General features: G+C 46.5%; 25 protein-coding genes. 14 read left to right on the forward strand and 11 right to left on the reverse strand.

All coding sequences use genetic code 11. The features are described from left to right. Positions 1-189: 189 nt before the first annotated feature. Positions 190-741 carry a sugar O-acetyltransferase gene (locus HMPREF3034_RS09020; protein WP_036900832.1) on the reverse strand — a complete coding sequence of 184 codons (552 nt, stop codon included), beginning with the start codon at positions 739-741 and terminating at the stop codon, positions 190-192. A 7-nt stretch (positions 742-748) separates the two neighbouring features. After that, the gene (locus HMPREF3034_RS09025; RefSeq protein ID WP_082721752.1) at positions 749-2,704 is read right to left on the reverse strand and encodes a family 20 glycosylhydrolase; all 1,956 of its coding nucleotides are present in this window, start codon (positions 2,702-2,704) and stop codon (positions 749-751) included. 245 nt (positions 2,705-2,949) lie between these two features. On the opposite strand from HMPREF3034_RS09025, the gene HMPREF3034_RS09030 reads away from it, so the two are divergent. Further along, complete coding sequence (locus HMPREF3034_RS09030; RefSeq protein WP_156431089.1) at positions 2,950-3,828, forward strand: retropepsin-like aspartic protease; 879 nt, start codon at positions 2,950-2,952, stop codon at positions 3,826-3,828. Between the two features lie 42 nt (positions 3,829-3,870). Beyond that, positions 3,871-4,125: a PDZ domain-containing protein gene (locus HMPREF3034_RS12655; RefSeq protein ID WP_156431090.1), complete on the forward strand. Its 255-nt coding sequence runs from the start codon at positions 3,871-3,873 to the stop codon at positions 4,123-4,125. A gap of 39 nt (positions 4,126-4,164) precedes the next feature. Here HMPREF3034_RS12655 and HMPREF3034_RS13020 read toward each other — a convergent pair whose 3' ends face one another. Continuing rightward, positions 4,165-4,938, reverse strand: a complete 774-nt coding sequence (locus tag HMPREF3034_RS13020) for a Kelch repeat-containing protein (RefSeq protein WP_231725657.1) — start codon at positions 4,936-4,938, stop codon at positions 4,165-4,167. A gap of 18 nt (positions 4,939-4,956) precedes the next feature. On the opposite strand from HMPREF3034_RS13020, the gene HMPREF3034_RS13030 reads away from it, so the two are divergent. Continuing rightward, positions 4,957-5,286: a hypothetical protein gene (locus HMPREF3034_RS13030; RefSeq protein ID WP_231725658.1), complete on the forward strand. Its 330-nt coding sequence runs from the start codon at positions 4,957-4,959 to the stop codon at positions 5,284-5,286. A 121-nt stretch (positions 5,287-5,407) separates the two neighbouring features. On the opposite strand, the gene HMPREF3034_RS09050 is transcribed toward HMPREF3034_RS13030, so the two are convergent. The 5 genes from HMPREF3034_RS09050 to HMPREF3034_RS09070 all read right to left on the reverse strand — a co-directional run bounded on the left by HMPREF3034_RS09050 (position 5,408) and on the right by HMPREF3034_RS09070 (position 14,268). Further along, a complete protein-coding gene (locus HMPREF3034_RS09050; protein WP_062435030.1) occupies positions 5,408-6,925 on the reverse strand; it encodes an arylsulfatase in 1,518 nt (505 codons plus the stop codon). A gap of 204 nt (positions 6,926-7,129) precedes the next feature. Further along, positions 7,130-9,064, reverse strand: coding sequence for a RagB/SusD family nutrient uptake outer membrane protein (locus tag HMPREF3034_RS09055; protein WP_062434995.1), 1,935 nt, complete (start codon positions 9,062-9,064; stop codon positions 7,130-7,132). 25 nt (positions 9,065-9,089) lie between these two features. Continuing rightward, a complete protein-coding gene (locus tag HMPREF3034_RS09060) occupies positions 9,090-12,530 on the reverse strand; it encodes a TonB-dependent receptor (protein WP_082721753.1) in 3,441 nt (1,146 codons plus the stop codon). Positions 12,531-12,658: 128 nt separating this feature from the next. After that, on the reverse strand, positions 12,659-13,663 hold the full coding sequence (locus HMPREF3034_RS09065; RefSeq protein ID WP_062434997.1) for a FecR family protein: 1,005 nt from the start codon (positions 13,661-13,663) through the stop codon (positions 12,659-12,661). A 71-nt stretch (positions 13,664-13,734) separates the two neighbouring features. Continuing rightward, entirely contained in the window at positions 13,735-14,268 is a 534-nt protein-coding gene (locus HMPREF3034_RS09070) for an RNA polymerase sigma factor (RefSeq protein WP_036900388.1), read from the reverse strand. A 610-nt stretch (positions 14,269-14,878) separates the two neighbouring features. Between HMPREF3034_RS09070 and HMPREF3034_RS09075 the strand changes: the two genes are divergently transcribed. The 5 genes from HMPREF3034_RS09075 (at position 14,879) to HMPREF3034_RS09095 (ending at position 23,852) form a co-directional block, all read left to right on the forward strand. Continuing rightward, on the forward strand, positions 14,879-17,968 hold the full coding sequence (locus tag HMPREF3034_RS09075; RefSeq protein ID WP_062434999.1) for a SusC/RagA family TonB-linked outer membrane protein: 3,090 nt from the start codon (positions 14,879-14,881) through the stop codon (positions 17,966-17,968). 17 nt (positions 17,969-17,985) lie between these two features. After that, positions 17,986-19,656, forward strand: a complete 1,671-nt coding sequence (locus HMPREF3034_RS09080; RefSeq protein WP_062435036.1) for a RagB/SusD family nutrient uptake outer membrane protein — start codon at positions 17,986-17,988, stop codon at positions 19,654-19,656. Positions 19,657-19,744: 88 nt separating this feature from the next. After that, positions 19,745-21,256, forward strand: coding sequence for a DUF6057 family protein (locus HMPREF3034_RS09085; protein WP_062435039.1), 1,512 nt, complete (start codon positions 19,745-19,747; stop codon positions 21,254-21,256). A gap of 2 nt (positions 21,257-21,258) precedes the next feature. Then, positions 21,259-22,719 (forward strand): TolB family protein, encoded by a 1,461-nt coding sequence (locus HMPREF3034_RS09090; protein WP_062435001.1) that lies wholly within the window; start codon positions 21,259-21,261, stop codon positions 22,717-22,719. A 227-nt stretch (positions 22,720-22,946) separates the two neighbouring features. Beyond that, on the forward strand, positions 22,947-23,852 hold the full coding sequence (locus tag HMPREF3034_RS09095) for a serine O-acetyltransferase (RefSeq protein ID WP_036900378.1): 906 nt from the start codon (positions 22,947-22,949) through the stop codon (positions 23,850-23,852). A 365-nt stretch (positions 23,853-24,217) separates the two neighbouring features. Here the strand turns inward: HMPREF3034_RS09095 and HMPREF3034_RS09100 are convergent, their stop codons facing one another. Next, positions 24,218-24,805, reverse strand: a complete 588-nt coding sequence (locus tag HMPREF3034_RS09100) for a calycin-like domain-containing protein (protein WP_062435004.1) — start codon at positions 24,803-24,805, stop codon at positions 24,218-24,220. Positions 24,806-25,440: 635 nt separating this feature from the next. On the opposite strand from HMPREF3034_RS09100, the gene HMPREF3034_RS09110 reads away from it, so the two are divergent. The 6 genes from HMPREF3034_RS09110 to HMPREF3034_RS09135 all read left to right on the forward strand — a co-directional run bounded on the left by HMPREF3034_RS09110 (position 25,441) and on the right by HMPREF3034_RS09135 (position 36,140). Further along, positions 25,441-25,899, forward strand: coding sequence for a low molecular weight protein-tyrosine-phosphatase (locus HMPREF3034_RS09110; protein ID WP_036896615.1), 459 nt, complete (start codon positions 25,441-25,443; stop codon positions 25,897-25,899). Positions 25,900-26,033: 134 nt separating this feature from the next. Next, positions 26,034-26,885 carry an OmpA/MotB family protein gene (locus HMPREF3034_RS09115; protein WP_036896616.1) on the forward strand — a complete coding sequence of 284 codons (852 nt, stop codon included), beginning with the start codon at positions 26,034-26,036 and terminating at the stop codon, positions 26,883-26,885. 322 nt (positions 26,886-27,207) lie between these two features. Continuing rightward, on the forward strand, positions 27,208-31,047 hold the full coding sequence (locus HMPREF3034_RS09120; RefSeq protein WP_062435010.1) for a TIM-barrel domain-containing protein: 3,840 nt from the start codon (positions 27,208-27,210) through the stop codon (positions 31,045-31,047). Between the two features lie 125 nt (positions 31,048-31,172). After that, positions 31,173-34,895 (forward strand): phosphoribosylformylglycinamidine synthase, encoded by a 3,723-nt coding sequence (gene purL, locus HMPREF3034_RS09125; RefSeq protein WP_062435013.1) that lies wholly within the window; start codon positions 31,173-31,175, stop codon positions 34,893-34,895. Between the two features lie 135 nt (positions 34,896-35,030). Next, positions 35,031-35,567: a chromate transporter gene (locus HMPREF3034_RS09130; protein WP_062435017.1), complete on the forward strand. Its 537-nt coding sequence runs from the start codon at positions 35,031-35,033 to the stop codon at positions 35,565-35,567. Beyond that, entirely contained in the window at positions 35,568-36,140 is a 573-nt protein-coding gene (locus tag HMPREF3034_RS09135) for a chromate transporter (RefSeq protein WP_036896620.1), read from the forward strand. 37 nt (positions 36,141-36,177) lie between these two features. Here the strand turns inward: HMPREF3034_RS09135 and HMPREF3034_RS09140 are convergent, their stop codons facing one another. Beyond that, positions 36,178-38,271, reverse strand: coding sequence for a glycoside hydrolase family 97 protein (locus HMPREF3034_RS09140; protein ID WP_062435020.1), 2,094 nt, complete (start codon positions 38,269-38,271; stop codon positions 36,178-36,180). A 30-nt stretch (positions 38,272-38,301) separates the two neighbouring features. Beyond that, positions 38,302-40,995, reverse strand: a complete 2,694-nt coding sequence (locus HMPREF3034_RS09145; RefSeq protein ID WP_062435023.1) for a 4-alpha-glucanotransferase — start codon at positions 40,993-40,995, stop codon at positions 38,302-38,304. Positions 40,996-41,725 lie beyond the last annotated feature (730 nt).

A 41,725-nucleotide genomic window follows, 5' to 3' on the forward strand; every position in this document is an offset into this window, starting at 1 on the left:
TGTTCTCGTAAGCGGATGCAAAAGTAATAAGAAATATAATACCAACCAAATGTTTTGAAGAAAAAGTTTAGAAATTAATATCATTTTTCTAGCTTTTTGACAAAACCAACAAAGTGACTTTATTTTCACCTTATTATATATATAACATTTCTATTTCTCTTGCTTATCAAGTATCAATTTCATACCTCACTACAGCAAACTACGTTTTACTTCACATGGATTTCCTACAGCCAACGAGTCGTCCGGAATATCGTGCACAACTACCGAACCGGCTCCGATAATACATCTTTTACCTATCTTCACACCGGGTAGAACTATCACTCCACCCCCTAACCAAGTATCTTCACCTATTACAATGGGATGAGATGTCTCTTGCGACTTCCTACGAGCCACATAATCCATCGGGTGTTGCGGCGTGTAGAACTGGCAAGCAGGCCCAACTTTCACATGGTCTTCAAATGTCACAGTGGCTCCATCGAGTACCACACAATTGTAATTAACAAACACATGATGCCCCATCCGTATGCCGTTGCCATGGTCACAGTGGAATGGCGGGCATACGGTAGAGTCATTCGGAATTCCGGGAATCAGGTCTTGAATCAGATCACGATACTCTTCACTATCAAGAGTCAGCGTCTGCAATCGAGCGCATATCTCTTTCGCATACGTCAAACTAGCCAATATCTCTGTATCGGAAAAGTCGTATAACTGCTCCGACCGCATCTTCTGGAATTCCGTCATATTTACATTATTTTGTTTCCCCAGCCTTCAGATAGCCTACTTTCAGATTGGTTATCACACTCTTGAACTGTCCGGCTTTCTGCAATGGGAATACAAGCGTACGCAGATAGTACATATCTCCACGCTTACCGAAGTTGACTTTCTTCACATCCAAGCTACTTACTTTCTTGCCATTCAGGTAGAGTACTGTATTTTCAGACGTACCTTCGATGGCTACATGAGCTTTCTCACCGGGATAAAGGTTCACACCAAAGTTATACAGATAACCGTCGCGACTGAATCCAAGGAACCCACTAGCAGGATCAGCTAGATAGAATTTTGCCTCAGGAGACTCAAACAACACTGTTCCGGGAGCCTCCGGACAAGCATCTATATCAAATTCCACGCGGTAATTCCATCCCATTTGCTCAACACCTGTTTCCTGTCCGGGTGTCACTTGAGCCAACTGCAATGCGAAATCTGCACCATGCTTACCAAGCACATTCTGCCCCACTGCCTCACTCAATCCTTGGCATTTATCCTTAAACTCGGCATAAGAGAATGTCGGTTTCGCCCCCGTCCACATTTTGGTAGCTAGTGCTTGCATAGAAGGCAATACACGATGATAAACATCTTGCAATCCTACACCATTGCCAACAATATCATTCCATACGGCAAACATACCACCTTTAATCTGCGGATAGCGTTCCGGGAACACCGCTCCATTGATATTGGCCGGCGTCCATTCTTTATAGAGTCGCTCATTCTCTAGGTAATCATAATAGTAACCAGCCTTCGGAACTATGTAAACATCTCTATCAGGAATACTGATAATATCATAACCTAACTTCATCATCTCGTCAGGTTTTGCATAATCATTAGACCACGACTGCATCATCACATCTTTTACCTTGATTGGAGTCTTCCCATAAGCGTGGGTTTGTTGTCCCCAAACCATAGCCTTCTTACCGAAACTCTCTACATAACGGATATATCTATCGGTGAAATAGCGGAATTTCTCGCGCAGTTCGGCAGTCTTGTTAGAATACTCATCGGTACCGATGTGCACCCATTTGCTGCGAAACACAGGATTTGGCCCCTCTATATATTCCTTGAACAGAGCATCCAAGAATGTATAAGTATCAGGGTTGAACAAATCAAGATGATCCATACCATACTCTTTGCTAGCCAAATCGGGACGATATTTCGTGATAGCCAATGAGTGAGCCGGCACGTCGATTTCCGGGATTATCTCCACACCTAGACTGTCGGCATACTTCTGCAACTCTATAAACTCTTTCTTAGTATAGAATCCATCACGCGCTGTCAGTCCGGGATATGTATCGCACTCCAATCTGAAAGCAGCCTGTGTCTTCATCCAATCATTATCAAAAAACTGCTTAAAACCACAGTCCGTCAAATGTATATGGAAAGTATTCATCTTATAGTATGACATCAATCGCACATACTGCCGCAACGAACGCATGGGGAAGAACTTACGACCGCAGTCAAGCATAAAGCCACGAACTGCGTAATCAGGACTATCCATCAACGCACCACAAGGCAATGTATGCGCCACACTTTGTTCCGCAATTTGCAGAATCGTACGTGTCGCCCAAAACAATCCTTTATTAGAAGGAGCCACTACCTTAGCCGACTCACCGATAGTCATGGTATAACTCTCCACATTGGCGCCTTTCTTGGCTTTCACCGCGAACGCAATATCGCCTTTCTTGGCTTTCCCTTTCACGATAGGCAAGTGCTGTCCAAACATCGTAGCATAATCATCGGCAAAGCGTTGTAGCGTTTCAAGCATCATGGCATCACCTTTCTCATACGTAATACGTGTAGGAGTAAACACCCCTTCAGTACCTTTCCACGTCTTCAATTCGGGTACGGTAAACGGTTTTTCATTCACAGCCTGCATCAATATTGGCATGCAGAACAACAGACTAAATACAAAAGTCTTTTTCCAAAAGTTCATGATAATAGAAATTTGATATATTTTCTACCGGCAAAGTTAATCAATTTTCTGAAACAACATACATTTGATAACAAAATAAAAACTGGAAAAATGAAAGAAGAATATTTCTCCGGCTAAAAATAACATCCCCTTTCTTTGCAGCTCAAAATAGTACCTTATACGTATGTACGAATTCTATTCGCCTACATAGTACATTACTTTACAAGAAAAAGTGTATCTTTGGCCTATCAACCAAAGTATACTACATGCGAAAAATCGCTTTTATCATACTTCTTTTTGCCACAATGCTGCCGGCACTCTGCCAAATTCGTGGCTACAAAACCGACTTTCAACTGTCGAAAAAAGATTTCTGCGACACCATCGATATAGAATATAAGGATGGGCAAGTGTACGTTCCCGTCATGATGAATGGCCAACGTAGATGGTTCAACCTAGACACAGGAAGCGGCCAAGGCATAGTGTATCCTGAATCACCTATAGATTATTGGCGAGAATTAGGAAACGTGGTGTCGCGCGATGCCAACGGTATAGCCGACACAGTCAAAGTGATTCAGCTGCCCGACTTCCGTCTTGGCCAGCTTACAGTGTCGGGTTATGTGGCCTCGATGATTGCCAACCGCCCCGTCAAAGCCAACTACGATACCATACTAGGGTTCGACTTATTCAGCAAAGGCATTTGTGCCAAGATAGACGTGCGGCACAAACAACTTATTATAACCGACAATCGCCATGCCTTCGAGCGCGAGCCGGGATACCGAATGAAGTACAAATTAAAATGGTTTGTGCCCTACGTTCTCATCAGTCCGTTTATACGCCATGTGGACGAAGTGCTATTCGACACTGGCGCTAAACCACTCTACACCATGAACAAAGAAAGTTTCGACCGACATGCTTATAAGAGTAAGAACGTAGAATCACAGGTAGAAGGACGCACACAAGGCCGACAAAGTATCGGAATACATGGTACGGAGAAGTTTGACGAAGTGGCATTTCTGCATCTCGACCGCTTGAAATGGGACGAGTTTGCATTTACCGACGTGCGAGCCATTACCATCCAAGGGGCTTCGCGCATCGGTGGGAGTATCTTGAAATATGGTTCCATCATTATCAATCCGTACAAGTAAAGCCTCATATTCAGCCCTTATAACAAGAAAGATAACGTGCACGTGGGCAACAAACCTATGGGTGTGGCCTTCGTTCCGCTACAGGGGAGAGCCTGTGTGGGACTCATCTTCGAGAAAAGTGCAGCCTATCAAGCCGGTCTGCACGAAGGAGACATCATCTTAAAGATTGACGGTCGTACCATTCCTACCTTCCAAGACTTCTTGAATTACAAGCTTGCGGAAAATCAACGTCACACCTTTACTGTGTTTGGAAAAAATGGAAAAACTCGGGAAGTGATGGTACCAGCCATACAATAGTTCCCAAATCGCCCATCCTCTTTCAACATTTCTATGTCTTTACTCCACTAGAGCAGAAACTATCTTCACGTCCTTTATCAAATATTTTGCAGCATCAGTAGCCTCATCACAGCCATCAAGAGGAGGGCATTTGTCTTGATTGGGGGTATGTCGATTAGGTAGATTACGCCACTTTCCGGTACGTAGGCTGAGTCGCTCGACCGCTTCTACGGCATGAAGATTGGCATATTGCGTCCCACCTATTATATATGTCCCGGTGCCAAGAGCCGATACCGTGACCGAGAAATGCTCCCATGTCTGTGGACGATAGTGCCCAACGACTTCGCCACCCATCCGTATTTCCCCCCGATGGAATGAGAAGCTAACGGCACGATCGCCATGCCTATCGGTCACATCCACCTCAAACGGGTCGTCATTTTCTGCTTGTACCATGTAATCGAAAGCTATCTTGACACGCTTTGTAGCTTCAAACACGCGGATAGCACGTGCATAATCATAGCGGTCGGAATCGACCATACAGAGTTGATGAGCCTCATCTATGTACACATCTGCCCATTTCGGGCGATAAATATTCCAATTCTTGATGGGCGCACTCGGTGCTGTTTGGGCAAAATCATCGCCTACTGGTCCTTGCCAACACGTACGTGCGGGCAACTGAATACGGCTCACCCAAATGTCTTCTTTGTTCACACTGTAGGTCAACCACGCACAACTATCATTGGGATTTTGCTCACCCTCGGTGATTCCTCGCACATAACAAGGCCCGAAATCCTTGTTCTCGGCGTCGGCCCTACTCCCGAAGGACTTATCCAACCCGAAGCTGTAGAACGATTGCACAAGATTGGCAACTGGATGCGTGCCAACGGAAAAGCTATCTACAACACCGTCACCACGCCCAACTACCACGATGGCAACGTATGGTTTACCGCCAATAAGGACGGGCGCACGCTTTATGCAATCTATACGTTGGCCGATGGTGAGACGCTTCCGTCTCAAATCCACTGGAAAGGTAACTTACCGAAAGGCAAAGTCGTACTGCTTTCCAACGGCAAAACATTGAAAACAAAGGTCAAAAATGGCGAAGTAACCGTAACATTACCCACCAGTATGAAGTCGGAATCATTTGCTATGGCATTCGTTCTTCAAAAGAAGAGCGTTTGATGAAGAATAAGGGCTACGAGATTATGGCTTATCGGCATAATTCCCATTAACTCCCCCTAACTTCCTTTTAACACCTTCATCCCCTTCTCTCGGTACAAACGAGGGAAGGGGATGAACTGTTTTACTTCGGTAATGTCACCGGATAATCCTCACTATCCACGTGCTCGGAGAGGATAATACGCTTCATCTGATCCACAATATCGGGATGCTCTGCTGCCACATCATGGTCTTCGTGAATATCGGCAGACAAGTTATAAAGATGAGGAACACCCTTGATAACTACCATTTTCCACTCTCCCATGCGCAGAGCCATTTGGTTGGTCTCCGAAAACTCCCAATATAAATAGGAGTGTCTTAGCTTCTGTTCGCCACCCAAGAGCGTAGGCAAGAACGAGATACCATCAAAGTAATCCGTCTTCTTTGCACGATTGGCATATCGACGCTTATAATCTTTTACGCCGGCCAAGTCGCAAAACGTAGGCATCAAGTCGTAGAACGCTATCATTGCATCGCTCACTTCCCCGGCTTTTACATGTCCCGGCCATCGCACGATAAACGGAATCCGAATGCCACCCTCGTAACATTGCCGTTTCAGTCCGCGCAATTTGCCATCCCGACCAAAGAATGTTGGGTCGGCACCACCCTCTTCATGAGGGCCGTTATCAGAAGTAAAGATAACGATGGTATTATCTTCGAGTCCTTTCTCCTTCAACTTTGCCAATACTTCTCCCACATATTTGTCGAGTCGACTAATCATGGCTGCAAACTGAGCATGCGTGTGTTCGGTAGCATTATAGCGCGAACCGCGATTCCCGCCCCATGTCTTATCTGTGAAAAACTTCTTCTCATAACGCTCTAAAAGCGAATCGTCGGGTTGTACCAACTCGGCATGAGGCAGTGTGTAAGTCAATATACCACAGAAAGGACGCCCTTTCTGCTGCTTATCGAGCCACGCCATAGCCTCTTGATGTATCAAGTCGGCCGAGTATTGTGGGCGTTTCCGATAGTCGCGACCATACATCGGATACTGTATATTATCCTCTAATACCACACGCGACACAGCCGTATCGCCCGCCTCCCTGCTATACTTATTCAGGAAATTGGGGAAATACAGATGTGCTTGGAACTGGCAGATATAGCCGAAAAACTCGTCCACACCGCGCTTATCGGGCGTAGAAACCGATCCTTCATAGCCTCCGGCCCATTTTCCAAACATTCCCGTGGTATAACCGTTGGCTCGAAGTATCTCCGGAATAATCACATGGTCGGGATCGTAAGGTTGCTGCCCCACGACACTGTAATCCTCATTTTGCCCATACATCACCCTTGCACTCTCCGCCCAATACTCCTTATTGCCACGTACAAGGGTATGTCCGGCATGCTGTCCGGTCATAAAACAGGCCCTCGAAGGTGCGCTCACCGGCGCCCCGGCATACGCTTGTGTGAATCGCATACCGTCGCGTGCCATACCATCTATGTTCGGTGTGGCGATGTAAGGTTGTCCATAACATCCCAAATCACCATACCCCATATCATCGCACATGATGTAGATAATATTCGGTTTCTGTACCTTCCGAGCATAAGAAGGAACCACAGCTGCCAGCGACAAAGTCCCGACGGCCAGCGTCATTTTATTCATTTCCATCATTTTATATATTTTCATGCTTCTGCAAAAATACTGTTTTTTATTGAATTGAGTCCCAAAACCTCCCCATACCTATCTATCAGGCGAATGCAATTCTCCCCTACAAACAGACATAAGTACTTATGGTAGGCACGAAGAGACGGTGTATATACACCGTCTCCCTATGCTTGTCTCGTTTACAAACAATACTGTTTGCCCTTAATTCCCCCATCCTTCGTTCTGCTTCAAGTTTGGATTGAGCACGATTTCCGTGGTTGGAATCTGGTACAGATAGTACTTTTCGAGCCATCCCTTACCCTCTTTCACTGGGTCATTGAATAGGAATACATTACCCTCAGTCATACTTCCGTTAGTTCCATCCGACAATCCTGTCGTGGGATTATACAACGTCAGGTGAGCAGCAGCGGCCTCTTTCTTCGTCGCCCATACACCCAGCGTCGGACGATTGAGGAACCATGGAGCCATACGCCAGCGACGAACATCGTAGAATCCGAATCCTTCGCCCATCAATTCAACGATACGTTCACGGCGAATCTCCCACAATACGGGATCTACCAATACACCTGTTGCATTGCCTTTCGGATAATAACGGCCGCGATTAGGGTCGAAGCTGTCATTGATATCAGCTACGGTCATAGCTGCAACACCCGCTCTCTTCCTCAACAGATTGACGGTTTTGTCGGCTACCTCTTGGGTGAATGTTCCCAATTCAAACTTCGCCTCAGCCTCGTTCAGCAACACTTCTTCTATCTTGAAGATTGGTTTATCGGCCACATTGAGACTTCCTTGGTTGAAGTTCTGTTCCCAGTTATCGGTGTTCTTCCACACATAATAACCCGAACGACAGGTTACAAACGAGCCGGTACCAAGTCGTGGAATCTGCGGAACAAGGCTTGCACTCCAGTTTTGGTCGGGCAATCGCTTCATACCTGTGCCCGGATTGCTACACGTTGCATTGATTCCCATGATGTCGATATACTCCCTATCGGCCGCATTACCGGTGAAATGCCAAGTACGATAACCTTCCGTTCCCTTGCCGGCTGCTACCTTATAAGGTGGAATCACAGTATGATACAAGCGCGGATCGCGGTCGCGGAACTCGGCATACATCGTCTTATTGCCATGGAAACCGGATGTCGCATTGGCTATAGGTTTGCCATTCTTCATCAGATAGAGTCCCACCGTGTTGGCATTCATCTCCACATAGTGAGATGATGTACGCTCGATGTAACACATATTATGAGGATTCATGTCCGGCATATACGACTTGTAGAAGATGATTCCGGGCACTCCTTTCAGGTCGTCAGTGGTCCACATCTCACCATAACCGGCTGCCGGCTGTCCATCGACACCCGTATATAGCGTGGGATAATCTTTCATCAAGAGTTCGGAAGCACGAACACTCTCTTTCAGGTAAGATTCGTACTCGCCCAGTTCATGGTATTTTCGCCATGTTCCTTCACGTAAACCGAAACGCGAGATAGCCGCACGAACACAATTCTGATCAATGGTATTATCACCGTCACGCCCTTTGAAGGAGCCTATATGCTGCTCCGCCCACTTCAAACGGTTCATCACCGAGTCGGCCACCGCCTTTCTATTCATACGCTCACCCATCACTTCGGAGTCGCCGGAAGATAACACTTTCGTCACCCAAGGCACATCACCGAAACGGTCTATCAACTCCATATACCAGAAAGAATGGAAAAAATAGCCCACAGCACGCCAATGGTCTTTCTCTGCTTGCGTCATCTTTGTATCGCCAAGATGTGACAACATGATATTGATACGGCGTATATAGGAACTGAAATCCCAGCCATTTCCCGAAGCCACAGAGGCTATATTCTGGAACGCATAGCTATTGAATCCGCTCTCATACTTACGCTCCATGTAGCCGGCATTCATGTCACTGCGGTATTGACCGTTCTCTCCCCACACGGCAAGCGACGTTCCTATCGTATTATCGGTGAACATATTGTAGCACGGCCACATAAATGCTTTGAAGTTATCGTACGACTGTAGTGCATTCTCCTCTGTCAAATCGGTCTTCGGCGTCTTCTCTAAAAAGTCGTCGTTGCAACTTGTACAGAGCAATGCTGCGCACAAACTGGTATATAATAGAATATTTTTCATGATTTAATCTTTTTATCGTTAAATACTATAAGGTAACGTTCACACCGAAAGATATGGTACGGAAAGCTGGATAATTCCACGAGAGTGTCTCCGGATCGATACCTTTTACAAGACCGGTAAACGTGGCTAGATTCTCTATACTCACAAAAGCTTTGAGCTGAGAGAGGGCCAATTGCTGTACCAGCGTACGTGGGAAAGTGTACGAAAGCGTCACGTTCTTGATACGTAAATAAGCCGCATTGGAGAGGAACTTATCTTGTATGCGGTAGTTAGAGCTTTGATTGCCGTAGTTACCATATATTCTTGCAAACTTAGCATTGGCATTTACAGGTGTATAATCGCCTCCGGCAGCATCTGTCGGCTTCCAATAATCGGCCAAACCTTCGTATAATGGTACGAATTTATAGTCGGCATACAATGGAATATTCAGCGTATTGGCCAACCAAGCATCGCGCTTAGCCGTACCCTGCAAGAACACACTGAGGTCGAATCCCTTGTAATTGGCACCCAGACTCATACCGAATACATAGCGTGGAGTGTCGTTTCCGATGACCTTTCTATCGCCGGGATTGGCGTAAGTCTGCTCACCCGATGTTATCACATTGGTGGTTTGATTGTCGTCCATCAGGTTTTTAAACTTGAAATCTCCCGGTCGTGGGTTGTATCCATCTATCTTAGTAACGCCCTCTTTCAATGCAAACGTCTTAGTATCTACGAAATCATCGGCAGTATAGAAGCCATCGTTCACATATCCCCAAATCTCTCCGAGCTGTTGACCTTCATAATAACTCGACAGCAACTTGGCCTCATTGGAGTTATACTTCACGATGACAGAGTTGTAATCAGACAGACTGAAGCCCACACGATAGCCGAATTGGCCAATCTTGTCGCGCCAATTGAGCGACAAATCCCAACCACGTGTACGCATATCAGCGGTATTTTCGTAAGGAGCTTTGGCTCCAACAACGGCGGGCAATTGCATTCCCGGCGCAAGCATACCGTCGGTATTGCGCTGATACCAGTCGAAAGTAGCAGTCAGACGGTTGTTCAACATCGTAACATCCACACCGAAATCGAGCGTCTTAGCTTTCTCCCAAGTGAAGTTAGCACTTACCAATGAGGGAATATCCGTGATGGCACTGGTGTAGTTTCCGCCCACCAACCATCCGTTATATTTATTATTCATCGGCATGGTAGGAATGAACGCGTAGGTAGAAATATTCTGATTACCAATCATACCATATGATGCACGGAGCTTCAAACCGTCTAGCCAACTGCGCGTAGGAGCCATAAACTCCTCTTCAGCAACATTCCATCCGGCAGAGACAGAGGGGAAGAAGCTGAATCTAGAAGACTTCGGGAACTTGGAAGAACCATCGTATCGACCATTAGCCTCGAAGAGATAACGATTCTTATAGTCGTAGTTCGCACGGAAGAAGCCGCCTCGTACCGAGTATTCATCGTATCCGTCCTTCATCTTCAAAGTCGATGTTCCACCACCAAGTGAGGGAACTTCGGGCACAGCCTGACCATACGAGTGAGATGTCATATAGTTATAACTACTCGATTCCTGATTGAATCCGGCCATGAACTTGAAATGATGGTCGGTCAACTTCAACGTGTATGTACCGTAAATATTCAACGCATTATAGCTCGTCGTACTCTTCTGCTTCTCCAAATAGTCGTTGGTAGGTGTCGTGTCTACCCCACCTTGTATGGTCGTATAGCTATTCTTACCGGTGTAATAGTAATAATCATAGTCTCTACGATCGTAGGTATACTCTACATTAACTTCAAAGTTCTTCAACGGACGGAGTATCGAATGCAAGAATATTCGGGGATTACTGTTCTCCGTATTCGACGCATTAGACCAACGAATTTGGTTAGCCGGTGTGAAGAAAGGTGCTCCTGCGCTGATATCTTCTATCTCTGCGGGCATATTACCTTCTGGATAAAACGACGACAGACGGGTAGAATAAATAGCTCCTAATGCCGATTGAGGCAAAGAATTATTGCTGCGTGCATAGCTGAAATTAGCCTCTTGAGTGAACCATTTGGTCACATCTGCCGACACAAAAGCACTGATATTCTTACGCACGAACTTATCCTTGTTGGTTATCAACACACCATCTTGAGAAGTAAAGCCCGATGACAAGCGATAGCGCACGGCCTTTGTACCACCCGATACCGACAGATTATGCGTGTGTTGGAAGCTTGTCTCCAGCATATTCTTCACCAAATCTTTCTCGTTCAAGAAATAGATAGCACCGTTTTCGTCCTTATACATGCCGTCTCCATAGGTTTGTAGAGAAGACGGATTGGCCTTATACTGCTTCAAAAGTTCCTGCCAACGACTCACACTGGGGGCTCCCAACGACCAATATTGGTCGCCGGCTGCATCGGCATAGGTCTGCAAATAGTCGGCCAAAGAGGCTTGCCGAGGTAGGTTGATGGCGTTGCTGAAAGCCACATTGTTATTATAGTTCACTTGGAAACGAGTGTCAGACTTTGGACGTTTGGTCGTTACGAGGATAACACCACCGGCTGCACGAGCACCATAGATGGCTGCCGAAGCGGCATCCTTAAGTACTGTCACCGACTCAATATCTTCGGGATTGAGCATATCGATAGAACCTTCCACGTTGTCTATCAGCACCAATGGGGCAATGGTAGAGCCGGAACCGATGGAGTAAGCACCACGAATTTGGAACGAACGGCTCTTTCCCGGAGCATTACCGGCACTCGAAGCCATCAGTCCGGGCACCGCTCCTACAAGCGCATCAGAGGCTTTTGTCAACGGCCTACTGCCCAAGGCGTCGTCCATTTTAACCGTTGCCACAGCACCGGTAAGGTCTTTCTTGGTAGCCGTACCGTAACCTACGACCACCACTTCATCTAGTACTTTGTGGTCTTCCTGCAATGTAACACTGTAAGTGTTTTTCGTTCCCACACGAACGGTGGCCGGTGAAAAACCTACATAAGAATATTTCAAAGTGGCATTGGCCGGCACCTCCAATTGATAGTGCCCGTCTATATCGGTTATCGTGGCCTGTGTTGTACCATCGACTGCCACGGTTACGCCAATCAGCGGTTCGCCTTTGCTATCGACCACCGTACCCGTTATTTTCTTACCTCTACTAGGTTGCGTGCTTGGATGGGCACGTCTAGTCAACACAATTTGTTTGCTCGACTCCATACGATACACGATGTCCGTGCCTTTCAAAAGTCGGTTGAGTACGGTTTCAATCTTGTCGTTACTCGCCGAAACCGATACTGTCTTGTTTAAATCGGGCATCTGCTCACTATAGAAGATGTTGTAGCCCGATTCACGCTCTAACTGCTGAAGCACTTGCTGGATAGTCTTATCCTGCGCTTTGAATGTAATTTGGGCATGGCCTAACTGTACTGACAGTGCCAACAAGCCCATCGCACTCATTCGGATTAGGTTATTAATTCTTTGATTCATATCACTAAGGTTAAAAAATGATTCAAGTTTTCATGTATATATTGCCGATTTGCCTGTGGGGCGAACAATTATCCGGACGTTATTCTCTTCTTTCTTCTCATGGTATTCCTACGTTTTAGACGTTTAGACTATATAGATTCATCTCTTCGTTTACTCAACACGACCGTATTTCCTTGCCGTTCATAGTTCAAAGGATAAGTGGCAGCGATGACATGGAGTACACTGTCGAGACCGTTATTACTGATGCTTCCGGCAAATGTAACACTCCGAAGACTATTCGATTTGAACACCACTTTCACACCATATTGCCGTTCCAATGTCTTCGCGAGTTCTGCCAAAGTCACCGAACGGAAGTATAGATTATCGCCACGACGGAAGTCTACGTTGCGCACATCGTCTATCTGCTGTTTCAGGAATGCGTGTGTGCGATGATTGTAGCTTACTTGTTGGTTGGGCATCAATATCAAAGAGGCACTCTTGTCAGACACTTTCACCTTACCTTCTACCAACGATGCCGTTACGGTAGAGTCGCCATGATAGCCCTTCACGTTGAAGATAGTACCCAAGGCCTCCACATTCACACCGTTACAAGATACCACAAAACGTTTGGCAGCATTCTTTGCCACTTCAAAATAGGCCTCACCATTGAGCTTCACGATTCGTTCGGCCACATTGTAATCGGCATTGTACGTGAGTCGTGAACCCGAATTGAGCCACACCTTCGTACCATCGGGCAGCACCATCCGAGCCTTTTGCCCGTTGTCGACCACCATCTCGGCCACCTCACCATGCCTGTCGGGCGTAGCCGAACGTACACCATATATATATGTTGCCAATCCAACGCCCACCAGAAGCAGTATTGATGCCGCTATCTTACCTAGCGTAAAGAGGATGTTACGGCGCGGTTTGTCAACCTCATCCATATCGTTTTGGATGGCAGCCCACACATCCCGACTGCATTGCTCGTCCATATCGTGCGATACAGAAGCCCACAATCGGCGGTCAGCCTCATCGGTTTCCTCCTGCCTTTCATCATTACCGAGCCATTCTTCCAGCCTGTCTCGTTCTTCCTGTGAGGCTTCATGCCTCACTAGTTTTTCTAATAATATATTGTATATGTGTATATTTGCCATACGTATAGGGTGTCAATACATCTATATATAGTACCGACATGAAGAAAAGGATTACAAGAAATAGAAAAAAATCACTTGAGTTTTGATTGCAAAAAGTGCAATACCCGACGCACCTGTGTGGCCACCGTCTTCTCCGAGATAGACAGAAGTGCAGCTATCTCTCGATAAGTCATGTCCGATTTCCAATAGAGCATGAAGACTTGTCTGCGTGCTTCGGGCAATTCAGTAGTTAACTTTAATATCTGTTCCTCCACAAGATGACGGTCTATGTCGCGCTCTATATAGGCCGCATGCCCTTGCCGTTCTAGCTTCAGACGATTCATAATATTCTGTCGAAGCAGCTCCCGATGCAGATAATGGTACACCGCATGCCGGGCAACACTGAAGAGATAGCCCTCAAAATTCCCGTCGACATCTATGTTCATACGCTTGTTCCAAATATGCAGAAACACATCGTGCGTAATATCCTGAGCCGTAGACGAGTCTTTGACAAGTGAGAATACGAAGTTATACACCCATCCGTTGTACGCATCGTACACGGTTTTAAGGGCATACATCTTACCTTTTCGAAGATTTTCCAGAACAGCTTGGTCTATGGTTTCCATCCTATCTCACCCACTTCTAACTCTATGTTTTCCAGTCTGATTATAATCTTTGATACTGCAAAGATATAAAAATTGAAGCGGAATCCAATTATCTTGCTTGAGAAACAATACTATGATACCACATCACATGAGTCTGCTTGTCAACTCGAAAAAACCTCTCTTCCTTTGGAAGGGAAGAGCTTATCACCTCAAAGACTTACAAACTTAAATTCTTGCAGAGCCTTGGCAATGTTACTGCATAGTCGCTTCAGCACTGCTGAAAAAGCGCGGCAGCAAGGTTGCTTAGCCGTTGCAGCAACTTAAGTTTGTAAGTCTTTAGGTTGATAAGTTGCTGAGTGAGTTCTTAAATTCATAAGTTTTACCTAGCAAATAAGACACCAACAAGACCACAAAGACCACTTACAAACTACCAGTTTGGTTTATAACACTTATAAAAAAGACTATTATTAAAATAGGTATACAATTATTTAAGATAAATTTGGAAGTAATATAAAAAAGTATTACTTTTGCCACCAACAACCAAAACAAAATACAAGTAAAACATAATTATTTACAAAAATTACTTTAAAAAGTAAATTTTCTATAACATCTATATCTAATATCTTTTATTATGGCATTAAAAACAAAGCGAAATCTTTCGCATTTCGGGAAAGGATGTTTTGCAGTTAATCTCGCTGTAGGACTATTCACACTCACTCCCATCAACGTGTTTGCCACAACAAATGCTGCCACTGTGACCAGTGTACAGCAACAGAAGCACCAAATCTCAGGTACAATTACCGATGTAGCTGGTGAACCTATTGTTGGAGCATCAATCACTCAACTGAATGGTGGAGGCATCGGAACGGTTACCGACATCGACGGTAAGTTCACAATCAACGCTGCCCCCGGTACCGTTTTGAAGATTACGTACGTGGGATTCTCACAACAGGCCATCACGGTAAAGGACGGTGTGAAGACTTACAACATCCAGCTGCGTGAAGACCAGCAGTCACTCAACGAAGTGGTTGTCGTGGGTTACGGCGTACAGAAGAAGGCCAACCTGACCGGTTCGGTTACTTCTATCAACTCAGAGGCCTTGGCCAGCCGCCCGGTAACAAGCGTATCGTCGGCCTTGGCAGGTACGATGTCGGGTGTAACGGCCATCCAACGTTCCGGAGAACCGGGATCGCAGAACGGAAGTATCACCATTCGAGGAAAGAACTCCATCAATGCTGCCAGCCCATTGGTGATCGTCGATGGTGTTCCGGGGTCTATGGACAACATCGATCCGCAGGATATCGAGTCGGTATCTGTATTGAAAGACGCCGCATCGGCTGCCATCTATGGTGTGCAAGCTGCCAACGGTGTCATCGTGATTACAACCAAAAAGGGACAGAACGGACAAAAGACTCGCGTGGATTACTCTGGTATGGTGTCGTTCACATCGCCTACAGACCACTTCAAGTTCTTGGGGGCGGCCGACTATGCCATGCTGTATAACGAGGCTACACTCAACGAAAATCCGGGAGCTACAATTCCATTCTCCAAAGAAGATATACAGAAGTTCCGCGACGGAAGCGACCCTATCGGGCATCCAAACACCGACTGGTACAAGGAAACCTTCAAGAGTAGTGCCATGGAGACACAACATAATATGGCCATCTCCGGTGGAACTCAGAACACCACATATATGGGTTCGCTGGGCTACACCTACCAGAACGGTATGACACACAGCCGCAGCTACAACCGTTACAACGGTCGTATGAACATCAATTCTAAGCTGAACAACTGGCTGTCTATCGGTTTGAACGCATCGGCTTACCGCGGAATCACGAAAGACGCATACAAGAGTGCGGCTTCACTGGTTCAGAACGTAAACCGTATACCGCCCACCTTCCCCATTTACAACGAAGACGGTACGTACCACTATGCCGGAATGGACAACCCAGTAGCCCTCAACGGCGACCAGACGGGGTCGATGAAGAGCTACAAATCACAGTTCTTCGGAACCGCTTACGTGGAAATCACCCCCATAACAGGGCTTAGCCTCAAGGCATTGTACAACATCCGCCACGACAACCAAGACTATCGTAACTTCAAGAAGTATTATGAATATGGCCAGCCGGGCAAGATGGAGAAGTCCGGAGTGCGCGAAGGCGAGCATAATTACTACAACTGGAACTGGTATACCACACAGTTGCTGGCCAACTACATGAAGACTTTTGCAAAGCATCACACCGTGAATACATTGCTCGGCTACGAGCAGGTAGACTACAACTATCGCTATACAAAGGCTAGCCGACAAGGCGGTGGCAGCAACGACCTGCACGAATCGCTGAACACACTCGACTCCGACGGACAGAAAAACAGCGACGGTGGATACGACACCGGCCGTCGTTCATACTTCGGTCGTGTACAGTACGACTACGACAGCAAGTACCTGTTCGAGTTCAATATGCGTGCAGACGGTTCTTCTATCTTTGCTAAAGAAAACCGCTGGGGCTACTTCCCCGCTGTATCTGCAGCTTGGAGACTCTCCGAGGAGCAGTTCGTCAAGAACAGCGCACCTTGGATTAGCAACTTGAAAGTGCGCCTCGGATGGGGTAAGACCGGTAACGAGGAGTTGAAAGCTGGAGACGTTTACCCGGCTATCCCGACTTACTCTTACGGCACAACCGTATTGGGTAGCGCCTTGACAACCACAACCTACGAGTCACGCTATGTAAACAAAAATTTGAAATGGGCTACTGTAACCAACTACGAGTTGGGTATCGAAGCTGGATTCTTGGACAACAAGTTCGGATTTGAGCTCGACCTCTATAAGAAGAAGACCAACGACATGTTGCTGAAACTCCCTATTCAAGGTGTCATCGGTATGGAAGCTCCTTATCAGAATGCCGGTAGTGTGGAGAATACCGGTTTTGATCTGAACCTCTTCCACAACAACCGTATCGGCAAAGACTTCCGTTACTCTGTCAATATGAACATCTCTTATGTTCGCAACAAGATTGTCGACATGAGCGGAACAGAAGGTCCTTCAAGCAATAACAAGATATGGTATCTCGAAGGACAGCCCATCGGAGCTTTCTACGGATACGTAGCTGACGGGTTCTTCAATACGGAAGAAGAGCTGAAAGCAGGTCCGAAACGTACCGGACGAGAGAAACTTGGCGACATTAGATACAAAGATTTCAACGACGATGGTAAGATTACAGCTGCCGACCGCAAGGTTATCGGTAAGAACTTTCCAAGCTGGACAGGCGGTTTGAACCTCAATCTGTACTACAAGGACTTCGACTTGATGATGTTATGGCAGGGTGCTTTCGACGTAGATGCATACTTCACGGGTGAGGCAGCCTATGCTTTCTTTAACAGCGGAAAGGTATTGAAGCGTCATCTCGACCGTTGGACACCGGATCATCACAATGCTTCTTACCCACGTATTACACGTAACGATCAAACCAACTTCGCCGTTTCATCATTCTGGCTGCAAGATGCATCTTACGTAAGATTAAAGAATATCACGCTCGGTTACAGTCTTCCAAAGAACCTTATCAACAAGTTGGGCATAAGCAATGCCAAGGTATTCGTATCAGGCGAGAACCTTTTGACATTCGATCATCTTGAGGGTATCGACCCAGAGGCTCCTTACGATGGCCGCGGTGCATTCTATTCTAACGTGAAGAAGATTTCTTTTGGACTGAAAGTTTCATTCTAACATAAAACATGATACACATGAAGACGAAAAAAATATATATTGTAGGTGCGCTCCTTGTGCTTGGTTTAGCTTCGTGCACAGACTTGGATAGATCACCTATTGAACAGCTTTCAGATGCCAGCTACTGGAAATCAAACGACGATGCAGTCAAAGCTGTTAACGATTTATACAATTGCGCTCCTGAATGGGACGGAGAAGCCATCATCGGTTTGACCGATGCAGCTATCAATTCAGACGATGCCGTACACGGAATCAAATGGTCTGAGGGTAACATATCAAAAGGTATATACGATCCACAAGACTTCGATTGGGCCGGAAACTATGGTACTATTCGCCAGACAAACATCATCTTGAAGTATGTTCCTACTGTAGCAAGCATGTCGGATACAGAAAAAGCACAGGCTATGGCGCAAGCTAGATTCTTCCGTGCTTATCAATATTTCCAGTTGATTCGCCAGTTTGGTGACGTTCCTTACACAGAATCGCCCCTCACTTTGGAAGAACAAAAAGACGTAAAGCGTGCACCAAAGGCTGAAGTTTACAAGCATATCCTTGAAGATTTCGACTATGCTGCAACCAATCTTCCCAAAACATGGGACGGAGCTGACGATGCTCGTATCACCAAGGGTGGTGCTTTGGCCATGAAAGCTCGTGCAGCTTTGAGCCAAAACGACTGGAAAATAGCTCGCGATGCAGCCAAGGCCGTAATGGATTTGGGCGTATACGAACTCTACGATCAGGGCAATACTGGTAAATATAAGGAATTGTTCTGGACCGCAACTGATAATGGTTGTAAAGAAACTGTCATTAAAAAGCAATTCATTGCATACAAAAACGACTGGTATCTCATTGGTTGGGAAGCATTCCCAACGATCGGTTGGGGTGGTTTGAACCCCACACAGAGCTTGGTTGACGCTTTCGAAGACAAAGACGGAGCTCCGATTGCGAAGTCAAGCACTTACGATCCGACCAAACCTTTCGAGAATCGTGACCCTCGTTTAGAGACTGTTGTATTGCATGATGGCGAATCCATGTACGGTGCTACGGTGAAAGTTGCTCCTTTAAAGTCTTGCGCTCCTACCGGCATCGGTACACATGGCGACGCAACTGCGACCGGCTATAACCAGCAGAAGTGGCTTGATCCGACCGTAGATCCTAAGACCGACGGTTGGCATATGGACATGGACTACAAGATTTTGCGCTATGCTGAGGTGCTATTGACCTATGCCGAGGCTCAGAACGAGCTGCAACCGCTCGACCAGTCAGCCTTCGATGCAGTCAACAAAGTACGTGCTCGCGTTGGAATGCCGGCTCTCCAGAAGACCGATTCTAGCAAGCCTACCTACTGTGGAACACAAGATGAGCTTCGCAAGCGCATTTGGAATGAGTGGCGTGTAGAGTTTGCTTTGGAGGGTGGACACCGTCAATGGGACATCCGTCGTTGGGGTATTGCCAAGCAAGTATTGAATGCTCCGTTCTATGGATTGACTTATAAGCTTGTCGATTCTAAGGACGCTGATGCTAAAGATGGTGGTAAGATCTGCATACTTTACTCTCAAGACAAGGACGCAAAACGCGTAGAAGTGAGAAAAGGACACTACGAAGACCACAACATCTTGTATCCTATACCACAGAAGGAAATCGATTTGAACCCGAACTTGACACAGAATGCGGGCTATTCTAAATAACGATTCTAACGTATAATATCTATATAAGTGACGGCAGGAAGTCTCCAAAAGGCTCCTACCGTCACTTTCTCATCAAATCATGTTGCTTATGAAACGTCTTCATTATGTAGTGATGCTGATATTGTTCATCATCTTTTATTATGTTTATCAACATACGTTGGCCGACGTACTGTGCTACCATGAGCAACATCATCTATTCCTTTACACGGCCAACTACTTCAACCATGCCCTTGCAAGCCATGGTTTTATCTCTTATCTGACAGACTTTGTCATCCAATTCTTTTATTATCCGTGGCTGGGCACACTGGTTATGGCAACGATCTTAACCGCTATTTATGCCCTCACCGAGCGTATTCTCACACTCATCGCACCACGGTTAACTCTTTTACAGCTATCGGTTATCCCCTCGATACTGCTCCTTATCTATTCCGAAACCACCTCACACAATCTCGATCTCATCATTTTGACCTTCCTAATATTGTGTGCTATCTGTCCCATCTTACAGATAACGCAGTGGATTCGCCCCATTTTCCCCATCTATCGCGCCCCGCTTCCCAGCAAAAGAATATGGTTGTTGTTACCAGTCGGCTGCTTGATGGGCTTTTCAATCATAGCATATACCACCTTTGTACGCCAATATAACCCCAAAGAAGGAATCATGCTCAAGACCGAACACTACGCCCAGAAAGGTGAATGGGAGAAGGTCTTGGACTACAGCAACCGCTATCTACAACAAGGAAAGAACAATCAATTCTTCTCGTACTTCCGCAATATGGCTCTTTATCATCTAGGTTTGCTACCCCAACATCTCTTCGACTATCCCCCGATTGGCGGAGTCAAAGAGCTATATTTGCCTTGGAGCAGCAACGGTAGAGAAAGCGAATACGGCCATTATCTATACGAACAACTCGGATATTTGAACGAAGCACAACGCTGGGAGTTCGAGTCGATGGTGGTATGGGGTGAAACTGCCCCCCATCTTCGCAATCTTGCACGCTATAATATCGCCATAGGCCGACCACGAGTTGCCCAAATGTTTATCAACAAATTGGCTCAATCACTCTTCTATCACGACGAAGCACGGCAATTAGAAGCACTCCGTGACGGTGGCGTCGTGCCCGGTTTGCACAATGCTTTGAAGCATGTAACCGACCATCCAGCTCGCTTCTCCAACGTATTAAACATAGGTCCGGAACTGGAATATCTGCTCCAACATGATCCCAAGAACCGTATGGCTTTCGAATATCTCATGTGTCAGCTGCTATTAAGCAATCATGTGGTACGTTTTGCCGAAGATTTGAAGTTGATGAAGAACTTCTCTTATCCCGCCATGCCACCTATCTTCGAAGAAGCCTTGATGGTTTACAAGACCGGAGTCGACGATGCAACCTTCGCAAAGGTGGGCTACGACGTATCCATGGAGACTCAACAGCGCTTCGGACGGTTCTACCAACTCGTTCAGCAACGCGACATGGCATCGCTACAAAGCGAGTTCAGTCATACTTATTGGTTCTATTTGCAATTCATCAGTCCTTATGGCAGCTCCGTCATCCAAGACAAAGGGCAGACTACAGAGTTGAAAGGAGTCAAACAATTATAATCATGAAACATCTCACATCCATCATATCGCTGGCCCTGCTATTCTTTTCGGCCTGCACATCTTATCATCAACCCGATGCCGTATCAAACGAAAAGCCGGCCATCTATCCCGATTATACCGACATAACCATGCCGGTAAACATCGCTCCCATGAACTTTGAGATTCAAAAGAAAGGCGATGCTTACCAAACGGAGATTGGCATTGTGGGGCAAGAGGCTGCCATCTTGGTGCAAGACGACAAACCTACAGTCGACATTCCATTAGACGATTGGAAGGAACTTTTGGTACAAGCAGCCGGCAAACAAGTCTATTTCCGCATCAGCATAGAACAACAAGGCAAATGGACTCGCTACCGCGACCTCATCAACACGGTATCTACCGATTCCATCGACAGTTATTTGGTCTACCGACTGCTCTACCCCGGCTACGAACTTTGGAACGAAATGGGTATCTATCAACGCGACTTGACTAGCTTCGAGCAGTCTGCCGTCATGGAAAACTCAAACTTCGACCACCAATGTATCAACTGTCATTCCTTCAGTCAGCATTCATCCGACAATATGATGGTACATATCCGAGGCAAACAGGGAGGCACAATTATCTACCACAACGGCCATATCGAGAAAATAGAACCGAAGCCCGAAGGCTTCAAACGCGGTGCCACCTACCCTGCTTGGCATCCTCATGGCCGATACATAGCATTCTCTTCCAACGAGATACAACAGTTCTTCCACTCGGCAGGAACAAAGCCTATAGAAGTTTCAGACCTTGCTGCCGACCTCATGGTATACGATGTTGAGAAGCATCAGACATTCACCGACTCCATCGTTTACAACGATACCTACTACGAAACATTCCCATTTTGGGCTCCCGATGGCAAGACCTTGTACTTTTGCAGAGCCAAAGCCATGGATCAACACCACCGTCTCGACAGCATTCGCTACGACCTTTGCAGCGTCCGATTCAACGAGCAGACAGGTCATTTAGACTCCTTGAAAATTATTTTCCCAGCTTCCGAGCACGGCAAGTCGGTCTCGTTCCCCGTGGTATCACCCGACGGTCGCTATCTCATGTTCACCCTCTCGGCCTATGGCAACTTCTCCATTTGGCATCCGGAGAGCGACCTTTGGTTACTCGATATGACTACCGGAGCAGTACGTGCACTCTCCGAGGTCAACAGCAACAACGTAGATAGTTGGCATTGTTGGTCGTCTAACGGCCGATGGTTCACCTTCAGTAGCAAGCGCGGCGACGGTTTGTGGACGCGTCCCTACTTCGCTCACTTCGACTCGAAGACCGGTCGGGCAACCAAGCCATTCGTTCTACCGCAGCGCGACCCACGCTATTACGCATCGTTCATGTACACCTACAACCGCCCGGAGCTCATTCAAACGAAAATAGACTACGGTAAAATGATGGAGAAAGCAGTAGCTGGCGAAGCCATACAAGCCGAACAACGGTAGTTTTTAGTCCATCAAGTCTGTTTTTTTAATTTTTAGTTGTTACTTTGCAAAGTAAAATAAAGAGATAGGAGTTTCGCATGGATGCTCTACTCCGGAGTTATCGGGAGTTAAAAGGAGTTAGGAGGAGTTATCAGACAAATGTCCGTTATATTCCGTTTACTCCCGGTATCTCCTGCTTACTTCTATCTATACATAGACTTGCAACGTAAAATAAAGAGTTATAAAAGATGACACTAGACGAGGTTTTCCAAAAGAATGTGAAGTTGTTGACACAAGTTTCCGACGACGAACAGCAGATGTTACCTGCCAAAGAAGTACTGTTGCCGTCGGTAGATGCCGTTCGCGAGATAATAACATTGGTCAAGAAGATTGTCTTCCCCGGCTTCTTCGACAAGCGACAGAGCGATGACAATCTCCGCTCATACCACATTGGTGTCAACATGGAACAATTGGTAAAGCTGCTGCGTAAACAGATAGCTCTCGCACTACAGTACGATGACTGTTGCGACGACAACTGCCTGTCCATGCGTTCCAAGCAGTTAGCCTACCATTTCATCGACCATCTGCCCCAAATCAAGCACATGCTCTACACCGATGTCAAAGCTATCTATGCCAACGACCCGGCTGTCAACACCTATAGCGAAGTCATTTTCTGTTACCCAGTCATCGAAGCCATGGTGCATTATCGCGTGGCTCACGACCTATTACGAATGGGGGTACCCGTCATTCCGCGCATCATGGCCGAGCAAGCCCATGCAGCTACCGGCATCGACATCCATCCCGGAGCCCAGATTGGAGAGTATTTCTCCATCGACCACGGTACAGGTGTGGTCATCGGAGCAACTTGTATCATCGGCAACCACGTCATGTTGTATCAAGGTGTAACGCTTGGTTCTAAGAATTTTAAACTCGATGGCAAAGGCTTTTCGCAGCATGTAGACACACCACGCCATCCCATTTTGGAAGACAACGTGACCATTTACTCTAATTCCACCTTATTAGGGCACATCACGATTGGCCACGATACCATCATCGGTGGTAACATTTGGGTGACCAATAGTGTGCCTCCCCACTCCAAACTATTGCAGAGTAAGGCACTCGACGTGTCATTCTCAGACGGATTGGGAATTTAGAATGCGCGGAGAATAAAATAGGTTCATCCGACAAATCGTATGATATTGCCATTGCTGATAGTCCGGAGGACTACCCTTTTTCATAGCCGTGGCTCTTTAAGCCTACGGTAGTGTGCGAAAGAGAGTATCCAGTCTGAAAGACTGCCCAACAATCTTATAACCGAAAGGGGGAGTCTGTCAGACTCAAATACCTTTATTCTTGTTTCCGTAGGTTTCCGCTTCGCTCCAACACTACGGCTATTAATAGGGCTGCCCTTCGGGCAGTCATTGCCGGTTCACTCGATTCCTCGGATGAACCATAAAATAACTATTGAGAGAATCAGAGATACGAAAACGAGGGAAACCAATCGGTTTCCCTCGTTTTATTACGGCTTCAACACCTTCTTACCATTGATGATATAGACACCACGCTTCGTGGGGTTTACAACCCTACTGCCGTTGATGTGGTAATACACATCTGCTTTCTTATTACCACCTTGTATCGTTGTAATACTTGTTGCCACTTTTTTGCCAACGAATTTAGTATGTACATCTTTCCCCTGTGAAATCTTTAAGCCCACAGTCAATTCGTCTCCTTTTACCCCATTCGTCTCTCCTTCGAGCGATAAAGTTAGGTTTGCATCAAGTTTCTGTCCTCTTCTTGTAACTGTCGTATAGCAAGGAACTCCTTCCAACTTACCAAAAACGAAACCACTTGCACTTTGAGTAACTGGAACTTTATCAAGTGTAATATCCCCATAGGGACTTCCTCCTACTTCATAGCTCTTGAGTACCAACTTGATAGTACCCTCACTCGCACCCTTAGAAATAACGTAATTCACCTTCTTTGGCAATGGAGAAACGTCTAGTTCTATCTTTCCAGTATACTCTCCAAAAATAGGTGACACATCAATTTGGGCACTGCAAATCAATGAAATGTAGAATGCCAGCGCACAAAGTAAAGTTCTTTTCATACTGAATTTGAGTTAGTTAATAGCGCAAAGATACAGAAAAAGAAATCAATCAAATATTTTTTAGGACAAAATATTATGACATACAAGTTTAACAACTTATCATTCCTAGCTCATAACTCCTCACTTTTCATTCCTAACTCAAAACTCATAGCCTCAAGAACTCACAAACTCAAATAACTGCAACGAGCATTCAGCATTGCTGCATGGACTTCCCAAGAACGCTGAAAAGGCTAGGCAGCAAGATTGTCAAGCCGCTGCAGCAGTTTTAGTTTATGAGTTTTGAGGTTTATAAGCCTATGAATTGCGTTGCAAATTTGTAAGTTTATAAATTCATGGATTATGAAACCATGGAATAAAAGTATTATATCGGCAATAAACACGGGCTATATGAAGAAGAGAAAAAATCCTCATCGCAAGACGATACGTATGGAAAAATGGCGAGATTACACATTTTTTCATATGAATAACGTGGGATTTCGCCACTTTTTGGTACTTATACTTGTTTTTAACATAATTCCATATTGTTTCATATCTTCGCATATCTTACAATAAAATAGATAGACTAGTGAACTATTTCTAGTACGCCAAGCTGCCAAAAAGAGGTGATTCCAGAACTTTTTTGTATCTTTGCGAATATGAAGAAGATACTGTTTATCTGTCTCGGCAACATTTGTCGAAGCCCCGCAGCCGATGGAGTGATGACTCATTTGGTGAAAGAAGCGAAACGTGAGAAAGATATTTTGATTGACTCTGCCGGCATTGGCGACTGGCATATTGGGCAACTGCCCGACGCTCGCATGCGCCAGACCGGTATGAAACGAGGCTATCAATTCGACCACAAAGCACGCCAATTCCAAACATCCGACTTCTCTCGGTTCGACCATATCTATGTGATGGACAACGAGAACTATCGTATCATCACCCAAATGGCACGCACCGATGCTGATAAGAATAAGGTAGAGATGTTGGCCGACTGCCTACGTGAGCATCAATCCGCCACTATTCCCGATCCTTATTATGGGACAATGGACGACTTCGATTATGCACTCGACTTAATAGAAGATGCTTGCTCACATCTACTAGAAGAATTATAAGCAACGATTTGTCTAATAGTTTAAAAACCAGTGCTTTCAGGTTAAAAGAATCTAAAAGCCACCGATGTTTCCCCCACATTGCAAGAGTAAGTAATATATTTGTACACTATAAACAACTAAAACTTAGATAGATTATGAAAAAGAACGGATTAATACTTATGATGTTTGCTGCCGGACTGTTGGTAACTAGCTGTGCCAGCAAAAAGGAATTGCTAAATTGTCAGAACGAGAATCGCGAACTTACAACCAATTATCAGAATACAAAGGAACAATTGGCAGCTGCAAATGCACGCGTCAGTACATTGCAAGACCAACTAAACCAACAACGTAAAGCGAATGCCGACCTGCAATCATCACTCGACAAAAGTTTGACCAATGCCAACTCTAACAATATCAACATCTCAAAATTGGTAGACCAAATCAACGAAAGTAATCAATACATCCGTCACTTGGTAGAGGTGAAGAGCAAGAGCGACTCGTTGAACATGGTGTTGACCAACAATTTGACTCGCTCACTGAGCAAGGAAGAGCTGAAAGAGGTTGACGTACAGGTACTGAAAGGTGTGGTATACATCTCTTTGGCCGACAACATGCTCTACAAGAGTGGTAGCTACGAAATCAACGACCGCGCTGCTGAGACACTCAGTAAGATTGCTAAAATCATCATGGACTACAAGGATTACGACGTATTGATTGAGGGTAACACCGACAATGTGCCTGTAAATACCGATTCTCCACAGATGAAAAACATCCGCAACAACTGGGACTTGAGTGCCTTGCGCGCCTCTTCGGTGGTGCAATATCTGCAAAACCACTACGGAGTTCAGCCTAAGCGTCTCACCGCTGGTGGCCGTGGCGAATACAATCCTGTGGCAAGTAACGATACAGAGTTGGGCAAACAGCGCAATCGTCGCACCCAGATTATCATCACTCCGAAGCTCGATCAATTCATGGACTTGATTGATAAGGCACCGGAGAAAGAGTAACAAGGAGAGTAAAAAAGAGTGCTTGGTAGAAGCAATAACACTAAGAATAATCTAAAATAGCCTAAGAAGCTACCCATTCATAGCCGGAGACTGTCGAGCAAAAGCAAAGATGGTCTCCGGTTTTGCGTATGAATAAAGAGTCATTCCACCAAATATTTTACGAAATTCCATCACGCCCAAGATTTTTTCTATAACTTTGCGTTCGGTAAGCACAGTGAGGTTTGCCCCTCATTGATTGTACCATACAAGTCGATATACAACTAATATTTTACCGACTATCCATTTGTCAAACACCTATCAATTATAGAACTAACACCTAGTCATGAAAAAACTGTTACTTTCCATCTCACTGTTGCTGGCCTCAGCCGGTACACTATCGGCCTCAACCCAAGTCAACACAGACGTAAAAACGGTCACGCTGCTTAATCCTACGACTGCCGAAATCATCTATACCAGTGGCGAGCGAATGACCGTAGACTTTTATTCCGATAACATTTTCCGCCTGTTTCAAGACAATCACGGTGGGATTCTCCGTGCACCGGAAGCCAACCCACCTGCTCAAATACTCGTGTCGAACGCACGAAAGAATATCAAGCCTCTCAGCATTGCGACCCAAAACGATGCATTCACCATCTCTACCAATCGTGTAAGTGTCCGTGTTGACAAGCAGACCGGCTTACTTAAAGTAACCGACTTGGCTAAAAACAACATTGTTATGGAACAAGCTGCACCCGTAGACTTCAAACATAGCAAGTACATCATGACATTGAAAGGAAAGCCCAACGAATATTTCTACGGCGGTGGTGTGCAGAATGGACGTTTCTCTCATCGTGGGCAGCAGATTGAAATCGTCAATACCAACAGTTGGACAGACGGTGGCGTGGCTTCACCTGCCCCTTTCTATTGGTCGACAGGTGGCTACGGCGTGATGTGCTACACCTTTGCTCCGGGACTATATGATTTCGGTTCAAAAAAGAAAGATGAGGTCTCCATATCGCACGATGCCAATTATCTCGATCTATTCGTGATGGTAGACGACAAACCCACAGCCCTTTTAGACGATTATTACCAACTTACGGGCTACCCGGTGTTGCTCCCTAAGTTCGCATTCTACGAAGGGCACCTCAATGCCTACAATCGCGACTTCTGGAAAGAGACCACCGATAAGAAGAAAGGTATCCTCTTTGAAGATGGGAAATACTATACCGAGAGCCAAAAAGACAATGGAGGCATCAAAGAAAGTCTGAATGGTGAGCTGAACAACTACCAATTCTCGGCTCGCGCAGTGATAGACCGCTACAAGAAATATGATATGCCCTTAGGATGGATTCTACCCAATGACGGGTACGGTGCAGGCTACGGACAGACAGAAACACTTGATGGTAACATCGCCAACTTACGCCAATTTGGAGACTATGCACGCAAAAATGGCGTCGAGATAGGCCTTTGGACACAGTCGCAATTGCATCCCGACCCGAAAGTAAGCGCTCTCTTGCAGCGCGACATCGTCAAAGAGGTGCGCGATGCAGGCGTTCGCGTGCTCAAGACCGATGTTGCTTGGGTGGGCGACGGCTATTCGTTCGGTCTTAACGGTGTCACCGATGTGGGGCAGATTATGCCTTACTATGGCAACAATGCACGTCCGTTCATCATCACACTCGACGGTTGGGCCGGCACACAACGCTATGCCGGAGTGTGGTCGGGCGACCAAACAGGTGGTAAATGGGAGTATATACGCTTCCATATTCCCACTTATATCGGTGCAGGATTGTCGGGTATGCCCAACATTACCTCCGATATGGACGGTATCTTTGGTGGTAAAGACTTAGCCGTCAACGTACGCGATTTCCAATGGAAGACCTTTACACCCATGCAGTTGAACATGGATGGATGGGGCTCTAACCCCAAATATCCGCAAGCATTGGGCGATACAGCCATAGCGCTCAACCGCTATTACCTGAAGTTGAAGTCGGCATTACTCCCCTATACCTACACCATCAGTCATGAAGCAGTAACAGGTAAGCCCATCATGCGTGCCATGTTCCTCGACGACGAAAATGCTTTCACGCTCGGAAGCATGACACAATATCAATATATGTATGGACCATCGCTGCTCGTAGCACCTATCTACCAAGCTACCAAAGCCGACAAAGAGGGCACCGACATGCGCAATGGTATCTATCTTCCAAAGGGTAAATGGATAGATTACTTCACCGGCGATGTGTACGAGGGAGGAAAATTGCTTAACAACTTCGATGCACCACTATGGAAGTTACCTGTGTTTGTGAAGGCAGGAGCCATCATCCCCATGACAATGACAAGCAATAACCCCTCGGAGATAGACAAGCAGTTGCGCATAATAAGCCTCTATCCCGAAGGCAAGACATCGTTTACTCTATACGATGACGACGGAACGACCGAGGCATATAGGCACGGTGAAGGTGCCACCACACTCATAGAATCGCAACTTTCGGGCAAGGGAGAACTAAAAGTAACGGTGAATCCCACCAAAGGAGAGTTCAAAGGGCAACAAAAAGACAAACAAACCATCTTCGTAGTAAATCTGACAGCGGAACCAAAAGCCGTCAAAGCTTTCATCGGCAAGGACGGGAAGCAGACTGTGAAGTTGCAAGCCGTGCATTCAAAAGCCGATTTCGACGCAGCCAAGAATGCTTATTGGATGAACGAGGCTCCCACCTTAGCAGATTTCGGATTGAAAGACGACGCGCTTGCTAAGCACACCAAAGGGCGCAATCCACAGATGTGGGTGAAGATAGAAAGCGTGAATACGGCCGACAATACCGTAGCATTGCTCATGAAAGGCTACACCTATGATCGCCCCAACCTACTCGCTCAAAAGACCGGAGCATTGCAAGCACCGGTCGATGTTGCCGTAACAGAGGCTAACACAACAGCCTATACGCTGACACCGACATGGAAAGCAGTGCCTAATGCCGACTACTATGAAGTGGAATACGATGGTATGATCTACTCTACCATCCGTGAACCGCAATTGCTTTTCAGCGATTTGAAGCCACTCACCCAATATAACTTCAAGGTAAGAGCGGTGAACAAAGACGGTGTATCAGACTGGACTGCCTTCCAAGCAACAACAAAATCCAACCCGTTGGAGTTTGCTATCCATGGACTGACAGGTAAGACATCAAGCGGAACATCGGCTGAAGACCACGAGGTTTCACGTCTTTTCGACTTCTCAGACAAGGGCGATATCTGGTTTGATTACATGGATAAGAACGGCAAACCGTTTGAACTGGTCATCGACCTACATAGCACCAACACCCTCGACAAGCTACAGTATCTGCCTCGCAACGGTGGTATCTCTGGCCGATTCCTCAAGGGAAATGTATCGGTAAGTGCCGATGAGAAGACATGGAGCGAACCAATTGCATTCAATTGGGCTAATGATGAGAAAACCAAAGAAATAGTTTTTGCCAACAATCCGGAAGTACGCTATGTGAAATTCGTCATCAACGAGGCTGTAAACAAATACCTGTCCGGCCGTGAAATCTACGTATTCAAGGTCCCGGGAACCAAAACCTATATCCCCGGAGACTTAAACCAAGATGGCAAGATAGACAGCAACGACCTCACATCTTACCTCAACTACACTGGATTACGCAAGGGAGACTCCGACTTCGAAGGCTACATCAGCAAGGGAGACCTAAACAGTAACGGTCTCATCGATGCGCAAGACATATCCGAAGTAGCTACCAAACTTGACGGCGGAGCCCGCGCAAGCAGTGAAAAGGTGGACGGAAGCGTATCCATAGCGTTCGACAAAGCCACCTATAGTACCGATGATGATGTGAAAATCGTGGTATCGGGTAAGGATTTGAAGGCTGTGAATGCCATCGGGCTGAACTTCCCTTACAACGAAGCCGAGCTGAAGTTTATGAAGATAGAGCCGTTGGCAGTCAAGAATATGATGAACATGACCAATGACAGACTGCATAAGAATGGCGAGAAAGTGCTCTACCCCACCTTCGTCAACATTGGAGACCAAGCCATTTTGAGCGGTAGTCAGGAGCTGTTCGTCATCCACTTCAAGGCTTTACGCAACATAAAACCAATGACAACCAAAGTTGGTGGCATGCTTGTCTCAACATCGTTGGACTGCAAGCCATTTGAAATCAAGAAATAATAGCAACGTCGCAAGTATCATTTGAGGAATACAAAGGAAAGAAAATTGATTTTCCTTTGTATTCCTCTTATTTTCAACTATCTTTGCAACTAGAATAAATCACCTATATATAATATACTGATAGTATGATTCTTTTTTTCAGAACTCCTTCTAAGAGTGTAATCGCCACAGAGATAGACCACCAACCTTCTCAAGGCGAAGTAGATGCACTGTGCTGGCTCTATGGCGATGCCAGTTTGGTAGAAACCCAACATTTGGACGGTTTCTTTGTCGGACCGCGCCGTGAAATGATTACCCCTTGGAGTACGAATGCCGTTGAGATTACCCAGAATATGAGTCTTAACGGCATTTCGCGTATTGAGGAATACTTCCCTGTAGATACAGAAGAGGCCGAACACGACCCTATGTTGCAGCGCATGTACAAGGGAATCGGGCAGGATGTGTTCACTGTGAGCCATCAACCGGAGCCTATCAAGCGAGTAGAAGACCTCGAAGCATTCAACGAAAGCGAAGGTCTGGCGCTCTCAAAAGAGGAGATGGAATATCTACACACGATTGAGAAGCAGAATGGACGTCCTCTTACAGACTCTGAAATATTCGGTTTTGCACAGATAAATTCCGAGCATTGCCGTCATAAGATATTCGGTGGAACTTTCATTATCGACGGGAAAGAGATGGAATCGTCGCTCTTTGCCATGATTAAGAAGACCACGCAGGAAAATCCGAACAAGATTCTATCAGCTTATAAAGATAATGTAGCCTTCTCACAAGGCCCTACCATTGAGCAGTTTGCACCTGCCGACCAGTCTACAAGCGACTATTTCCGCGTATCGGATATAGAGAGTGTCATCTCATTAAAGGCCGAAACACACAACTTCCCCACCACAGTAGAACCTTTCAACGGTGCTGCTACAGGTACCGGAGGAGAAATTCGAGACCGTATGGGAGGCGGTACCGGCTCATGGCCTATTGCAGGAACAGCCGTCTATATGACTGCTTATCCACGCTTGAAGGACGACAATGGACAAGCTGAAGTGCAACGCGACTGGGAAGATATACTCCCTGTTAGACAGTGGTTGTACCAGACTCCAGAGCAAATCTTGATTAAAGCGAGTAACGGAGCAAGCGATTTTGGAAATAAATTCGGTCAACCTTTGATTACCGGATCGCTCTTAACGTTCGAGCATCAAGAGAATAATGAGAAGTATGCATACGATAAAGTGATTATGTTGGCAGGCGGTGTGGGCTACGGAAAGAAGCGCGACTGTCTGAAGAGAGAGCCACAACCGGGCAACAAGGTAGTTGTGGTTGGTGGCGATAACTACCGTATCGGGCTCGGTGGAGGCTCGGTATCGTCGGTTGACACCGGCCGTTACAGCAATGGTATTGAGTTGAATGCCGTGCAGCGTGCGAACCCGGAGATGCAGAAACGTGCCTATAATCTAGTGCGTGCATTGGTAGAAGAAGATACCAACCCAGTGGTTAGTATCCACGACCACGGCTCTGCCGGTCACTTAAACTGCTTATCTGAGCTTGTAGAAGAGTGCGGTGGAGAGATTGATATGACCAAACTTCCCATCGGAGACAAGACACTGAGTGCAAAGGAAATCATTGCCAATGAGAGCCAAGAGCGCATGGGATTGCTCATCGACGAGGCTCATTTGGAACACGTACAGAATATTGCTGAGCGCGAACGTGCACCGATGTACGTTGTCGGAGAGACCACCGGCGATGCTCACTTCTCCTTCAAACAGGGCGACGGAGTAAAGCCTTTCGACCTCGATGTGGCTCAAATGTTCGGTCATTCACCCAAGACTATCATGAAAGATAGCACCAAGGAGCGCCACTACAGCAACGTAGAATATGATAAAGCAGACCACATCGACGACTATCTGAACCGTGTACTACAGCTAGAAGCCGTTGCTTGCAAGGACTGGTTGACCAATAAGGTAGACCGTTCGGTCACAGGAAAGATTGCACGACAGCAATGTCAAGGTCAAATACAATTACCTTTGTCCGATTGTGGAGTCGTAGCGCTCGACTATCGTGGCCAAAAAGGTATCGCAACCGCATTGGGACACGCCCCTCAAGCAGGCTTGGCCAATCCTGAAGCAGGCAGTATATTGGCCGTGGCTGAATCGCTTACCAACATTGTTTGGGCACCATTAGCCGATGGAATGGATAGTTTGAGCCTGTCAGCTAACTGGATGTGGCCTTGTCGTTCGCAAGAAGGAGAAGACGCGCGACTCTATTCTGCCGTGAAAGCATTAAGCAATTTCTGCTGCGAACTGCATATTAATGTACCTACCGGGAAGGATTCCCTCTCGCTAACACAGCAATATCCCAACGGCGAAAAGATTATCTCACCGGGTACTGTCATCGTTTCCAGTGGCGGAGAAGTCAGCGATATACGCAAAGTGGTAAGTCCTGTGCTGGTTAACGACAAGAATTCAAGCCTCTATCACGTCGACTTCAGCTTCGACGAACAACGACTTGGTGGTAGCGCCTTTGCTCAAAGCCTCAACAAGATAGGCGATGATGTGCCCACAGTCAAAAACGCTGAGTACTTCACCGACTGCTTCAATGCCATCCAAGAACTCATTCGTCGTGGCTGGATTATGGCAGGTCACGACATCTCTGCAGGTGGTTTGATTACTACTTTGCTTGAAATGACATTCGCAAATACCCATGGTGGTATGCGTATCAACCTCTATAATCTAGGCGGTGACGACGTAGTGAAGAACTTGTTTGCCGAGAATCCCGGTGTCGTGATTCAGGTTTCAGACGAGCATAAAGCCGACTTCATGGCCTTTATGGACGACATGGGCGTGGCATTTGCGAAGATTGGATACCCCACACCCAACGAACGTACACTTGTAGTGAAGAAGAATGAGTGGGAACATACATTCGATATAGATGCCCTACGCGACACTTGGTACAAGACATCTTACCTCCTCGACCGCAAACAAAGCATGAACGGAATGGCTAAGAAACGCTATACCAACTACAAGAAACAGCCTGTTGAGGTGCGATTCCCGGCCAACTTCCAAGGCACATTGGCTCAATACGGCCTCAATGCTGACCGCCGTAAGCCGTCAGGAATCAAAGCAGCTATCATCCGAGAAAAAGGAACGAACGGCGAACGCGAGATGGCTTATTCGATGTACTTGGCCGGTTTTGATGTTAAGGACGTAATGATGACCGACCTCATCAGCGGTCGCGAGACCCTCGAAGACATCAACTTGATAGTCTTCTGTGGCGGTTTCTCCAACTCCGATGTACTCGGTAGCGCCAAGGGATGGGCCGGCGCGTTCCTCTACAACCCCAAAGCTAAAGAGGCACTCGACAAGTTCTATGCTCGCAAAGACACCCTTTCACTAGGTATCTGTAACGGTTGCCAACTCATGGTCGAACTCAATCTTATCAATCCTGAGCACGAACACCGCTCACATCTTTGCCATAATACGTCAAAGAAGTTTGAAAGTTCATTCCTCGGTTTGACCATTCCACAGAACGAGAGTGTCATGTTCGGTTCGCTCAGCGGTTCTAAACTGGGTCTGTGGGTGGCTCACGGAGAAGGTCGTTTCTATCTGCCTGAACCCGAAGACCACTACAATATCATTGCCAAATACAACTATGCAGAGTATCCGGGCAACCCCAATGGCTCCGATTACAACGTAGCTGGTATCTGTAGCAACGATGGTCGCCATCTCGCAATGATGCCTCATTTGGAGCGAGCTATCTTCCCTTGGCAGAACGCTTGGTATCCTGAAGACCGCAAAAACGACGAAGTGACTCCATGGATTGAAGCATTCGTTAATGCGAGAAAATGGATAGAACAAGCCTAACAGCTTCTTCCTGTCCCCCTCCATAGAGGAGAGAGGATGCCAAACATTTACAAATGATCATGAAATAAACAAACCCTTACCTTTCAAAGTTTCCCTCCCCCTCCACAGGGAGGGAAGGGGTGGGGCTTTCATCTGATGTATACAACACTATTCAAGACATTTTTCAAGATTGGACTCGTCACCTTTGGCGGTGGCTATGCCATGATTCCGATGATTGAAGCCGACGTCGTCGACAGACACAAATGGGTGAACAAGGAAGAGTTTCTCGACTTGATAGCCATTGCACAGAGTTGTCCCGGCGTCTTCGCTATCAACATCAGCATCTTCATCGGCTACAAATTGCGCAAGACCAGAGGAGCTATCTGTACCGCATTCGGGACAGCTCTCCCCTCTTTCTTGATTATCTTGCTCATCGCGATGTTCTTCCATCAATTCCAAGATAATCCTGTCATCGCCGCCATGTTTGCCGGAATCCGTCCTGCAGTCGTTGCCTTGATAGCGGTACCCACTTTCAATTTGGCCAAGAGTGCGCATATTACGCTCACCAATTGTTGGATTCCAATTCTCGGCGCATTGGCCATTTGGCTGCTCAACGTGAACCCTATCTACATTATTATAGCCGCCGGACTGGGCGGATATATCTATGGTAAATTCCTTAAAACCACTGAATAAATGATTTTCCTATTCCTTTTCATCACGTTTTTCGAGATAGGTCTCTTCGGATTCGGTGGCGGTTATGCCATGATTTCACTCATCCAAGGACAAGTAGTAACCAAATGGCACTGGATGACGATGGGCGAATTTACCAACGTGATAGCCATCAGTCAGATGACACCGGGCCCGGTTGGCATAAACTCGGCTACCTATTGCGGTTACACAGCCGTACATAATGCTGGCTATGGCATGCTTATGTCTAGCCTAGGTTCGGCTACAGCCACCTTCGCCCTCGTACTTCCTTCGTTCATCATCATGCTTCTTATCAGCAAGATGTTCATGAAGTACATGCACACACCGACCGTACAAAGCGTGTTCACGGGGCTGCGTCCGGCTGTCGTAGGACTCCTTGCCGCTGCCACTCTGCTGCTCATGACGCCGGAAAACTTCTATACGCCGGCCAATCCTTGGAAGTTTTGGATTTGTGTGATGCTCTTCGTAGCATCGTTTATAGGAACAAAAATCATCAAAATCAATCCCATCCACATGATTGGTTATGCCGCTTTTGCGGGATTGATGCTACTATATTAGGCTTATTAGATCAATAGATCTAATAAGCCTAATTAGTTTAATACCCAGCCTTTATCGAAATGGCATAACCGCCACCCGATACAGCCCGTAGCTTCAACAAACTCTTATGATTCACCTTTACTTTCTTAATGGTATAATCAGTAGGATTTGTTTTCCAATCAGCCTTCTTCCCATCGCAATAGATCGTAGCTTCGTATTGCTTGCCGGGAGTCAGGAAATCCAACTTCAACTTCGATTCATGGGCATGGTTCCCAGCCACACTACCTACAAACCATTCCTCACTTCCCTTCGCCTTTCGGGCCACCGTGATATACTCTCCCGGCTCGGCTTCCAAGTAACGTGAATCGTCCCAGTCTACCGCCACATCTTCTATGAACTTGAATGCATCTAAATGTTTTTCGTAATTCTCCGGTAAATCGGCCGCCATCTGTAGCGGACTGTATAGCGTTACGTACAATGCCAACTGGTTACAGATGGTTGCCATGACCCTCGCATAGTTATCCGGATTCACCTTATTCACATCCATTTCGAAGATACCGGGCGTATAATCCATCGGTCCACCTTGTAAACGAGTGAACGGAAGTATCGTCACATGCTTGAGAGTACACCCTTCCGACGCTTGAAACTCTGTTCCACGAGCCGACTCATTGCCTATCATATTCGGATAAGTACGGCATAATCCCGTCGGCCGGACAGCCTCATGGGCATTCACCATAATATGGTGTCGAGCCGCTTCCTTCACACAATAGAGGTAATGGTCTATCATCCATTGGTCGAAATGATGCCCACCATTCGGGAAGATATTACCTACATAGCCACTCTTCACTACGTCGTAACCATTGTCGTTCATAAATTGATAGGCTGCATCCAACTGCCGTTCGTAGTTCACTACACTCGAAGATGTCTCATGATGCATCATTAATTTCATGCCGCGGGCGTTGGCATAAGCTTGTAACATAGGCACGTCGAAGTCCGGATACGACTTCGTAAAGCTGTAGTTATATTGCTTCTGCCACGTATCTTCCCATCCTTGGTTCCAGCCTTCGACCAGTAATTGCGAGAATCCATGCTTACTGGCAAAGTCGATATACTCCTTCACACGAACATTATTGGGTGCATGCCGCCCCGTAGGCTTTAATTTCGTATAGTCGGTCTCCCCAAGTTTGATAGCTTGATAGTCAGCATAGTTCCACGTACTCTTGCCCGTTATCATCTCCCACCACACTCCCATGTACTTCACAGGGTGAATCCACGACGTATCAGTCAATTTACATGGCTCATTCAAATTCAGTATCAAGTGAGAAGCCAAGATGTTACGTGCATCATCGCTCACCATCACCGTACGCCAAGGCGACGTTGCCGGGCAGCGCAAGTAGCCTTTCCTGCCTTTCGAGTCGGGCGTCAAACACGATTCAAAGGTCATCGTCTTATCGTCCAACACCAAGTGCATGGCCGAATAATCCACCAATGCCGCCTCGTGAATATTGATATATAACTCCTTATCAGTCTTCAATTGCAACGATGTCTGAACCGCTGTCGGACCGATAGGTGTCTGCGTTGCATTCGGTGTAATGGCTTGCTTCATGAGTCCGCGAATCTCCGAAAGCTTAGAAATATGATATTCATATTCGTCGGTATCGTAGTCGCCGGGAATCCAATAAGCCGTATGGTCGCCCGTCATGGCAAACTGCGAGTGTTCTTCTTTCACGACGATATTGTCCATTCCCTCCTGTCTGGGAAATTCATAGCGGAATCCCATGCCATCATCATACACACGGAAGCGTATCACCAGTCGCCGTTTAGTATCGGTCTGTAGCAGCGTTACGGCCATTTCATTATAGTGATTACGAATCTGTGACACCTCTCCCCACACGGGTTTCCATGTCTCATCGAAAGTAGACTGCTCTGTCTTGTCTATCATAAAATGCTCCATCAAACTAGGATAATTGATCAATTCCAAGCCTAGATACGAGGGGCGCACCACCGTTTGCCCTTTATAAGACATCTCATAACAAGGGCGACCGCCGTTTACCCCTACCTTTACCACGATATTCTTATCGGGCGAAGTAATCGTTTGAGCCACAGCCAACAATGGCAGTAGCAGCATTGCTAATACAATCTTCATTTTCATAGAATACAACTTTTTCCTTATGAGCGGATATTAATACCGTCCGCTCTTCTTGATTAACTCTTTCAAATTCTCCATGAAGTCTACATTGGCCGTGAGATCTTCTATATTCACGTGCATTCTGTAGTGCCAATAATGATGCGGATTGGCCGGAATATTAATACGTTCGGCATTGGCTTCGGCCAGTCGCAACTTCTCGTCAATAGCCAGCCAGTCTTGTATTGACACCACGCAAAGCATCGACGGGCATACCAAGTGGCACTCTATAATCTCTCGTGCCAACCATCCGGGCAACGGATGCGGTGCACTTCCACCACGATAGAGCATTGTATTGTAATACAGTTGCGTGCGGTCAGCATCCTCATCCCACCACTGTCGCAACGTAGGCATGTCGTGACTGGAGATGGTACATACCGAACGGTACGGATTCCGACTTAAATAACTGAACCTAACAAAGGCCTCTTTCGGCATACTCTGTATTTCCAAACTCAATATTTTGAGTTCGTTCATCACCCAAGACACACAATCGGGCACCATACCCAAGTCTTCGGCGCACGTCATCATACGCGTAGCTTGTATCAGCCGGGGCAACTTCTTCATCGCCTCTCGATACCAAAACTGATTGTTCCGACGGTAGAAATAGTCGTCATAAATACGGTTGAATGCCATTTGATCAGCTTCATCCAATGCCTTATAAGTGTAGTCGTGTTGGACAGAGATACGTGGATGAAACAAGTCGGGATTCTTTCTGTCGCGCACAAACAGCACATCGCTGATAAGCGCATAGAGGCCTTCGCGCAATTTCTCGTCGCTCTCACCCGTCCGAGTGGCAAAGATAGCCTCCACTTTTCGCTGTGTATCGTATTCAGAGCGTATCTCGTAGACTCCTTTCTGCAACTCTTTCAAATACATCTGCTTCACTTCCGCACCTCTTTCTCCAAACAGTCGAGTAACCACCTCGTCTGTTATATAAGGTCGTAAGAACCGTTCTTCGCGGAAATGAAGGCCGTATGCCTCAATTTCTTCGCGATTCAAGCCGATGGCCGGAGCAAACTGCCCAAGCAAACCATGCACCGACTCAATGGGAATCTCCCATATTCGGAAGAATCCCAACACATGATCAATGCGATAAGCATCGAAGAATTGCTGCATATTGCTGAACCGGCGTTTCCACCAAGCACATCCGTCTTTCAACATTTCCTCCCAGTTGTAAGTGGGAAATCCCCAATTCTGTCCGTTTACGGAGAAGTCGTCGGGAGGCGCACCGGCCTGTCCGCTGAGATTGAAGTAGCGTGGTTCCATCCACACATCACAACCGTAGCGACTCACCCCGATAGGTATATCGCCCTTCAAGATAACGCCTTTGCTACGTGCATAGCCATGTACGCCAACCATCTGCGTATAGAGGATATACTGTACATAATAATAGAAAGCCACACCGGCAAATGCTTGATTGGCAGGATTGCTCAATTGTTTGCGCTCATGCTCATCCCATACGCGATGGTCGAGCCACTGCGAGAAATCACCAGTGCCATAATCGTCGCGCAATTGGCAATATCGGGCATAGGGCACAAGCCACTGTTCGGCCTCGGTAAAGAACTTCTTGAAATCGGCCGATGCCAATACCTGTGTACCCTCTTGGGCAAACAACTCTTTCAAATAAGCTGTCTTGACCTCGTTTACCTGTTCATAATCCAGCTGTGACAAACTGTTCAACTCTCTCCGTTTCTCTTCAAATGCCTTCCGAAGCTTCACACTCTTGAGCTTTGGCAACCGAGTAAAATCGGCGTATTGCGGATGGAGGGCAAACACACTGATACAGCTATAAGGATAAGAGTCGGTCCATGTGTGCGTAATAGTGGTATCGTTAATGGGCAACACCTGCAGCACACGCTGTCCAGTGGTACTCACCCAGTCTATCATTTTCTTTAAATCTCCGAAATCGCCCACACCAAAACTATCCTTAGAGCGTAGCGAGAACACGGGAACTAAGGTTCCAGCCAATCGTCGGTTGCTGATTTCAAAGAACGACTGGTTGAGCAAATAAACAGCCACATCGCCTTCTTTCATATCCGCCAACTCAATGGTACGGTTATAACCGACCTCCCACAGGGGATCTTCAGCAACGCCCTCGGCCACGAACTTAAACTCCATGCGATTGCCTACAAGGCTGTCGGCATGCAAATCTATCGTCCACTCGTTGTGTGCATGTTCGTACATGGGCAAAGCTTTTGCCGTATTCCACGAGCCTAAGGCATCCGTCCGTCCTACCAAGGCCAACCGCTCATGGGCACGCAATTGCGGAGCTCGCACCATCACACGCACCGTTTTACTGAATGCTGTAGGCTGTTGTATGACTGTTCGACGACGATTCACACACTCCGTGAAAGCCGAACTATACAGATAAGTGTCTTCCGGCATCTCCAGCCATCGGTCGTAAATAGTGTAATTTGTCCCTTTCACGGCATTCAGTTCTAGCCGGTGAATCTCGGTCGACCACTCCTGTCGTCGACTGGCTCCCTCACAATCCACGCTATAGAAATAACTGATAACCGTGTTCTGTGCACTCTTCGCCTTCGTCATCTGGTACGTCCAATGCTGTCCATCGACCGTCGACATACGATATTGAGATACCTTTTTCTCACCGTCTTTACCTGTTACAACATGGTTGAGCAACAATTCTTCACCAAAAACGGTATGGTACTCGATATTGAATATTAACTTCATACTTCTATGGTTAGTATCTTTTCTGACTGTAAAGATAATCATTTATAAATAGGTGTACACCCTGTTGGATAGAAAAATTGAATCATCGGCATGAAATAAAAGGTACAAAAGTCCCATCTCGGCCTTCCTCGAAGAGCGAAAGAAGCTTTGCTGAGGGAGCGTTAGAGACGAATAGCACTCACCCAAATCGTCCCATCTATCCGAAAGATAACCCTTTACAATAACCATAGACCTTTGGCTAAACGGTAAAAGCCAACGCAGTTTGTACGAAGGAAAATCCTCGCCAAGAGCCGTAACCCCTCGCCCAAATAGTGAAAGACAACACTGCCTTTCAGGCAGGAAACTCATCAATTCCTACTCTTACCCTATCACTATAATAGCAAGCCACACCGTGGCTACCCTCTGTGTTAGCCGCTTGCCGGAGTGAAACAACGGCTGGCGGAGTGATAAAGATATGAGATTTGAGTGCCTTTAGGTACCCCCCGAAACGCAAAACTGCTATTGGGCGAATGCAATTCACCCCTACTCACCACTCATAACTCATCACTTCTCACTCTAATCTCGTCTACTTATCCACTTAAAACCATCTCCCTCCCCTTTTGGGGAACCATCGGTCATCGACCGAGTAGTCGCTGTCGGCTCAGCCGGTACGACGGTAAACGAGAGAGGTAATAGCTGGGGGTGGGGCTGTTGCAGCAGCTTCTCAGCATCGCTGCCTCGACTTTTCAGC

This window comes from Prevotella sp. DNF00663 (genome assembly GCF_001553265.1).
Lineage (GTDB): Bacteria > Bacteroidota > Bacteroidia > Bacteroidales > Bacteroidaceae > Prevotella.

What these genes read in the sequence shown, in the direction of transcription:
- HMPREF3034_RS09020 (WP_036900832.1), bottom strand. Translation starts at nt 741, where the DNA reads ATGACGGAATTCCAGAAGATGCGGTCGGAGCAGTTATACGACTTTTCC.
- HMPREF3034_RS09070 (WP_036900388.1), bottom strand. Translation starts at nt 14,268, where the DNA reads ATGGAAACCATAGACCAAGCTGTTCTGGAAAATCTTCGAAAAGGTAAG.
- HMPREF3034_RS09130 (WP_062435017.1), top strand. Translation starts at nt 35,031, where the DNA reads ATGTATACAACACTATTCAAGACATTTTTCAAGATTGGACTCGTCACC.
- purL (WP_062435013.1), top strand. Translation starts at nt 31,173, where the DNA reads ATGATTCTTTTTTTCAGAACTCCTTCTAAGAGTGTAATCGCCACAGAG.
- HMPREF3034_RS09095 (WP_036900378.1), top strand. Translation starts at nt 22,947, where the DNA reads ATGACACTAGACGAGGTTTTCCAAAAGAATGTGAAGTTGTTGACACAA.
- HMPREF3034_RS09075 (WP_062434999.1), top strand. Translation starts at nt 14,879, where the DNA reads ATGGCATTAAAAACAAAGCGAAATCTTTCGCATTTCGGGAAAGGATGT.
- HMPREF3034_RS09120 (WP_062435010.1), top strand. Translation starts at nt 27,208, where the DNA reads ATGAAAAAACTGTTACTTTCCATCTCACTGTTGCTGGCCTCAGCCGGT.
- HMPREF3034_RS09100 (WP_062435004.1), bottom strand. Translation starts at nt 24,805, where the DNA reads ATGAAAAGAACTTTACTTTGTGCGCTGGCATTCTACATTTCATTGATT.
- HMPREF3034_RS09055 (WP_062434995.1), bottom strand. Translation starts at nt 9,064, where the DNA reads ATGAAAAATATTCTATTATATACCAGTTTGTGCGCAGCATTGCTCTGT.
- HMPREF3034_RS09085 (WP_062435039.1), top strand. Translation starts at nt 19,745, where the DNA reads ATGAAACGTCTTCATTATGTAGTGATGCTGATATTGTTCATCATCTTT.
- HMPREF3034_RS09030 (WP_156431089.1), top strand. Translation starts at nt 2,950, where the DNA reads ATGCGAAAAATCGCTTTTATCATACTTCTTTTTGCCACAATGCTGCCG.
- HMPREF3034_RS09115 (WP_036896616.1), top strand. Translation starts at nt 26,034, where the DNA reads ATGAAAAAGAACGGATTAATACTTATGATGTTTGCTGCCGGACTGTTG.
- HMPREF3034_RS09065 (WP_062434997.1), bottom strand. Translation starts at nt 13,663, where the DNA reads ATGGCAAATATACACATATACAATATATTATTAGAAAAACTAGTGAGG.
- HMPREF3034_RS09140 (WP_062435020.1), bottom strand. Translation starts at nt 38,271, where the DNA reads ATGAAAATGAAGATTGTATTAGCAATGCTGCTACTGCCATTGTTGGCT.
- HMPREF3034_RS09080 (WP_062435036.1), top strand. Translation starts at nt 17,986, where the DNA reads ATGAAGACGAAAAAAATATATATTGTAGGTGCGCTCCTTGTGCTTGGT.
- HMPREF3034_RS09090 (WP_062435001.1), top strand. Translation starts at nt 21,259, where the DNA reads ATGAAACATCTCACATCCATCATATCGCTGGCCCTGCTATTCTTTTCG.
- HMPREF3034_RS09025 (WP_082721752.1), bottom strand. Translation starts at nt 2,704, where the DNA reads ATGAACTTTTGGAAAAAGACTTTTGTATTTAGTCTGTTGTTCTGCATG.
- HMPREF3034_RS09110 (WP_036896615.1), top strand. Translation starts at nt 25,441, where the DNA reads ATGAAGAAGATACTGTTTATCTGTCTCGGCAACATTTGTCGAAGCCCC.
- HMPREF3034_RS09135 (WP_036896620.1), top strand. Translation starts at nt 35,568, where the DNA reads ATGATTTTCCTATTCCTTTTCATCACGTTTTTCGAGATAGGTCTCTTC.
- HMPREF3034_RS09145 (WP_062435023.1), bottom strand. Translation starts at nt 40,995, where the DNA reads ATGAAGTTAATATTCAATATCGAGTACCATACCGTTTTTGGTGAAGAA.
- HMPREF3034_RS09060 (WP_082721753.1), bottom strand. Translation starts at nt 12,530, where the DNA reads ATGAATCAAAGAATTAATAACCTAATCCGAATGAGTGCGATGGGCTTG.
- HMPREF3034_RS09050 (WP_062435030.1), bottom strand. Translation starts at nt 6,925, where the DNA reads ATGAATAAAATGACGCTGGCCGTCGGGACTTTGTCGCTGGCAGCTGTG.